Origin of the sequence: Oribacterium sp. HCP3S3_B9, from assembly GCF_052064255.1 — a bacterium.
Lineage (GTDB): Bacteria > Bacillota > Clostridia > Lachnospirales > Lachnospiraceae > Oribacterium.
Genome location: NZ_JBQHVY010000001.1, coordinates 173,015 through 230,685, shown reverse-complemented (window position 1 = coordinate 230,685; position 57,671 = coordinate 173,015). Strand labels below are relative to the sequence as shown.

The 57,671-nt window shown below is 54.4% G+C and carries 47 protein-coding genes and 1 pseudogene (2 of these 48 running past the window's edge); 47 read left to right on the top strand and 1 reads right to left on the bottom strand.

Annotation, left to right across the window (positions count from 1 at the left end; translation table 11 throughout):
• The 8 genes from ACTNC3_RS01000 to ACTNC3_RS00965 form a co-directional block, all read left to right on the top strand.
• On the top strand, nt 1-88 hold the end of the coding sequence (locus tag ACTNC3_RS01000) for an aspartate carbamoyltransferase regulatory subunit (RefSeq protein WP_410042410.1). 344 nt of this gene lie to the left of the window's left edge; 88 of the gene's 432 nt are visible here — the last part of the coding sequence; its start codon lies beyond the left edge, outside the window; the stop codon is at nt 86-88.
• A gap of 371 nt (nt 89-459) precedes the next feature.
• The gene (locus tag ACTNC3_RS00995) at nt 460-2,289 is read left to right on the top strand and encodes an aminopeptidase P family N-terminal domain-containing protein (RefSeq protein ID WP_441226172.1); all 1,830 of its coding nucleotides are present in this window, start codon (nt 460-462) and stop codon (nt 2,287-2,289) included.
• Nucleotides 2,289-3,548 (top strand): alanyl-tRNA editing protein, encoded by a 1,260-nt coding sequence (locus tag ACTNC3_RS00990; RefSeq protein ID WP_441226171.1) that lies wholly within the window; start codon nt 2,289-2,291, stop codon nt 3,546-3,548. Before ACTNC3_RS00995 ends, ACTNC3_RS00990 begins: the two co-directional genes overlap by 1 nt.
• A gap of 154 nt (nt 3,549-3,702) precedes the next feature.
• Nucleotides 3,703-4,683, top strand: coding sequence for a diaminopimelate dehydrogenase (locus tag ACTNC3_RS00985; protein WP_441226170.1), 981 nt, complete (start codon nt 3,703-3,705; stop codon nt 4,681-4,683).
• A gap of 107 nt (nt 4,684-4,790) precedes the next feature.
• On the top strand, nt 4,791-5,573 hold the full coding sequence (locus tag ACTNC3_RS00980; RefSeq protein WP_441226169.1) for a hypothetical protein: 783 nt from the start codon (nt 4,791-4,793) through the stop codon (nt 5,571-5,573).
• A gap of 146 nt (nt 5,574-5,719) precedes the next feature.
• Nucleotides 5,720-6,628: a LysR family transcriptional regulator gene (locus ACTNC3_RS00975; protein ID WP_410042415.1), complete on the top strand. Its 909-nt coding sequence runs from the start codon at nt 5,720-5,722 to the stop codon at nt 6,626-6,628.
• A gap of 119 nt (nt 6,629-6,747) precedes the next feature.
• The gene (locus ACTNC3_RS00970; RefSeq protein WP_410042416.1) at nt 6,748-7,158 is read left to right on the top strand and encodes a hypothetical protein; all 411 of its coding nucleotides are present in this window, start codon (nt 6,748-6,750) and stop codon (nt 7,156-7,158) included.
• A 1-nt stretch (nt 7,159) separates the two neighbouring features.
• Complete coding sequence (locus tag ACTNC3_RS00965) at nt 7,160-8,515, top strand: MATE family efflux transporter (protein WP_441226168.1); 1,356 nt, start codon at nt 7,160-7,162, stop codon at nt 8,513-8,515.
• Between the two features lie 42 nt (nt 8,516-8,557).
• Here ACTNC3_RS00965 and ACTNC3_RS00960 read toward each other — a convergent pair whose 3' ends face one another.
• A complete protein-coding gene (locus tag ACTNC3_RS00960) occupies nt 8,558-9,895 on the bottom strand; it encodes an MATE family efflux transporter (RefSeq protein ID WP_410042418.1) in 1,338 nt (445 codons plus the stop codon).
• A gap of 257 nt (nt 9,896-10,152) precedes the next feature.
• On the opposite strand from ACTNC3_RS00960, the gene yajC reads away from it, so the two are divergent.
• From yajC to ACTNC3_RS00765, 39 genes and pseudogenes are all read left to right on the top strand, one after another.
• On the top strand, nt 10,153-10,449 hold the full coding sequence (gene yajC / locus ACTNC3_RS00955; RefSeq protein WP_410042419.1) for a preprotein translocase subunit YajC: 297 nt from the start codon (nt 10,153-10,155) through the stop codon (nt 10,447-10,449).
• 74 nt (nt 10,450-10,523) lie between these two features.
• Nucleotides 10,524-10,922: a helix-turn-helix domain-containing protein gene (locus tag ACTNC3_RS00950; protein WP_410042420.1), complete on the top strand. Its 399-nt coding sequence runs from the start codon at nt 10,524-10,526 to the stop codon at nt 10,920-10,922.
• Nucleotides 10,919-11,329 carry a DUF1934 family protein gene (locus ACTNC3_RS00945; protein ID WP_410042421.1) on the top strand — a complete coding sequence of 137 codons (411 nt, stop codon included), beginning with the start codon at nt 10,919-10,921 and terminating at the stop codon, nt 11,327-11,329. The genes ACTNC3_RS00950 and ACTNC3_RS00945 overlap by 4 nt, the downstream gene beginning before the upstream one ends.
• 106 nt (nt 11,330-11,435) lie before the next feature.
• Nucleotides 11,436-11,924 carry a hypothetical protein gene (locus tag ACTNC3_RS00940; protein WP_410042422.1) on the top strand — a complete coding sequence of 163 codons (489 nt, stop codon included), beginning with the start codon at nt 11,436-11,438 and terminating at the stop codon, nt 11,922-11,924.
• A 601-nt stretch (nt 11,925-12,525) separates the two neighbouring features.
• Complete coding sequence (rpoB, locus tag ACTNC3_RS00935; protein ID WP_410042423.1) at nt 12,526-16,650, top strand: DNA-directed RNA polymerase subunit beta; 4,125 nt, start codon at nt 12,526-12,528, stop codon at nt 16,648-16,650.
• Between the two features lie 11 nt (nt 16,651-16,661).
• The gene (gene rpoC / locus ACTNC3_RS00930) at nt 16,662-20,381 is read left to right on the top strand and encodes a DNA-directed RNA polymerase subunit beta' (protein ID WP_410042424.1); all 3,720 of its coding nucleotides are present in this window, start codon (nt 16,662-16,664) and stop codon (nt 20,379-20,381) included.
• A gap of 118 nt (nt 20,382-20,499) precedes the next feature.
• Nucleotides 20,500-20,919, top strand: a complete 420-nt coding sequence (rpsL, locus tag ACTNC3_RS00925; protein WP_410042425.1) for a 30S ribosomal protein S12 — start codon at nt 20,500-20,502, stop codon at nt 20,917-20,919.
• A 172-nt stretch (nt 20,920-21,091) separates the two neighbouring features.
• Nucleotides 21,092-21,562: a 30S ribosomal protein S7 gene (gene rpsG / locus ACTNC3_RS00920; protein WP_410042426.1), complete on the top strand. Its 471-nt coding sequence runs from the start codon at nt 21,092-21,094 to the stop codon at nt 21,560-21,562.
• 66 nt (nt 21,563-21,628) lie between these two features.
• A complete protein-coding gene (gene fusA / locus ACTNC3_RS00915) occupies nt 21,629-23,701 on the top strand; it encodes an elongation factor G (RefSeq protein WP_410042599.1) in 2,073 nt (690 codons plus the stop codon).
• Nucleotides 23,702-23,935: 234 nt separating this feature from the next.
• Nucleotides 23,936-25,129 (top strand): elongation factor Tu, encoded by a 1,194-nt coding sequence (gene tuf, locus ACTNC3_RS00910; protein WP_410042427.1) that lies wholly within the window; start codon nt 23,936-23,938, stop codon nt 25,127-25,129.
• Nucleotides 25,130-25,210: 81 nt separating this feature from the next.
• Nucleotides 25,211-25,477 carry a TIGR03905 family TSCPD domain-containing protein gene (locus tag ACTNC3_RS00905; protein WP_441226167.1) on the top strand — a complete coding sequence of 89 codons (267 nt, stop codon included), beginning with the start codon at nt 25,211-25,213 and terminating at the stop codon, nt 25,475-25,477.
• On the top strand, nt 25,474-26,280 hold the full coding sequence (locus ACTNC3_RS00900) for a VTT domain-containing protein (protein ID WP_441226166.1): 807 nt from the start codon (nt 25,474-25,476) through the stop codon (nt 26,278-26,280). The genes ACTNC3_RS00905 and ACTNC3_RS00900 overlap by 4 nt, the downstream gene beginning before the upstream one ends.
• Nucleotides 26,281-26,402: 122 nt before the next feature.
• Entirely contained in the window at nt 26,403-27,236 is an 834-nt protein-coding gene (locus tag ACTNC3_RS00895; protein ID WP_410042430.1) for a hypothetical protein, read from the top strand.
• A 22-nt stretch (nt 27,237-27,258) separates the two neighbouring features.
• Complete coding sequence (locus tag ACTNC3_RS00890; protein WP_441226165.1) at nt 27,259-28,461, top strand: hypothetical protein; 1,203 nt, start codon at nt 27,259-27,261, stop codon at nt 28,459-28,461.
• A gap of 146 nt (nt 28,462-28,607) precedes the next feature.
• A pseudogene (gene queA, locus ACTNC3_RS00885) lies at nt 28,608-29,624 on the top strand (tRNA preQ1(34) S-adenosylmethionine ribosyltransferase-isomerase QueA); the annotation flags it as partial.
• Between the two features lie 188 nt (nt 29,625-29,812).
• The gene (locus tag ACTNC3_RS00880; protein WP_410042432.1) at nt 29,813-30,664 is read left to right on the top strand and encodes a pseudouridine synthase; all 852 of its coding nucleotides are present in this window, start codon (nt 29,813-29,815) and stop codon (nt 30,662-30,664) included.
• A gap of 104 nt (nt 30,665-30,768) precedes the next feature.
• Nucleotides 30,769-32,775, top strand: a complete 2,007-nt coding sequence (ligA, locus tag ACTNC3_RS00875) for an NAD-dependent DNA ligase LigA (RefSeq protein WP_441226164.1) — start codon at nt 30,769-30,771, stop codon at nt 32,773-32,775.
• Nucleotides 32,776-32,859: 84 nt separating this feature from the next.
• Complete coding sequence (gene lgt / locus ACTNC3_RS00870; protein WP_410042434.1) at nt 32,860-33,720, top strand: prolipoprotein diacylglyceryl transferase; 861 nt, start codon at nt 32,860-32,862, stop codon at nt 33,718-33,720.
• Nucleotides 33,721-33,979: 259 nt separating this feature from the next.
• Entirely contained in the window at nt 33,980-35,077 is a 1,098-nt protein-coding gene (ychF, locus tag ACTNC3_RS00865; RefSeq protein ID WP_410042435.1) for a redox-regulated ATPase YchF, read from the top strand.
• Nucleotides 35,078-35,346: 269 nt separating this feature from the next.
• Nucleotides 35,347-35,775 carry a division/cell wall cluster transcriptional repressor MraZ gene (mraZ, locus tag ACTNC3_RS00860; RefSeq protein WP_410042436.1) on the top strand — a complete coding sequence of 143 codons (429 nt, stop codon included), beginning with the start codon at nt 35,347-35,349 and terminating at the stop codon, nt 35,773-35,775.
• Nucleotides 35,768-36,718, top strand: a complete 951-nt coding sequence (gene rsmH, locus ACTNC3_RS00855) for a 16S rRNA (cytosine(1402)-N(4))-methyltransferase RsmH (RefSeq protein WP_410042437.1) — start codon at nt 35,768-35,770, stop codon at nt 36,716-36,718. Before mraZ ends, rsmH begins: the two co-directional genes overlap by 8 nt.
• Before the next feature lie 38 nt (nt 36,719-36,756).
• On the top strand, nt 36,757-37,296 hold the full coding sequence (locus tag ACTNC3_RS00850; RefSeq protein WP_410042438.1) for a cell division protein FtsL: 540 nt from the start codon (nt 36,757-36,759) through the stop codon (nt 37,294-37,296).
• A gap of 79 nt (nt 37,297-37,375) precedes the next feature.
• On the top strand, nt 37,376-39,550 hold the full coding sequence (locus ACTNC3_RS00845) for a peptidoglycan D,D-transpeptidase FtsI family protein (RefSeq protein ID WP_441226163.1): 2,175 nt from the start codon (nt 37,376-37,378) through the stop codon (nt 39,548-39,550).
• A 138-nt stretch (nt 39,551-39,688) separates the two neighbouring features.
• Complete coding sequence (mraY, locus tag ACTNC3_RS00840; RefSeq protein WP_441226162.1) at nt 39,689-40,651, top strand: phospho-N-acetylmuramoyl-pentapeptide-transferase; 963 nt, start codon at nt 39,689-39,691, stop codon at nt 40,649-40,651.
• 31 nt (nt 40,652-40,682) lie between these two features.
• On the top strand, nt 40,683-42,038 hold the full coding sequence (murD, locus tag ACTNC3_RS00835; RefSeq protein WP_410042441.1) for a UDP-N-acetylmuramoyl-L-alanine--D-glutamate ligase: 1,356 nt from the start codon (nt 40,683-40,685) through the stop codon (nt 42,036-42,038).
• Nucleotides 42,039-42,056: 18 nt separating this feature from the next.
• Nucleotides 42,057-43,190: an FtsW/RodA/SpoVE family cell cycle protein gene (locus tag ACTNC3_RS00830; protein WP_441226161.1), complete on the top strand. Its 1,134-nt coding sequence runs from the start codon at nt 42,057-42,059 to the stop codon at nt 43,188-43,190.
• A 125-nt stretch (nt 43,191-43,315) separates the two neighbouring features.
• Nucleotides 43,316-44,074 (top strand): cell division protein FtsQ/DivIB, encoded by a 759-nt coding sequence (locus ACTNC3_RS00825; RefSeq protein WP_410042443.1) that lies wholly within the window; start codon nt 43,316-43,318, stop codon nt 44,072-44,074.
• A 245-nt stretch (nt 44,075-44,319) separates the two neighbouring features.
• Nucleotides 44,320-45,564 carry a cell division protein FtsZ gene (ftsZ, locus tag ACTNC3_RS00820; RefSeq protein WP_441226160.1) on the top strand — a complete coding sequence of 415 codons (1,245 nt, stop codon included), beginning with the start codon at nt 44,320-44,322 and terminating at the stop codon, nt 45,562-45,564.
• Between the two features lie 110 nt (nt 45,565-45,674).
• Entirely contained in the window at nt 45,675-47,267 is a 1,593-nt protein-coding gene (locus tag ACTNC3_RS00815) for a peptide chain release factor 3 (protein ID WP_410042445.1), read from the top strand.
• A 106-nt stretch (nt 47,268-47,373) separates the two neighbouring features.
• A complete protein-coding gene (locus ACTNC3_RS00810; RefSeq protein ID WP_441226159.1) occupies nt 47,374-48,771 on the top strand; it encodes a Sapep family Mn(2+)-dependent dipeptidase in 1,398 nt (465 codons plus the stop codon).
• 162 nt (nt 48,772-48,933) lie between these two features.
• Nucleotides 48,934-49,959 carry a methionine ABC transporter ATP-binding protein gene (locus ACTNC3_RS00805; protein WP_441226158.1) on the top strand — a complete coding sequence of 342 codons (1,026 nt, stop codon included), beginning with the start codon at nt 48,934-48,936 and terminating at the stop codon, nt 49,957-49,959.
• Nucleotide 49,960: 1 nt separating this feature from the next.
• The gene (locus tag ACTNC3_RS00800; RefSeq protein WP_410042448.1) at nt 49,961-50,623 is read left to right on the top strand and encodes a methionine ABC transporter permease; all 663 of its coding nucleotides are present in this window, start codon (nt 49,961-49,963) and stop codon (nt 50,621-50,623) included.
• Nucleotides 50,624-50,706: 83 nt separating this feature from the next.
• The gene (locus ACTNC3_RS00795) at nt 50,707-51,654 is read left to right on the top strand and encodes a MetQ/NlpA family ABC transporter substrate-binding protein (RefSeq protein WP_441226157.1); all 948 of its coding nucleotides are present in this window, start codon (nt 50,707-50,709) and stop codon (nt 51,652-51,654) included.
• A gap of 349 nt (nt 51,655-52,003) precedes the next feature.
• Complete coding sequence (gene nrdD, locus ACTNC3_RS00790) at nt 52,004-54,250, top strand: anaerobic ribonucleoside-triphosphate reductase (protein WP_441226156.1); 2,247 nt, start codon at nt 52,004-52,006, stop codon at nt 54,248-54,250.
• Nucleotides 54,251-54,356: 106 nt separating this feature from the next.
• A complete protein-coding gene (nrdG, locus tag ACTNC3_RS00785) occupies nt 54,357-54,914 on the top strand; it encodes an anaerobic ribonucleoside-triphosphate reductase activating protein (protein WP_441226155.1) in 558 nt (185 codons plus the stop codon).
• Nucleotides 54,915-55,073: 159 nt separating this feature from the next.
• The gene (locus ACTNC3_RS00780) at nt 55,074-56,048 is read left to right on the top strand and encodes a DUF975 family protein (protein WP_441226154.1); all 975 of its coding nucleotides are present in this window, start codon (nt 55,074-55,076) and stop codon (nt 56,046-56,048) included.
• Nucleotides 56,045-56,521 (top strand): transcriptional regulator NrdR, encoded by a 477-nt coding sequence (gene nrdR / locus ACTNC3_RS00775; protein WP_410042453.1) that lies wholly within the window; start codon nt 56,045-56,047, stop codon nt 56,519-56,521. The genes ACTNC3_RS00780 and nrdR overlap by 4 nt, the downstream gene beginning before the upstream one ends.
• Before the next feature lie 43 nt (nt 56,522-56,564).
• Nucleotides 56,565-57,371, top strand: coding sequence for a type I 3-dehydroquinate dehydratase (aroD, locus tag ACTNC3_RS00770; RefSeq protein WP_441226153.1), 807 nt, complete (start codon nt 56,565-56,567; stop codon nt 57,369-57,371).
• Between the two features lie 256 nt (nt 57,372-57,627).
• Nucleotides 57,628-57,671, top strand: the 5' end (the start) of a protein-coding gene (locus ACTNC3_RS00765; RefSeq protein WP_441226152.1) for a 2-hydroxycarboxylate transporter family protein. The gene runs 1,294 nt beyond the window's last position; 44 of the gene's 1,338 nt are visible here — the first part of the coding sequence; its start codon is at nt 57,628-57,630; its stop codon lies beyond the right edge, outside the window.

Genomic DNA, 57,671 nt, shown 5'->3' with positions numbered 1-57,671 from the left:
GCAGGTCTTCAAGATCGTCGACCGGAACCGCGCACTCTATCGCTGCGCGTACTGCGACACCATCGTACGGAACGAAGAGCTGAAGTAAATACATCATCGTACGCCATGGCCCCGGAGGGCCGGCATCAGAAACACAGTACTCCGAGTTCGGAAAAATCACAAATTGGGCCCTAAGAACCAGTAAGCCCTCTGCAATCACTGAGTTTTCTTTATGAAAACTCAGCGTTGCAGAGGGTGCTAAGGAAAAATTACTCTAACTGGTTCTAAGGGCCCAATTTGGATTTATTCACGAACTCTCCGTATGGTTTCTGCTGTCGGTCCTCCGGGGCCCTTGCTGTATCAAACGAAGTGCCTATTCCATCGTCCACCGCTTCCATCTCCATGAGAAAAATGATAGACTAGGGAGAAATATAGAAAAGAATGTAAACCATAATAAAATGATATAAAAGGAGTACTGAAATGAATGTAGCACTGGATGCTCTGCGTCAGCAGATGAAGAAGTATGACATCAATACCTACCTGGTACCGACGGATGATTTTCACTTGAGCGAGTATGTCGGCATGTACTTCCGTGCGATCCGCTTCCTGTCCGGATTCAGCGGTGAGGGAAATCTGGTGGTGACGCAGGACAGCGCCGCGCTTTTTACGGATGGCCGCTATTTTATCCAGGCGGAGCAGGAGATGGCCGGTCGGGATGTCGAGCTGATGCGTATGGGCGAGCCGGGGGTACCGGCGCTCGATGATTACCTCGTTTCCGTGATCCCGGAGGGAGGCTACCTCGGCTTCGATGGCCGCTGTGTCGACTTCCATCACGGCATGACCCTGCGGGATCGTCTCGCGGAGAAGGCGGTCGCCGTGAAGGCAGAGCAGGACCTCGTCGGTCAGGTATGGACGGACCGTCCGGCCCTCGCAAGCTCCCGTGTATGGATCCTCGAGGATCGCTTCGCTGGCAAGAGTGCCGCAGAGAAGCTCGCGGAGCTTCGTGCACTGATGCAGCAGAAGGGTGCCGGCTTCCATATCATCACGAGCCTCGACGACATCGCATGGCTTATGAACCTTCGTGCCGACGATATCCCGTGCAATCCGGTGTTCCTGTCCTATATGATCATCGATCCGAAGAGTGCCTACCTCTTCGTGAATCCGGCTGACCTCGATGAGGAAGTGAAAGCCTACCTCGAGGACCTCCGGGTAAAGGTCGCTCCGTACGATCGCTTCTATGAGGCGGTGCATCAGCTGAAGGATACCACCGTCCTGCTCGAATCTGCGAAGACGAACTACGCGACGATCAGCGAGCTCCCGGATTCGGTGCGTATCCTCGATGAGATGCTGCCGACATCCATGTGGAAATCCCAGAAGAATCCGGTGGAGATCGAGAACACGAAGAAGGCACATGTGAAGGATGGCGTCGCCGTCACGAATTTCATGTACTTCATGAAGCATGCATTCACAGCCGATGCACAGCTTACAGAGGAGGCGAAGAAGCTGCTCGGCAGCGAGGAGATGAACGAGTGGAATACGGCGAAGCTGTCCGAGCGCTACCGTGGAGAGCAGGATGGCTACATTGAACCGAGCTTCACGACGATTTCAGCCTATGGTCCGAATGCGGCGCTGCCACACTATGCTCCGACGGCGGAGAGCTACCGCGTGATCGAGCCGAAGGGACTCTACCTCCTCGATTCCGGCGGACAGTACTTCGAGGGTACCACCGACATCACCCGTACCATCGCGATGGGACCGATCACGGAGATCGAGCGGAAGCACTTCACCCTCGTACTGAAGTCCATGCTTCGCCTCGGCGATGTGATCTTCCTGGAGGGCTCCTCCGGCATCACCCTGGACCTCGCGGCACGGGAGGTGCTCTGGCGTGAGGGCCTCAACTATAACCACGGCACCGGCCACGGCGTCGGCTTCTGCCTGAATGTCCACGAGCGTCCGAATGCATTCCGCTATCGTCAGGCGCAGGGACGCATGGAACATATGCCGCTCCACGAGGGCAATATCACCTCCGACGAGCCGGGTATCTACATCGAGGGCTCCCACGGCATCCGTCTCGAGAATCTGACCCTCGTTGAGAAGGCCTTCCAGAATGAGTTCGGGAACTTCTTCCGTCTCTCCTTCCTCACGATGGTCCCGCTCGACCTCGACGCGATCGATGTCCGTCTGCTCGAGCCGCATGAGCTCGCGCTCCTCAATCAGTATCACCAGCAGGTCTATGCGACACTGGCACCATACTTCAGCGGTGACAAGCTCGCATGGCTTCAGCATGCAACACGTGAGGTACAGCTTTAATGGATAAAAACGCGCTTTATTATCAGGATCACTATGTGAAGGCGTTCGACGCGGAGGTGACGAGCTGCACCGCTGCCGACGGGAAGTATCTCGTCGAGCTCAGTGTCCATGGCTTCTATCCGGAGGGCGGTGGTCAGGACGCGGACCACGGTAGTATCGGCGAGGCAGCCGTGCTGGATGTGCAGGAGGTGCCGGTGACCGACCCGGCGAGCGGTGAGAAGCAGCGGGATGTACGGGGCAATGTCGTCGTCCGTGTACTGCATACCGTGGACCGGGCGCTGACGGTCGGCGAGACATATCACTGCGTGATCGATTGGGCACGCCGCATGCGAAACAGCCGGAACCACTCCGGTGAGCACATCGTGTCCGGCCTCGTGCACCGGCACTATGGCTATCACAACGTCGGCTTCCACATGAGCGAGGTGATGACCATCGATTTCGACGGTCCGCTCAGCTGGGAACAGCTGATGTTGATCGAGCAGGAGGCCAATGCCGTCGTCCTCGAGGATCGTCGTGTGCGCGCGATCTGGCCGACCCCGGAAGAGCTGGAGGTGATCGACTACCGCTCGAAGAAGCCCCTCTCCGGAGATGTCCGCATCGTGGACCTCGGTGGTGCCGATCTCTGCGCCTGCTGCGGAACCCATGTCCTCAGCACCGGCGAGATCGGCCCGATCAAGATCCTCTCCGTACTCGGCCATAAGGGCGGCGTCCGCCTCGAGCTTTTCTGCGGCGACGATGCACTTCAGGACGCCGCACGAAAGCACGAGCAGGTAGTGGAGATTTCCCGCCTGCTGAATGTAGCGCCATCCGATATCGTCGATGCACTGAAGACCTACATGGCAGACAGCTTCCGGAAGGATCGCCGCATCGCTGCGCTGAACACCCGCTACTACGAGCTGAAGGCACAGTCCCTGCAGGAGGAGACCGGCGTACTCATCGACTTCGAGGAAGGTATGAACGCGGTCGAGGTACGGAAGTGCTGTGACTACTTCATGAAGCACACGAAAGCCTCCGTCGTCGGCGTCTTCTGCCGGAAGGACGAAGGCGATACGGACGGAGCAGCGCCTGTAGAGGACATCGCTTCCTACAGCTACGTCATCGGCTCCACGAACGTCGATGTACGCGCACAGGCGAAGGCCTTTAACGCCCTTGTTAACGGCCGTGGCGGCGGACAGAAGGAGATGATCCAGGGCAGCCTCCAGGCGTCGGAAGAGAAAATTCAGGATGCGATGAATCGAATTTTCGGTGATGAGTTCTAAGAGTGCAGCCACCTTCTGATTTTGCCTGGAATTCCTTACTGTTCTATAACGGTTCTCAGGCAGCTGTTTGCGCACGCAGACAGCTGTGTTATAATATTCGCGTCTTATCAAAAGATGAATAGACGGAATGTTACAGCACATAAGGAGATAAAATATGATTCGAATTGGCTTACTTGGTTATGGAAACCTGTCCCGCGGCATCGAGGCTGCCATCAAGCGGAACCCGGATGAGGAGCTCGTAGCGGTATTTACACGTCGCGATCCAGCGAGTGTAAAGATTCACACCGATGGCGTCAAGGTCGATTCCGTCGATCATATCCTCGCATATAAGGATGAGATCGATGTACTCATGATCTGCGGCGGCTCGGCGACAGATCTCCCGACCCAGACGCCGACATATGCACAGTACTTCAACGTCATCGACAGCTTCGATACCCATGCGAAGATTCCGGAGCATTTCGCCGCCGTCGACGCAGCAGCGAAGAAGGCCGGAAAGCTCGCGATGATTTCCTGTGGCTGGGACCCGGGCATGTTCTCCCTGGCACGTATCTACGCGGAGTCGGTACTGCCGGATGGAAAGCACTATACCTTCTGGGGCAAGGGCGTTTCCCAGGGCCACAGTGATGCCGCACGTCGCGTAGAGGGCGTCAAGGATGCTCGCTCCTATACGCTTCCGGTCGAGAGTGCGATGGACGCCGTACGCAGCGGCAGCCAGCCGAACTTTACGGCACGTGAGATGCATACGAGAGAGGTATTCGTCGTGCTCGAGGAGGGCGCGGATGCAGCGAAGGTGGAGCAGGAGATCAAGTCCATGCCGAACTACTATGCCGATTATGATGTGACGATCCACTTCATTTCCGAGGAGGAGATGCAGCGGGAGCATGCCGCACTTCCACACGGTGGCTTCGTGATGCGTTCCGGTGTGACCGGGGATGGAAACAACCATGAGCTGATCGAGTACAGCCTGAAGCTGGATTCGAATCCGGAGTTTACGGGCTCGGTACTCGCTGCGTATGCGAGAGCGGTGAGCCGTATGGCCGCGAAGGGCGAGACGGGCTGCATCAGCGTGTTCGATGTCGCACCGAAGTACCTGAACCCGAAGTCCGAGGAGGAGCAGCGTCATACGCTCCTGTAAGCAGGCATCAGTATCACAGATCGCGTGTGCGACGACATGAAGTGACGTACCCGAACGATACGTTGTCTGCGCGGCTGTCAGCTGACGCGGAATGTGAGAGGTTTATGATGAGAAAATTCAGAAAGCTGCTGGCCGCTGCCATGATCGCCGCGGCCGCAGCCATGACATCCACAGTGCCTGCATTGGCACAGGAAATGTGGATCACGACAGCGGATGGCGCGAGTCGCTTCGTCACCTGCGACGAAAACGGCGCCGCGAGTGAATACCAGGGCTGGTACCAGGATCCGAACAGCGGGAGCTGCTATTATTTCGAAGATGGCGTACTCGCCACGGGCTGGATCATCGACGCTGGGAAGTTTTACTATCTCGACCCGTCGACGGGCGCGATGGCGGTGAGTCAGATGGTGGGTAATTTCTATGTCGGCGAGGATGGTGCCGCGATGAGCGACACGACGACCCCGGACGGCGTAAAGCTCGCCTACAACGGCTCGCGCATGGACGGGAAGTATCCGGTGGAGGAGATGAACGAGAAGACCTACACCTACCGGGAGCTTCTCAGGGAGAATCCGAATCTGATCGCGGAATTCTCAGATCGTACGAGCGGCACAGGTCATCAGATCCTGCGGGAGACCGCACGGGGCTTTACCTGGGTCATCTATGCGACGATGAAGCTGTATGAGCCGACCGAGGACGGACAGAAGGGGAAGCGTGTGTTCGAGGGCGATGGTGCCTTCCGTTTCGACGCGCTGATCGAGCGAAAGGAGAGCGATGGCAGCATCCGCTATATCCGACCGTTCGGGCTGATCCAGGAGGACCGCCAGCAGTGGACGGCGGCACACATTAAGATCGATCCGGCGGGCTTCATCAGCTACGCATCGGATGAGGGTTGACAGGGTCCGGTCATGTCCATCTACAGTGAACGTGCTGACGAACCAGGCATCCCCGGATCATAGAGCCTGGTCGGGGCTTCAACGTAAACAACATCACAGCGCTGCCATCGGCAGCGCTATTCTGTCATCTGGGAGAGGGGACATACATGACATTACAGCAGCTTAGACAGGTGATCGCCGTCGCGGACAGCGGCTCCATGAACGAGGCCGCAAAGCGTCTCTATATCACACAGCCGTCCCTTTCGGCGGCGATCAAGGAACTGGAAAAGGAGATCGGGATCGAGATCTTTCTCCGGTCGAACCGAGGGATCGTGACCACAGCCGACGGCGAAGAGTTTCTGGGGTATGCACGACAGATCGTCGAGCAGTATCAGCTGATGGAAGACAAGTATGTCAATGTCGGCACCCGGAAGAAGAAATTCTCCGTCTCCATGCAGCACTATACCTTCGCGGTCGAGGCCTTCATCCACCTCGCACGGGAGTATGGCATGGATACCTACGAGTTCGCGGTCAAGGAAACGAAGACCATGGAAATCATCAACGACGTACGAAACCAGACCTCGGAGATCGGCGTGATCTATATGAATGATTTCAACAGTAAGGTCATCGGAAAGATCCTGCGGGAGGATTCGCTCGAGTTTATCCCGCTCTTCGACTGTAACATCTATGTGTTCATGAGTAAGGGAAATCCGCTGGCCGGGAAGGACATCATCCGCATGGAGGAGCTCGCGGATTATCCCTGCCTCAGCTTCGATCAGGGTGAGCGAAACTCCTTCTACTTTTCGGAGGAGGTGCTGAGCACCTACGATTACAAGCGGATCATCAAGTGTGATGACCGGGCGACCTTCCTGAATCTGATGGTCGGACTGAACGGCTATACGCTCTGCTCCGGCATCATATGCCAGGAGCTGAACGGCGATGAGTATACGGCGGTCCGCCTCGATACGGATGAGATCATGACCATCGGTTACATCAAGAAAAAGAAGATTCCGCTGTCCGGGATCGGCGCACGTTACGTGGCGGAGCTTCAGAAATATAAGGCGCAGGCACTGTAGTCTGCAGAGGTTTTACATACACACCCATAAGCACAGGCACTTTCGTCTGCAGGTCTCGTAATGCCGAAGGTGCATCTCGGTGTGGCATGCCGGCACCCCTGGGTGCAGAAAGGAATACTATGTTGAATACGTCGGTCATCATCATGGCAGTGGTCGCACTCGTGCTGCTGCTTGCCGTGGGGCTGTACATCGTACAGAGAAATCAGAAGCGGAAAAATGCAGATAAGCTTTCGATGAAGCTCCGTGAGGACGAGAAGCTTCATATCACACTCGATGATCAATCCGACGCGGCGGAGGTCGCCCGGATCATCCTGGAAGGCCTCGGCGGCCGCGAGAACGTCAGCGAGGTACAGCATGACGGTGCACGGCTCAAGGTGGCGATCCGGCAGTATGATGCCGTCGATGAGAAGAAGATCCGCTCTGCCCAGGTGGGCGGCGTGCTTCGCCCGGGTAAAAACGCTGTACAGATCATCATCGGCCCTTCGGTCGAACCAGTAGAGAACGAGCTTCATAAGCTGCTTGGTATGTGATATGAGTAAGAAATATGAGATGGATATGACCACCGGCGTCATCATGCCGAAGGTCATCACCTTTGCACTGCCGCTGATAGTGGCGTCTGTGCTTCAGCTTCTGTTTAATGCGGCCGACATCGTGGTCGTCGGCCGTTTCGTGAGCCCGCAGGCGATGGCCGCCGTCGGATCGACCGGATCGCTGGTGAACCTCATCATCCAGCTCTTTGTCGGCTTCTCCATCGGTGTCAATGTCTGCGTCGGAAAGTATTATGCAGCGAAGCGTCAGGAGGACATGTCCGATACCATCCACACATCGATCCTGGTGTCGGTGATTTTCGGTGCGATTCTCTGCGTCGCCGGCCTGTTTCTGGCACGACCGATGCTGGAGCTGATGGGATCCCCCGCGGATGTCATCGAAGACTCGGTGCTCTATCTTCGCATCTACTTCCTCGGTATGCCACTGATCATGCTGTATGACTTTGCAGCGGCGATTCTGCGTGCCGTCGGTGATACGAAGCGCCCGCTGTATTTTCAGATGATCGCCGGGGTGATCAATGTCATTCTGAACCTGTTCTTCGTCCTCGTGGTGGGCATCGGCGTGGCGGGTGTTGCGATCGCGACGACGGTTTCACAGGGCTTTTCCGGCATCGCCCTGCTCATCACGCTCATGCGGGAGAAGGGGGCGCTGCACCTCGATCTTCGGAAGCTTCATGTCAACTGGAAGCTTCTTAGCTCCATTATGGAAATCGGTCTGCCGGCTGGTCTCCAGAGCACCGTGTTCAGTCTGTCCAATGTCGTCATCCAGAGCTCCATCAACTCCTTCGGATCGGTTGCGATGGCGGGTGCGACAGCGGCACAGAATATCGAATCGTTCGTATATGCTTCGATGAACTCGATCTATCAGACGAATCTTTCGTTTACCGCACAGAATCTGGGCGCCCGGAAGTACAGTCGCATCAATCGCATCCTGAAGGACTGCCTGATCGCCGTCGTCCTCATCGGCCTCGTCATGGGCATCGGTGCGGTGATGCTGGATCCATGGCTGCTGCGCTTCTTTACGACGGATGCAGAAGTTATCCGTTATGGACAGGAGCGACTGCTGGTGGTCTGCGGACCATACTTCCTCTGCGGCATCATGGATGTCATGGTTGGTTCGCTCCGTGGACTCGGCTACTCGGTGATCCCGATGTTTGTAAGCCTGATCGGTGCCTGCGGACTGCGGATCATCTTCATCCTGACCCTGTTCCGGCTCCCGTACTTCCACTCTCTGAACTGGCTGTACATGAGCTATCCGATTACCTGGATCATCACCTTCACCGCGCACTTCATCACCTTCCTCCGCGTCCGGCGGAAGTTCCCGAAGGCCGATGCCTGAATACTGAAAAGAACCGCCGGAGGCCTCCGACGGTTCTTTTTTTCACTGCATCGCGGCGTAGAGCTTCTTTCGGCAGAGGAAGTAGTAGCTGTACTCGAAGAGGATCATCACGGTCCAGCCGATCGCGCAGGCGTAGGCTTCGCCGGTGATGCCGATCTTCGGAACCAGGATATAGACGAAGAGGGTGCGGATCGAAATCTGCAGAATCGTCGAAATCAGCGTGATGGTCATGTTGCCCATGCCACGCATGAAGCCCTGCATCGCATTCGTGACGCATGGGAAGATGATGGTGAAGGCCTTTATGGACAGGTAGCTCACGCCGAGACGAACCATTTCCTCGCCGCCACTGGTCGGAGCGAAGAGCTGGATCAGCGGATGACGGAAGAGCAGGATGAGCGCACAGATGATCGGATAGTAGATGAGTCCGATCAGGATGCCCTTCCACAGCGTTTCCTTCACCCGCTTCCGGTCACCGGCACCACGATTCTGTGCGGCACAGGTCATCATGCCATGGCTGATCGTCTGGGCAGGAATGCGCCCGTAGTCCTCGATTTTACAGCCGGCGTTGAAGGCCGCGATGACGTCGATGCCCTGAACATTGATCACACTCTGCACGAGCAGCTTTCCGATCGGCTGGCAGGACTGCTGCAGTGCGGTGATGAGGCCGCTGGAGAGGATGCTGCGGAGGAGCCTGTGATCGAGGATCAGCTCATCCCGGCGGAGGGCGAGTGCCGGGATATGCCGGTAGACATAGATATAGCAGAGCACTGCGGAGAGGGCTTCGGCGATGACCGTCGCGAGTGCGGCACCGAAGACGCCCCAGTGGAAGAGGAAGATGAAGACCCAGTCGAGGCATGCATTCAGTACCGACGAGATGCCGACGAAGGTCACCGGCGTTTTCGAATCCCCGACTGCCCGCAGTGCACTCGACATGATGTTGTACTGGAAGGTGAAGAAATTACCGAGGAAGAGAAGCCGGAGATAGACCGCGGAATCATGCATGATATCGAGTGGGGTATGCATGGCCTCGAGGATCGGCGCTGCAAGCAGGATGCCGAGCAGGGTGGTGATGCCGCCGGCGATCGTACCGAAGAGGATCGTGGTGGAGAGCGAGCGCTTCAGCTTCTCGCCTTCGCCTGCACCATAGAACTTGCTCATGTAGACCGACGCGCCGATGCCGAGGCCCGAGATGCTCTGCACCAGCAGGACCGATACCGGATTTGAGACAGATACGGCGCTGAGCGCTGCGACACCGGCCCCCTTACTGACGAGGATGGAATCGACGGCGTTATAGGTGAGCTGAAGAAAATTTCCGAAAATCAGCGGGATGGCATAGGCAAGAAGATGGCGGTAGATACTGCCGGAGGTCATATTTCGCATAGTGGTTCCCCTTTAAACACAGGACATAGAGTGATCCTTGCGCGCTACGGATGGCGCATACTTCGCATGAACGGTCTGTACTGAAAGCGCTTTCAGATGTGCCTGCTATTATAGCACGACGCCGGCGCGCTGGCGATAATATTCGCTGGATATTTGAGGACTACTATGGTAGAATGTTGATTTAGACGATTCGGTGAGCGACTGGTATCCGCCATTTTTGCCTGCGCCGATAGTATACTTTCATGGAGGAAAAAAGAATGAGCGTAATTGGTTGGGTAATTTACATCATTGCCATCGTGGCGATGTTTTATTTTATCGGTATCAAGCCATCACAGAAGGAGCGTAAGAAGCAGGAGGCTCTCCTTGCATCCGTAGCGGTCGGCGACACAGTGCTGACCACATCCGGCTTCTATGGTGTGATCATCGATATGACCGATGACACGGTGATCGTTGAGTTCGGTAATAACAAGAACTGCCGTATCCCGATGCAGAAGGCAGCCATCGCACAGCTTGAGAAGCCGACCACGGCTGTAAAGTCTGACGATAAGAAGTAATCCAGCGCGATTCAAAAGCCCACCGTGTTCTGCACGGTGGGCTTTTGCTGCTGCAGGGGAGCGGAGGGTTTCGTATGAATCTTAAAACGCTGAGAGAATTAAAGGGAATCAGTCGGAAGGAACTGGCGGATCAGACGGGGCTGTCGTACCGCTCGATTCAGGACTACGAACAGGGACATAAGGATCTGGGAGCCGCGAAGGCGCGGACCGTTCTTCGGATGGCACAGGTGCTGGACTGCTCGGTGGAGGACCTGATTTCGGAGGTGGATTTCAGCGAGCTGAAGCCGAGCGAGCTGCGCTCGGATGAGCTTCGGATGCAGAAGCGTATGCTGGCGGAGTGGAAGGAGAACACGCGGCGGGAGCGGGCATCCGCTGCGGGCGGGTCACCTGCTTCGGCGTCAGCGCCGGCAGACGGAGAGCGGGTGACGGACGAAAACCGCTGGATGAAGGAAGACAGGACGGAGAAACAATGAGAGTAAAAATCGATATGCAGACACGCCAGACCATCGACGGCGATACGGACATCATGGAGCACAGTGCGGAGGGTATCCTGCGCGACCTCTCCGAGGGACAGCATGTGTTGACCTATTTTCAGGATGGCATCCATAACGAGATGCGGATTGATGTCTCCGGCGAGGAGATCATCGTGACCCGGAACTGGAAGCAGGAAAATCAGTTTCATTATAAGCAGAATAAGCACCACATCATGAACTATGAGACCCCGATGGGAATGATGGAGCTCGGCTTCGACACGAAGTATGTCGAGATCGACCGCATCCATCGGGACTGCCTGATGGAGATACGCCTCGTCTATACCATCACCCAGGGCGGACAGCCGGTGAGCGACAATGAAGTCCGGATTCGGATCAGCGAACGGTAACCGTGCGGGCAGGTAACCCGGAGGGGCGTCCCCTTTTAAGGTTGCATTTTGATGCGCTAAATAGTAAGATTAAGGGCAGATTTATGGAAAGACGAGGATTTACTCTATGACATTAATGGCGATCCACTGGAATACCGTGGCAACCGTACTGGTCGTTATCGCGATCATCCTGGTTGTACTAATGGCGGTTATGTACTACTACGGTAAGAAGCTCTCCCGTCAACAGGCAGAGCAGCAGCCGATCATCGATGCAAACACGCAGGATGTATCGATGCTGATCATCGATAAGAAAAAGCTCTCCATCGAAGAGGCGATCGCAGCCGGCCTTCCGGAGGCAATCAAGGAGCAGACACCATTCTATCTCAAGTGGCAGAAGCTTCCGGTCGTGAAGGCGAAGATCGGTCCACGTATGATGACCCTCATCGCAGACCCGAACGTATTCGAGCAGCTTCCGAAGGGCAAGGAGTGCAAGTGCTCCATCTCCGGTCTCTACATCCGTGGAATCAAGTCTGTCCGTGGCGGCAGCATCCCGAAGGCACCGGAAAAGAAGAAGGGCATCCTGGCACGCGCCAGAGAGATGGCTTCCAGAAAGTAATCACGAAAGCAGAGAGGAATCGACGATCGTCGATTCCTTTTTTGTACATATCCATGAGAGGGCCGCGCGAAGCGCGGAGAGGCGCATGGATGCCCCCGGGCGGCGAGATACAGCTCCCAAGGGAATATCCTTTAGAGTTCCCTTGGGAGGCCTTAGCGGCGAGCGTATTCAGAGCTTTGCTTTAGCAAAGCTACTTAGCCCGTTTTGCCGCGGAGGCGGCAAAATCAAACGACGATGCCCACGCCGCAGGCGCATCAGATGGCATCGTCTCACCGTCTATTGCGATGCATTGCAAAAAATTAAATTTCACGTATTGACGAAAATTCACTGCCATGGTAGGATAAAGTTTGCTTATTTTGGAGACGTGGGCTCAGTGCGCCTTTTTTTAGATACGCCCGGCACCACCGCTCCTTTAAGATAAGATGAAACGAAAACCGATTCATTGAAATGTTGATACATCGAAATACAATGCTCGTAACGATGAATGCACATTTTGAAATCCACATCTTTCTATGAATCACAGTGATCAAGTAAATGAGTTTTTCGAGCTGCCGCGTTTCCGGCAGAGAGTGAAACGAATTTACTATGGGGTGAACGGTCAATGGAAAAAAGCAAGATGCGTGTCGTGAAAAACGGCAAAAACGTCAGATTTACTTTCTCTCAGCATGACGAAGTACTGGAGATGCCGAATCTGATCGAAGTTCAGAAGGATTCGTATAAGTGGTTCCTGACGGACGGCCTGAAAGAGGCATTTGATGACATCTCACCGATCCAGGACTTCGCTGGACACCTGTCCCTCGAGTTCGTAGGCTTCAAGCTCTGCGAGGATGAGAAGAAGTACACCATTGAGGAGTGCAAGGAGCGCGACGCTACCTATTCCGCACCGCTCAAGGTAAGAGTACGTCTCATCAACAAGGACAAGGATGAGATCAATGAACACGAGATTTTCATGGGCGATCTGCCACTGATGACAGATACCGGCTCATTTGTAATTAACGGTGCCGAGCGTGTAATCGTATCACAGCTCGTTCGTTCTCCTGGCATTTATTATGGCGTAGACCATGATAAGGTTGGTAAGGAGCTCTATAGCTGTACCGTGATTCCGAACCGTGGCGCATGGATCGAGTACGAGACCGATTCCAATGATATTTACTGGGTACGTGTGGATAGAACCCGTAAGGTTCCAGTGACGGCATTTATCAGAGCGATGGGTGTCAGCACGAATCAGGAGATCATCGAGCTCTTCGGTGAGGAGCCGAAGCTTCTTGCTTCCTTCGAGAAGGAGCAGCCGGAGGCACAGAACTACGAGGGTGGTCTGCTCGAGCTCTATCGTAAGATCAGACCGGGTGAGCCGCTGTCCGTCGATTCCGCAAGCTCTCTTCTGAACGGCATGTTCTTTGATCCACGCCGCTATGACCTTGCGAAGGTTGGACGTTATAAGTTTAATAAGAAGCTTCATTTTAAAAACAGAATCAAGGGCCACACACTGGCAGAGGACGTCATCGACGCAACCACCGGTGAGGTGATCGCGCAGGCGGGTGATCAGATCAGCTTCGCGAAGGCTGTAGAGATCCAGGATGCAGCCGTTCCGTTCGTATGGATCGAGGGACCGACCCGTAAGGAGAAGGTACTTTCCTCGATGGAGGTCGACCTTTCGAAGTATGTGAGCTTCGAGGCACAGGAGATCGATTACGAGGAGGCACGTGAGTACGACCACGTACGTGAGTACTTCCAGCGCCAGGCTGACCGTACGAACAGCTTCCTGAGCCAGGACGCAGAGAAGAAGCTCTGGGATGCCCTGTCTGTAGAAGAGAAGCAGGCCATCATCGATAAGGATGTACCGGAGGAGCTCGTTTACTATCCTGAGCTCGCGCGTCTGATGGAGGAGAACGCCGACGATCAGCGTGCACTTCGTATCGCGATCATCAAGGACATCCATGAGCTCGTTCCGAAGCACATCACGAAGGAAGACATCTTCGCTTCCATCAACTACTGCATGCACATCGAAGAGGAGATCGGCAGCCACGATGATATCGATCACCTCGGCAATCGTCGTATCCGTGCGGTCGGTGAGCTGCTTCAGAATCAGTATCGCATCGGTCTTTCCCGTATGGAGCGTGTTGTCCGCGAGCGTATGGCGACACAGGACATCGAGGAGATCACACCGCAGTCTCTGATTAACATCAAGCCTGTGACGGCATCCGTGAAGGAATTCTTCGGATCATCCCAGCTGTCACAGTTCATGGATCAGAACAACCCGCTGTCGGAGCTTACACACAAGCGTAGACTTTCCGCCCTCGGACCAGGTGGTCTTTCCAGAGACCGTGCCGGATTCGAGGTTCGAGATGTTCACTATACACATTATGGTCGTATGTGCCCGATCGAGACACCTGAGGGACCGAATATCGGTCTGATCAACTCGCTGGCATCCTACGCACGTATCAACGAGTACGGCTTCATCGAGGCTCCGTACCGTATGGTGGACAAGTCGGATCCGAAGAACCCGAAGGTTACGAAGGACGTCGTATACCTCGCGGCAGACGAAGAGGATAACTATGTCGTAGCACAGGCAAACGAGCCGCTCGACGCCGACGGACATTTCGTGCATGATAACGTTTCCGGTCGTTTCAGAGAGGCGACGCAGGCATTCCCGAAGGCAAGCGTGGATATGATGGACGTATCCCCGAAGATGGTATTCTCCGTGGCGACTTCCATGATTCCGTTCCTTCAGAACGATGATGCGAACCGTGCGCTGATGGGATCGAACATGCAGCGTCAGGCCGTGCCGCTGATGGTGACCGAGCGTGCCGCTGTCGATACCGGTATCTCCGCAAAGGCTGCCGTCGACTCCGGTGTATGCTGCCTTGCAAAGTATGACGGTGTGGTTGAGATCTCCGCATCCAACAAGATCACGATCCGTCGTGATTCCGATGGAACCCTCGATGAGTACAAGCTCACCAAGTTCATGCGCTCCAACCAGTCGAACTGCTACAACCAGAAGCCGATCGTGTTCGCCGGTGACCATGTAAAGAAGGGCGATGTTATCGCCGATGGTCCGTCCACCTGCCAGGGTGAGATCGCACTCGGTAAGAACCCGCTGATCGGATTCATGACCTGGGAAGGCTACAACTACGAGGATGCGGTTCTCCTTTCCGAGAAGCTCATCCAGAACGACGTCTACACCTCCATCCATATCGAGGAGTATGAGTGTGAGGCACGTGATACCAAGCTCGGACCGGAGGAGATCACCTCGGACGTTCCGGGTGTCGGTGACGATGCACTGAAGAATCTCGACGAGCGCGGCATCATTCGCATCGGTGCAGAGGTTCGTGCCGGTGATATCCTCGTCGGTAAGGTGACACCGAAGGGTGAGACCGAGCTGACCGCGGAGGAGAGACTGCTTCGTGCAATCTTCGGTGAGAAGGCACGTGAGGTTCGTGATACCTCCCTCAAGGTTCCGCACGGCGCATATGGTGTCGTCGTAGACGCAAAGGTATTTACAAGAGAAAACAGTGACGAGCTGGCGCCGGGTGTGTCCGAGTCCGTTCGTATCTATATTGCACAGAAGAGAAAGATCGGTGTCGGCGATAAGATGGCCGGCCGTCATGGAAACAAGGGTGTATGCTCACGCGTACTTGCGGTAGAGGATCTGCCTTACCTTCCGAACGGTCGTCCGCTCGATATCGTACTGAACCCTCTCGGCGTACCTTCCCGAATGAACATCGGACAGGTGCTCGAGCTGCATCTTTCCCTCGCTGCGAAGGTTCTGGGTATCAATGTTTCTACCCCGATCTTCGATGGCGCAAACGAGAATGATATCGCCCAGACCCTGATTCTTGCGAACGATTACGCAAACAAGAGCTGGGAGGAGTTCTCGGAACTTCATAAGGATGAGCTGGATCCGGAGGTCTATGAGTACCTCGGTGCACACCTCGATCACCGTGAGGAGTGGAAGGGTGTTCCGATCTCGACCGATGGTAAGGTTCAGCTCCGCGATGGACGTACCGGTCTTCCATTTGACGGCAGAACCGCGATCGGATTCATGCACTACCTGAAGCTGCATCACCTGGTAGATGATAAGATCCATGCACGTTCCACGGGACCGTACTCTCTCGTTACACAGCAGCCGCTCGGTGGAAAGGCACAGTTCGGTGGACAGCGTTTCGGAGAGATGGAGGTATGGGCACTCGAGGCATACGGTGCGGCATATACACTGCAGGAGATTCTGACCATGAAGTCCGACGATGTTGCAGGCCGTGTAAAGACCTACGAGGCGATCATCAAGGGCCAGAATATCCCGGCACCGGGTGTTCCAGAGTCCTTCAAGGTTATGCTGAAGGAGCTTGAGGCTCTCTGCCTGGATGTACGCGTTCTCGATGAGAATCAGAACGAGATCGAGATCACAGAGGATCTCTATGATGCAAACCAGGATATGCACCGTCTCCTTTCCGGTGGTGACAGCCGCTATGAGCGTAATGAAAATTACGGACAGTACGGCTACGAGACCCAGGAGTTTAAGGACGGCGAGCTTGTAAACAGCGCTGAAGAGAACGCAGCGGAGGATGATTATGTCAATGAAGGCGACGATGCACTTGCATCCGCAATTTCTGCAGATCTCTCCGATGATGGCGATTTCAGCGAGGATATGGACTCGGATATGTTCGATGACGGTGACAGCGCGGTTTCCCAGTCGGATGACGACTACGGCGACGGCGATCATGAATAATAGGAGGAAAGATGGCACAGCTTGATAATATAAATAAGCCTGTTCAGTTTGATTCGATCAAGATCGGCCTGGCTTCTCCGGAGAAGATTCTGGAGTGGTCCCACGGCGAAGTGAAGAAGCCGGAGACCATCAACTACAGAACGCTGAAGCCGGAGAAGGATGGACTCTTCTGTGAGCGTATTTTCGGACCGGTCAAGGACTGGGAGTGCCACTGCGGCAAGTATAAGAAGATCCGCTATAAGGGCGTCATCTGTGACCGCTGCGGTGTTGAGGTGACCAAGTCCTCCGTTCGTCGTGAGCGTATGGGACACATCGCACTGGCGGCGCCAGTTTCTCATATCTGGTATTTCAAGGGTATCCCGTCCAGAATGGGTCTGATCCTCGACATCAGCCCGCGTATTCTGGAGCGTGTGCTCTATTTCGCAAGCTATGTTGTACTCGATAAGGGCGAGACCGGCCTGGATTACAAGCAGATCCTCTCCGAGAAGGAGTTCAGAGATGCGATCGAGCAGTATGGCTATGGCTCCTTCCGTGCTGGCATGGGCGCGGAGGCTGTACTGGAGCTGCTTCGTGGTATCGATCTCGAGAAGGAGTATGCAGAGCTTCGTCAGGAGCTCGACGACGCTTCCGGACAGAAGAGAACCAGAATCGTGAAGCGTCTCGAGGTCGTGGAGGCCTTCCGTTCCTCCGGTAATAAGCCGGAGTGGATGATCCTCACGAACCTTCCGGTGATTCCACCAGATCTTCGTCCGATGGTTCAGCTCGATGGTGGCCGTTTCGCAACCTCGGATCTCAATGATCTCTATAGAAGAATCATCAACCGTAACAACCGTCTGGCTCGTCTCCTCGAGCTGGGCGCTCCGGAAATCATCGTACGTAACGAGAAGCGTATGCTGCAGGAGGCGGTCGATGCGCTGATCGATAACGGCCGTCGTGGCCGTCCAGTGACCGGTCCAGGTAACCGTGCCCTGAAGTCCCTTTCTGATATGTTAAAGGGTAAGCAGGGACGTTTCCGTCAGAACCTGCTCGGTAAGCGAGTAGATTACTCCGGACGTTCGGTTATCGTCGTAGGACCTGAGCTGAAGATCTATCAGTGCGGTGTTCCGAAGGAGATGGCCCTCGAGCTGTTTAAGCCGTTCGTGATGAAGGAGCTGGTACAGTCCGGTAAGGCCCACAACATTAAGAATGCGAAGAAGATGGTTGACCGTCTGGATCCGCAGGTATGGGACATCCTCGAGGATGTCATCAAGGGCCACCCGGTTATGCTGAACCGTGCCCCTACCCTGCATAGACTCGGTATCCAGGCCTTCGAGCCGACCCTCGTCGAGGGTAAGGCCATCAAGCTTCACCCGCTCGTATGTGCGGCCTTCAACGCCGACTTCGATGGTGACCAGATGGCGATCCACCTTCCACTGACACAGGAAGCACAGGCAGAGTGCAGATTCATGCTGCTTTCTCCGAATAACCTCCTGAAGCCGTCGGATGGTGGTGTTGTAGCCGTTCCTTCACAGGATATGGTACTGGGTATCTACTATATTACACAGGCGCGTCCGGGTGAGCCGAACGAGGGTATGTTCTTCAAGAGCATCAACGAGGCGATCCTCGCGAAGGAGAATGGCTACATCTCGATGCACACCCTGATCAAGTGCAGAATCCGTAAGGTCGTAAAGGCAGAGGATGGCAGCGAGAAGATTATCGAGGGCGTGGTGAATACCACGGTAGGTCGTCTGATCTTCAACGAGATCATCCCGCAGGATCTCGGCTTCGTGGATCGTTCGATTCCGGGCAATGAGATTCTTCCGGAGATTGACTTCATCGTAAAGAAGAAGGATCTCAAGAAGATTCTGGAGAGAGTCATGGATGTACATGGCGCTACCCAGACGGCCCTCACCCTGGATGATATCAAGGCGATGGGCTATAAGCAGTCCACCCTCGCGGCGATGACCGTATCCATCTCGGATATGACCGTTCCGGCGAGCAAGCAGAAGCTGCTGGCAGACGCACAGGCTATTGTTGACAAGATCGCACGTAACTATCGTCGTGGTCTCGTTACCGAGGAGGAGCGTTACCAGGAGGTAATCGATACCTGGAAGAAGACCGATGATCAGCTGACCAAGGATCTTCTAGGCGGTCTCGATGCCTACAACAACATCTTCATGATGGCCGATTCCGGAGCCCGTGGATCCGATAAGCAGATCAAGCAGCTCGCTGGTATGCGAGGACTCATGGCGGATACGACCGGACGTACCATCGAGCTCCCGATCAAGTCAAACTTCCGTGAGGGTCTTGACGTACTCGAGTACTTCATCTCCGCACACGGTGCACGTAAGGGACTTTCCGATACCGCGCTTCGTACGGCAGACTCCGGTTACCTTACGAGACGAATGGTTGACGTTACCCAGGATCTGATCATCCGTGAGCTTGACTGCTCTGCAGATAAGGATAAGATTCCATACCTGGAGATCTCCGCACTGGAGGAAGGCCAGGAGAAGATCGAGTCACTGCAGGAGCGTATCACCGGTCGTTACATCGCAGAGGATGTATACGATCCGGAGACCGGCAAGCTTGTCGTACAGGCAGACCGTATGGTTACCCCGAAGCGGGCACCGAAGGTCATCGCTGCACTCCAGAAGCGCTTCGATCAGGAGGTTGCGGAAGGAAAGCACGATGCGAAGCAGAAGATGAAGGTGAAGATCAGAACCGTCCTCACCTGCCGTTCGAAGAATGGTATCTGTGCGAAGTGCTACGGCTCGAACCTGGCAACGGGTCAGCCGGTACAGGTCGGCGAGGCCGTCGGTATCATCGCTGCACAGTCCATCGGTGAGCCGGGTACTCAGCTTACGATGAGAACCTTCCATACCGGTGGTGTTGCGGGTGGTGATATCACACAGGGTCTTCCGAGAGTCGAGGAGCTTTTCGAGGCTCGTAGACCGAAGGGACTTGCAATTCTTACTGAGATTCCGGGTGTCGTAGAGATCAAGGAAACAGCGAAGAAGAGAGAGGTTGTCATCACGGATGCGGAGAGAGGCCAGTCGAAGACCTACCTCATTCCGTATGGTTCCAGACTGAAGGTCATGGATGGACAGATACTCGAGGCCGGTGATGTTCTCACCGAGGGTTCCATCAACCCGCACGATCTTCTGAAGATCAAGGGCACCAAGGCAGTACAGGATTACATGATTTCTGAAGTTCAGCGTGTATACCGTCTGCAGGGTGTAGAGATTCAGGATCGTCATATCGAGATGATCGTTCATCAGATGATGAAGAAGGAGCGTATCATGGAGGCCGGTGATTCCGATTTCATCCCTGGCACCACCGTCGATCGCCTCGACTTCGAGGATGAGAACGAGCGCCTGATCGCCGAGGGCAAGAAGCCGGCAGAGGGTAAGCGCGTGATGCTTGGTATCACGAAGGCGTCCCTCGCGACCGATTCCTTCCTGTCCGCTGCATCCTTCCAGGAGACCACCAAGGTTCTGACCGAGGCGGCCATCAGTGGTAAGTCAGATCAGCTGATCGGTCTCAAGGAGAATGTTATCATCGGTAAGCTGATTCCGGCTGGTACCGGTATGAGACGCTACAGAAATGTAGAGCTCAGTCAGGACGAGCAGGATCTTCAGGATGATCACGATCAGATGTTCACAGCGGATGAGGCCTTCGATATCGATGCGGAGGGCGTAGAGCGTATCGCTGCACGCCGCCGGATCGAGAAGGAAAAGGAAAACATTCTGTAAAACTCATTGACAAGAAAATTCGATTGAAGTATATTACTAGGGCATGCGCAAAAGCATGCCCTGTTTTTTGTTTCCAGGGACCAAAACGAGAGAATAAACCTAATGAAAGGAGAACCAAATGCCTACATTTAACCAGTTAGTAAGAAAGGGCAGAACTTCTGCTAAGAAGAAGTCCACAGCGCCTGCACTTCAGAGAGGTTTCAACTCTTTAAAGAAGGTTGCAACTAACAATAGCGCTCCTCAGAAGCGTGGTGTATGTACAGCTGTTAAGACAGCAACACCGAAGAAGCCGAACTCCGCTCTTCGTAAGATCGCCAGAGTAAGACTTTCCAACGGTATCGAAGTTACATCCTACATTCCTGGAGAGGGCCACAACCTGCAGGAGCACTCTGTTGTAATGATTCGTGGCGGCCGTGTTAAGGATCTTCCTGGTACAAGATACCATATCATCCGTGGAACACTGGATACAGCCGGCGTTGCAAACAGAATGCAGGCCCGTTCAAAGTACGGTGCCAAGAGACCGAAGGCTAAGAAGTAATCAGCCTCGATCTACGTTGTAAAAAGACATGGTTAAAATGACGGATAATGGAACTCATTATTATATAAGAAGAGATGTCCAGAAGTCCGCATGAACTCGCAAAACACAATGATAGATTGCAGTTGCGAAGAGTACCGATGATCTAAAACAAATTTTTAAGGAGGGAAGTAACGTGCCACGTAAAGGACATACTCTGCACAGAGACGTACTTGCAGACCCGGTTTACAATTCCAAGCTTGTAACCAAGCTGGTTAACTCCATCATGCTTGATGGTAAGAAGGGTATTGCTCAGAAGATCGTCTATGGTGCATTCGACATTGTCGCTGAGAAGAGCGGCAAGGAAGCAACAGAAGTATTTGAAGAGGCTATGAACAACATCATGCCTGTTCTTGAAGTTAAGGCTAAGCGTATCGGTGGTGCTACATACCAGGTACCGATGGAGGTTAAGCCTCAGAGACGTCAGACCCTTGGTCTTCGCTGGCTTACTGAGTTCTCACGTAAGAGATCTGAGAAGACACAGGCTGAGAGACTGGCAAACGAGATTATGGATGCTGCAAACAACACGGGTGCAGCTGTAAAGCGTAAAGAGGAAATGCATAGAATGGCGGACGCTAATAAGGCATTTGCTCATTACAGATTCTGATAGGGGGGAAATACTTTGGCTGATAAGAGACAGTATTCACTTGAGCATACAAGAAATATTGGTATCATGGCACATATCGATGCCGGTAAGACCACACTTACAGAGCGTATTCTCTTCTACACTGGAATTAATCACAAGATCGGTGATACCCACGACGGTACTGCAACCATGGACTGGATGGCCCAGGAGCAGGAGCGTGGTATCACCATCACATCAGCCGCTACCACATGTCACTGGATCCCAGAGCATGAGCATAAGAAGATCGCCGGTGCACCTGAGTACCGTATCAACATCATCGATACTCCGGGCCACGTAGACTTTACCGTAGAGGTTGAGCGTTCTCTCCGTGTACTTGACGGCGCTGTCGGCGTATTTGACGCGAAGAGCGGTGTTGAGCCTCAGTCTGAGAACGTATGGAGACAGGCGGATACTTATCACGTACCGAGACTTGCATTCATCAACAAGATGGATGTCGTCGGTGCAGATTTCTTCCACTCTGTACAGACCATCGTTGATCGTCTCGGTAAGAACTGCGTTATCCTTCAGTACCCGATGGGCGCTGAGGATACCTATGTAGGTCTCATCGATCTTTTCGAGATGAGAGCTTACTTCTACAGAGATGACAAGGGCCAGGATATCGAGGTTACCGACGTACCTGAGGAGTACAAGGATGCAGCGCAGGAGTATCACGACAAGCTCGTAGAGCAGGTTTGTGAGCTCGATGATGATCTGATGATGATGTACCTCGAGGGTGAGGAGCCGACCGTAGAGCAGATGAAGGCTGTCCTTCGTAAGGCAACCATCGCCGGCGATGCGATCCCGTGCCTCTGCGGTACTGCTTACAAAAACAAGGGCGTTCAGAAGCTGCTCGATGCGGTTATCGATTACCTTCCGGCTCCTACCGACATCCCGGATGTTGAGGGTACCGATGAGGATGGAAATCCGGATAGCAGACCTTCTTCTGATGATGCTCCGTTCTCTGCACTCGCATTTAAGATCATGACCGACCCGTTCGTAGGTAAGCTTGCTTACTTCAGAGTGTACTCCGGTACCCTCAAGAACGGTTCCTACTGCCTGAACTCTACCAAGGGTAAGAAGGAGCGTGTAGGCCGTCTGCTTCAGATGCATGCAAATAAGAGAATGGATCTCGATGAGGTATTCTCGGGTGATATCGCAGCTGCGGTAGGCTTCAAGACCACATCGACTGGTGATACTCTTTGCGATGAGAATCATCCGATCATTCTTGAGTCCATGGAGTTCCCGGAGCCGGTTATCTCCGTAGCGATCGAGCCGAAGACCAAGGCTTCTCAGGGCAAGATGACCGACGCACTCGCAAAGCTTGCCGAGGAGGATCCAACCTTCCGTGTAAGAACCAATGAAGAGACCGGTCAGACCATCATCTCCGGTATGGGTGAGCTTCACCTGGAGATCATCGTTGATCGTCTTCTCCGTGAGTTCAAGGTTGAGGCAAACGTAGGTGCACCAGAGGTAGCGTACAAGGAGACCTTCACCAAGGCTGTCGATGTACAGGGCCGTTACGTTCACCAGTCCGGTGGTTCCGGTATGTATGGTGACTGTAAGGTTAAGTTCACACCGATGGATCCGAACGGCGAGGAGACCTTCAAGTTCCAGTCGACCGTTGTCGGTGGATCGATTCCGAAGGAGTACATCCCGGCAATCGAAAAGGGTATCCGCAGCGCAGCAGAGTCTGGTATACTTGCAGGCTATCCGGTACTCGGCGTAGACGCAAACGTATACGACGGTTCCTACCATGATGTCGACTCTAACGAGCGTGCATTCGAGTTCGCCGGATCGATCGCATTCAAGAACGCGATGGCGAAGGCTGATCCGATTCTTCTCGAGCCGATCATGAAGGTCGAGATCACGACTCCGGAGGAGTACATGGGTAACGTTATCGGTGACGTCAACTCTCGTCGTGGCCGTATCGAGTCCATGGAGGATATCCCATCCGGTAAGCAGGTAAACGCGTATGTTCCGCTTTCTGAGATGTTCGGATATGCAACCGATCTTCGTTCCAAGACCCAGGGTCGTGCAAACTACTCTATGTTCTTTGATCACTATGAGAAGTGCCCGAAGAACGTTCAGGATGCTGTACTCAAGGAGCGTAACGGTAAGTAATTACCGCGGTGGATGATTTCAGTCCATATCATAAAAATCAAGTGTTTTTGGGCCTCCGACGGCGTTCGGACGCCTAAAAATACTTGATAAAATAGAATAACGATGATAAAATCATGTTTGCTGATTGAGCATACACTGCGCTCAGAAGCATAATGTATTGCACGGAGCATGCAAGCGCATGCATAGTGCTTGACATGATTCTCGTTGTATTACATTTAATGGAGGTATTTTAAAATGGCAAAGGCACATTTTAACAGAACGAAGCCACATTGTAACATTGGTACCATCGGTCACGTAGACCACGGTAAAACCACTCTTACAGCTGCAATCACAGCTGTTCTCGCTGACAGACTTGGCATGGAGCCAGCTGTTCCTTTCGATCAGATCGATAAGGCACCGGAGGAGAGAGAGAGAGGTATCACCATCAACTCCGCTCACGTTGAGTACGAGACTGAGAAGCGTCACTACGCTCACGTTGACTGCCCGGGCCACGCTGACTACGTAAAGAACATGATCACTGGTGCTGCACAGATGGATGGTGCTATCCTCGTTGTAGCTGCTACCGATGGTGTTATGGCACAGACCAGAGAGCATATCCTTCTTGCTCGTCAGGTAGGTGTTCCGGCTATCGTTGTATTCCTTAACAAGTGCGACATGGTTGATGACCCTGAGCTTCTTGAGCTCGTTGAGATGGAGGTTAGAGACCTTCTGAACGAGTACGAGTTCCCAGGCGATGAGATCCCTGTAATCCACGGTTCTGCTCTGAAGGCTCTTGAGGATCCGAAGTCTGAGTGGGGCGATAAGATCATGGAGCTCATGGACGCTGTTGACTCTTACATCCCTGAGCCAGTTCGTGAGACTGATAAGCCATTCCTTATGCCAGTCGAGGACGTATTCACCATCACAGGTCGTGGTACTGTAGCTACCGGCCGTGTAGAGCGTGGTGTTCTTCACGTATCCGATGAGCTTGAGATCGTTGGTATTTCCGAGGAGACTCAGAAGACTGTCGTAACTGGTATCGAGATGTTCCGTAAGACTCTTGACGAGGCTGAGGCTGGTGATAACGTAGGTCTTCTCCTTCGTGGTATCAACCGTGATCAGATCGAGAGAGGTCAGGTTCTCTGCAAGCCGGGTACTGTAAAGTGCCACAAGAAGTTTACCGCTCAGGTTTACGTTCTTACCAAGGACGAGGGTGGTCGTCATACTCCGTTCTTCACAAACTACAGACCGCAGTTCTACTTCAGAACAACTGATGTAACTGGTGTCTGCGAGCTTCCAGAGGGTACAGAGATGTGCATGCCTGGTGATAACACCGAGATGACTGTTGAGCTTATTCACCCGGTAGCTATGGAGGAGGGTCTCCGTTTCGCTATCCGTGAGGGTGGTAGAACCGTTGGTTCTGGTAGAGTAATCAGCATCCTCGACTAATTCTGTCAGGCGATAAGCTAAGCATTTAAACAGCGTGGAGAGAAATCTCCACGCTGTTTTTTGAAATATAGGAGAAATCATATGACACAGGAATTTACATATAGACCGAAGATGGTATGTTCTACGGAGATTACATTTGAGCTGGATGACGAAAATAAGATTCACAATCTTCGCTTTCGTGGTGGCTGCAATGGCAACCTGAAGGCGATCGGGCGGCTCGTAGAGGGTCAGGAGGCGTCGAAGGTTTCAGAGATTCTGCGCGGAAATACATGTGGACCACGTCCGACCTCCTGCGCTGATCAGCTCTCAAAGGCGATCGATCAGGCGCTTGCTGAGAAGATCGCATGAAGCAGAACCGCGGGAGGCTGAAGGATGTCATGAAGCAGGTGCATGTTTCTGAGCGGGAGAATGAAGCGCAGAACAGCAGTCAGATACGATCGGATTCGTCTGAAGATCAGCCGAAATTTCACCAGAAACTGATCGGTATTTCTGCGATCGTGCTGCTTCTGCTCCTGATCGTCCTGATTTTCTATGTGACTTTTAACCACATTTTTCCTGGTTTATGGCCGCTTCTGAAGGCTGGCGATGAGCAGGGAATCGCACGTTATCTCGAGCTGGAGGGAGAGTGGAAGGGTCTGATGCTGGCAGTCGTACTGTCTGCGCTGCAGGTGGTGAGTATCGTTCTGCCGGGACTTCCGATCCACCTGGCGGTTGGTATGATTTATGGCTGGTTGAAAGCGTCGATCGCCTGCTATATCGGCTTTGTCCTGGGAAATGCGTTTGTATTTGCTGTGGCGAGGCGGCTCGGGCGTCGACTCGGGAATTTCATTCCGGGACTGAACCGCCAGAACTGGTTGACACAGAAAATCAACTCGACGCATCCGGCGTTTGTGGTTGCCATCGCCTGCATGGTACCGGCCGTGCCGAATGGCGCGATACCGTATATTGCGTCGCGTGCGGATATTACAGGTCGGGGGTATGTCGGCGCCGTTGCGGCGACCGCCTGGCTGCAGTGTGTCACGAACTGTCTCTGTGGTTATTTTCTGATTCTCGGGCAATACCTCGGAGCGGCGATCGTGTTCGTCGCGCAGCTCGTCATCATCGGGCTGATCAGCTGGAAGAGAGAAGCGCTGCTCGGAAGTTTGAAGTAAAGCCTCCTGCCTGAACAGTTACTTCGGATGACATTTTTGTAAGAACTTTGCTACTATCATCTTCGGATCGCATATAGTATGATGATGTATGTAAAATTATGTGATGCTGAATCGGAGTTTTTATGAGAGTACATAGAGTGTGCACCGTGGCGATCGTGATGTCACTGGTGCTTGCGGGTCCAGCGTTAGCTGGGGTGAGTCCGGATGGCCGCGGTGGTGTGGCCTATACCGGGATGACATCTGGACAGAGCGTGACACAGGTGTCCGCGGTGAGTCCGGATGGCCAGGGCGGTGTCGTCTATCATGCGACGCCTTCATCCGATGCGAATACAAATCCGTATCTGAACAGCAGCAGTACGAATCATACCATGTATACGACGAACTATACCGGTACGACGGGCGGCTACTATGTAAATGGGGTATTGTATAATACACTGAACGTCGGGCCGATGGCGGGAAACCAGGCAGCGACGGGACTCGCACAGGTGACGAATCCGTCGCAGATGAATCCGGCGGGAAATCACTACAGCTCGAGCTCGACGGTGATCAATGCACGTCGTGTGGTGGCGAACACCTACCTGAAGGACGGCTGGCAGTTCGAAAATAACGGTATGTGGTACCTCTATCCGGATGGGACCTATCCGGTCAGCTCCTGGCGCAGTATCGATGGCGCAAATTATCATTTTAACCAGGGTGGCTACCTCGAGGTGAATACCTGGATCTACGAGGCGAATGGTGCCTGGTATTATGTAGGGGCAGATGCGAAGATGCTTCGTGGGCTGCAGAATATCAGTGGCCGGCTATACTATTTTGAACCGAACAGTGGACAGCTGCAGGGACCGGGACTGCTGCTCGCAGATGGCAGATACTACTATGCAGGTCAGGATGGTGCACTGCTGCAGAACGCTTGGATCGGAAGCTTCTTTTTCGGAGCGGACGGTGCGAGAGTAAACTGACGAAACAGATGAGGCAGAAAGAATGGACAGAGAATTAAAAGATCTGGATGATGTCGATCGGGCATTGGAGGAAAAACCGGTCGAGGGTGTGATCGAGCGCAAGCGTGCGCGTCGCATCGCGAATATGAGGAAACGTCAGAAACAGGAGCAGCTTCATGAGATGCTTGGTCTCCTGGGCATTCCGGCACTGGTGGTCGTGCTGATCATCATCATCCTGATTCTGGATCGGAATCCGAAGAATCCGGATGCACAGAGTGGTGGTCCGCAGGTGGCCAGCGCTTCCGAAATTGAAAACGCGGGGGGCGACGATGAGAGTGCATCTCCCGGCATTGCCGACGGCAACGCGGGTGCCGACGAGGACGCGTCACTCGTACGTCAGTATAATGACGAGTATATGACGAAGCTTTTCCAGGATTACTTTAACGCACGTCTCGAGGGTGATACCGATACACTGTACCGTCTGACCGGCGTCACGAATCAGACCGAGGAGCAGACCGCGAGTCTTCAGAAGAAGCTGAAGACCCAGGCCGGCTACATCGAGACATACCAGGATATCCAGCAGTATGCGGTAGATGGACTCGAGAAGAACACGAAGCTCGTTTTCGTCACCTATAATGTGAAGTTCCGCCGGACAGATACGCTGGCACCGGGCATCATGTACTGCTATGTGAAGGTAAACGATCAGAACAGCTTCGAAATCGTCGAGAACATGTCGCCGGAGCAGACGAAGTTTGTGAACAGCTATATCACGAATCACAGTGAGGTACAGGAGCTGATCAATGCGACCAACTCGCGTCTGCTGGAGGCCATCTCGAGTGATCAGCGGCTCGCGGTCATCTATGATGCTATCCAGAGCGGACGTATCTACACAGACTCGCAGGAAGAAATCGACAGCGAGGTTTCCCTGATCTCTGTAGAAACCAAGGCCGCCGTGACCGAGGCAGAAACCACGGCACCGTCTGATCGAGATACGGCGAACGAAGAAACGAAGGAGAGCAGTAAGAAGAACAGCGATCAGAAGAGCTCGGAGAAGAGCACGACCGAGACGAAAAAGTCGACGGAAACGACGACCGCAGGAGAAACCATCTCCGAAAACACGGGCGCAGGCGGAAAGGCAGAAACGACCGCAGCGGCGGCTTCCGGCGAGACCATCGCAGAGCCGGGGGCTGCAGATAACGCACCGGCAGGAGATGCCGTCATCTCCGATGACGGCCCGGTCGGCTGAACACTTACAAATGCAGGCGAATGCAGAAGCATTCGCCTGCTCTTTTATGTAGAAGAAACCTGAAAGACAGTATATAATAATAAGGTTTATGGTGCGCTCTGCACCGTGTACATGTCGTGAGACAGCAGAAAAGGAGAAAACACAGTATGGAAACGAAAGACTTTTACTATGACTTGCCGGAGGAGCTGATCGCGCAGGATCCGCTCGAGAAGCGCTCGGACAGCCGGCTTCTGGTGATGGACCGCTTCACCGGCGAGATCAATCACCGTCATTTTTATAACATCATCGACTATCTTCATAAGGGTGACTGCCTCGTCATCAACGATACGAAGGTCATCCCGGCACGTCTGCATGGCGAGAAGTCCGGTACCGGCGCACATGTCGAGGTACTGCTTCTTCGCCGCCTCAGCACGACTGACTGGGAGTGCCTCGTCAAGCCTGGAAAGAAGCTCCGGAATGGTGCGCGCGTCGAGTTCGGCGAGGGCCTGCTGAAGGGCGAGATCATCGACACGATCGATGATGGCAACCGCATCATCCGCTTCGAGTTCGAGGGCATCTGGGAGGAGGTGCTCGACCGCCTCGGCGAGATGCCGATCCCACCGTACATCCATCATCAGCTGAAGGAAAAGGCACGCTACAATACCGTCTATGCAAAGAATGACGGCTCTGCGGCGGCCCCGACCGCCGGTCTCCACTGGACCGAGGAGCTGCTTCAGGCCGTGAAGGAGAAGGGCGTGGAGATCGCCCACATCACCCTGCATGTCGGCCTCGGCACCTTCCGTCCGGTCAAGGCGGACAAGATCGAGGAACACCATATGCACAGCGAGTACTACATCGTCGAGCAGTCGGAAGCGGATAAGATCAATCGCGCCCACGCAGAGGGCCATCGTGTCATCTGCACCGGCACCACCAGCTGCCGTACCGTCGAGGCCGCAGCACTTCCGGATGGCACCATGCCGGCGACCTCCGGCTGGACCGATATCTTCATCTATCCGGGCTATCAGTTTAAGTGCATGGATGCGCTGATCACCAACTTCCATCTGCCGGAATCCACCCTCGTCATGCTGGTTTCTGCCTTTACGAAGCGTGAGCACGTGCTCCGCGCGTATAAGGTGGCGGTGCGCGAGAAGTACCGTTTCTTCAGCTTCGGCGATGCCTGCTTCTTCGCAGATCTCAAGAACGACGCACAGCTTCCGGCGGAGCTGGATCCGAACCGGAACCATGAAGTCACCTTCCTTCCGGAGGATGCCGTCGCAGAGGTCGAGGGTATCCCTGGAAAGAGCTACAGCTGGCCGCTCGCAGCCGATGAAGCGCCACTCTGGAAGACGGCGGAAAACGCGGGGGATGCGAGATGAGACTGAATAAGCGTTTATCGGAGCTCGGCGTCTGCTCCCGCCGCGAGGCGGATAAGCTGATCGCTGCGGGCCGTGTCACTGTAAATAAGAAGCCGGTCGAGCTCGGCCAGCAGGTAACGGAAGCAGACTCGATCGAGCTGGACGGACAGTGCGTGAATCCGCATGCATTGAACGCCGCTGCCGGCAATCCGGAAGCACAGTACCTTCTCCATACGGAGTCGCGCCGGATGGCGAAGCGTTATGGAGAGCAGATTTCGACGGTGGGGCAGGACTATGACCGTCCGGCACCGGTGCTGCTCGCGTACTACAAGCCGCGTGGGATCGTGTGCACGACGAGTGATAAGGATAAAGCACCGAACATCATCGAAGCGATCCACTACCACACGAGAGTGTACCCGATCGGTCGTCTCGATAAGGAGTCGGAGGGACTCATCCTTCTGACGAATCAGGGCGATCTCGTAAATCGGATCAACCGTGCACGGAATTACCATGAGAAGGAATACGTCGTGACCGTGGATAAGCCGTGCACGAAGGAGTTCCTGGATGCGCTCGCCGATGGCGTCGAGCTGAAGGAACTGCATGCGACGACCCGCCCATGTGAGGTGTGGCAGGACATGACCCGTCCGCCGAAGTTTCGTCAGCAGGAGTTTCATATCGTGATCACACAGGGACTGAATCGTCAGATTCGTCGTATGTGTGCAGCCTTCGGCTATGAGGTGAAGAAGCTGAAGCGCATCCGTATCATGGACCTCACCCTGCATGGACTGAAGCCGGGGCAGTATCGCGAGATCGAGCTGTCCGAGCTCGGCCTCCGGGAAGAGGATATGGAAGAAAATGCCGGAAAGTAGTGGGCAGAGAAATTTTTCGAAAGCGGCGTTGCCATGGAGGGTGATTCGCGTCCTCCATCGGACATGGAAATAAAAAACAGTAAACTGGAACAGGTAAAGATACTATGAGTGTTTCCCATAACGAAGAGAAAAACCAGAAGCTTGCACGCATGAAGGAGCTCATCCGCACCCTGAATGAAGCGGCCCGTGTGTACTATGTGGATGGCAATGAGATCATGTCGAACCTGAGCTATGACCAGCTCTATGATGAGCTTGAGAAGCTCGAACAGGAGACCGGCATGATTCTCGGCGGCTCGCCGACCCAGCGTGTCGGCTTCGAGGTGCTGTCGGAGCTTCCGAAGGAGCGTCATCCGAGCCCGATGCTGAGCCTCGATAAGACGAAGTCCGTCGAGGAACTGGCCTCCTGGCTGGGGGATAAAGAGGGCCTTCTCAGCTGGAAGATGGACGGGCTCACCGTCGTCCTGAGCTACCATGCCGGGGAGCTGGTGAAGGCAGTCACCCGTGGCAACGGTGAGATCGGTGAAGTCATCACACAGAACGCGCGGATGTTTGATAACGTCCCGACGCGGATTTCCTTCGCCGGTGATCTGGTGCTCCGCGGGGAGGCCATCATCACGTATTCCGAATTTAAAAAGATCAACGAAACCATCGCGGATGCGGATGCGAAGTATAAGAATCCGCGGAATCTCTGCTCTGGCTCGGTACGTCAGCTGGACCCGAAGGTGACGAAATCCCGACATGTGAATCTGATGGCCTTCGCACTCGTGAGTGCCGTGGATGCGCAGGGCGAAAATGTGGATTTCCAGAACTCCCGTGCGGCGCAGTATGAATTTCTTCGTGCCCAGGGCTTCGATGTCGTCGAGTATAAGCATGTGACGAATGCTACGATCGCGGAAACGGTACAGTGGTTCTCGGAGGCGATTCAGCACAACGATTTCCCGTCGGATGGCCTCGTGCTGATCTACGAGGACATCGCCTATGGCCTCAGCCTCGGCCGTACCGCGAAGTTCCCGCGAAACGCCATCGCTTTCAAGTGGAGCGACGAGCAGGCAGAGACCGTTCTTCGTGAGGTGGAGTGGTCACCGAGCCGTACCGGCCTCATCAATCCGGTGGCGATTTTCGACCCGGTGGAGCTCGAGGGCACGACGGTCAGTCGTGCAAGTCTCCATAACCTCTCCTACTGTGAGGAGCTGGAGCTCGGCATCGGGGACCGGATCACCGTGTATAAGGCAAACATGATCATCCCGCAGATTGCGGAAAACCGGACACGCTCCGGAAATCTGAAGCCGGTCGAGGTCTGCCCGGTCTGCGGACAGCCGACGGAGATTCGTTCGGATAATGAGGCGAAGTTCCTGTACTGCCCGAATCCGGATTGTGCGGCGAAGAAGATCAAGAATTTCTCACTATTCGTGAGCCGTGATGCACTGAACATCGAGGGCCTCAGCGAGCAGACGCTGGAGAAGTTCATCGCGCATGGCTTCATTCATCACTACAGTGATATCTTCCATCTCGATCGCTGCCGTGCCGACATCGTGACGATGGAGGGCTTCGGTGAGAAGAGCTATGAAAATCTGATGGCGGCGACAGAGCGTGCCCGCCATACGGAGCTTTACCGCGTCGTGTATGGACTCGGGATCGCCGGCATTGGCCTCGCAAACGCGAAGGTCCTCTGCCGACACTTCGGGGATGATTTCACGAAGCTGCGGGCAGCAGGCGTGGATGAGCTGCAGGAGGTGGACGGCATCGGCGCGGTGCTCGCAGAGAACCTCGTGCGCTACTTCCAGGATGCAACGTTGATGAAGCAGGTGGATGCGCTGCTGCAGGATCTTGACATCGAGAAGAAGGTGGAAGACCATACGACGCCGAAGACGATGGAAGGAAAGTCCGTCGTGATTACCGGATCGCTCGAGCATTTCGAGAACCGGAAGGAGCTGCAGGCGCTCATCGAAGAGGCCGGTGGCCGGGCAGCAGGTTCGGTATCCGCGAAGACCGCCTACCTTGTCAACAACGACATCACATCGACCTCTGGCAAGAACAAAAAAGCGAAGGAGCTGGGCGTTCCGATCGTCACCGAGGAAGAGTTTCTTCGGATCTTAAAGGGAGAAGTATAAGCGTCGTGGATGCCGTAACGGCAGAAAGACGCGGGCTGGGCATAGATCGCACTCGCCTGGCACTGCAGGAAAGGGACAGACTGGATGAATACAGACAATTATGATATTTATTTCCCGCATCTCGGGATCGGCGTCGAGCATCTCGGAAACTCGATTTCCGTGTTCGGCTTCCGCATCGCATACTATGGCATCATCATCGGTATCGGTATGCTGATGGGCGTGCTCATCGCGAGCTTTGATTACAAGCGCCGTGGACAGAAGTCAGAGGACATCGAAGACCTCGCGCTGTACAGCATCATTTTCGCCATTCTCGGTGCGCGTGCCTACTATGTCATCTTCGAGTGGGACTACTACTCGCAGCATCTCGGGGAGATCCTCAACCTCCGGCAGGGCGGTCTCGCCATCTATGGCGGCATCCTGACCGGCATCCTCTGCTGCGTGATTTTCTGCTACCGGCGGAAGGTGAAGTTTTTCTCCATCGCGGACTCTGCGGTGCTCGGCCTTCTCACAGGACAGCTCATCGGCCGCTGGGGAAACTTTTTCAATGCAGAGGCCTTCGGCCGCTATACGGATTCACTGCTCGCGATGCGGATCAAGGAATCCATCGTAAACCCGAACATGCTGAACGAGAACGTGCTCACACATGCGATCCGGATCGGTGACGAGATGTTCATCCAGGTGCACCCGACCTTCTTTTATGAGTCGGTCTGGAATCTCTGCACCCTGATTTTCCTCTGGATCACCGGGCCGAAGAAGAAGTTCACCGGACAGATTTTCTGGGAGTATCTCATGTTCTACGGCATCGGTCGCTTCTGGATCGAGGGGCTCCGCACGGATTCGCTGCTCCTCTGGGGGACGAACATCGCCGTTTCACAGGCCCTATCAGGGGCCCTCGCCGTACTCGGCCTCGCGATGATCCTCCGTGGTGTGCGGAAGGCGAAGTGAGGATGCAGCCTGTAACCGTTCACCGGTCTCGGAGTACTGTGCCTCCGTTGCCGCCGCTCCGGGTCCCCCTGCCTGCCTGAACGCTTACTGCAGCCGAGGGGATGAACACGGGCGTTGCATATCCGGCATTGTAAAGCGGAAACTTCTGGTTTATAATAGCGATGCTTTTTTAGCTGTATTTTATAGATGGAACTGCTATCGACCTTCTCGGCACTGTCGGAAACGGGGGATGCAGGGAAGGATAAAGGAGATTTAGATTATGAAATTAGGTATCGTCGGACTGCCAAATGTCGGTAAGTCTACACTGTTTAACGCAATCACGAAGGCGGGCGCAGAGTCAGCCAACTATCCGTTCTGCACGATCGAGCCGAACGTCGGTGTCGTCGCTGTGCCGGATGAGCGTCTGGAGAAGCTGGGCGCACTTTATAATACGCAGAAGATCGTGCCGGCGGTGATTCAGTTCGTCGATATCGCAGGTCTCGTCAAGGGTGCCTCCAAGGGAGAGGGCCTCGGTAACCAGTTCCTCTCGAACATCCGTGAGACCGATGCGATCGTGCATGTCGTTCGCTGCTTCGATGATGACAACATCGTGCATGTCGATGGTTCCGTGGATCCGATTCGCGATATCGAGACCATCAACCTCGAGCTCATCTTCTCCGACCTCGATCTCCTCGATCGTCGTCTCGCGAAGACGAAGAAGCTCGCGATGAACGATAAGGATGCGAAGGCAGAGTATACGCTCCTCACAGAGCTCCACGACCACCTCGAGTCAGATAAGCTGGCGATCAGCTTCGACGCCGGTGATGATGATAAGAACGCCTTCATTGACACCCTCGACCTCCTGACCCGTAAGCCGGTGATTTATGCGGCGAATGTTTCCGAGGATTCCGTCGCCGATGATGGTGCGTCCAATGCATACGTCCAGAAGGTGCGTGAATACGCGGCAGAGAACGGCTCCGGTGTTTTCGTGATTTCTGCGCAGATCGAGGAGGAGATCTCCGAGCTCGAGGACGATGAGAAGGCAGAGTACCTCGAGTCCCTCGGTATGAGCGAGTCTGGTCTCGACAAGATCGTGCGTGCCTCCTATGATCTGCTCGGCCTCATGTCCTTCCTCACCGCCGGTGAGAAGGAGACCAGAGCATGGACCATCCGGAAGGGTACGAAGGCACCGCAGGCGGCCGGTAAGATCCACTCCGATTTCGAGCGTGGCTTCATCAAGGCCGAGGTCATCAACTACCAGGATCTCCTCGACTGTGGCTCTATCGCGGCAGCACGTGAAAAGGGCCTCGTCCGCATGGAGGGTAAGGACTATGTGATGCAGGACGGCGATGTCGTTGAGTTCCGCTTCAACGTATAATTCGCCATCATTCTATAGAAGGAAGTGTGCCGCCTGCCGCCGTCCAGCAGCTCTGGTGCGGGTGCTGATCAATTTATGGAAAAGCATGCCGCCTGCCTGCTGCAGACCTTTCAGGACAGATAATATATCGTTATATAGAAGGAAGTCTCTCATTCGAGAGGCTTCTTTTTTTAATTTATTGCTGTATCCTGCCTTGACACTAAACCCAAATTAGCGCATTATTATGTCATGAAGTGGTAAGAAGTGGTAGAAAGTGGTAGAAAAGGGAAATGTCATTCACAGGAGAGTATCGCCACAATCTGGATGCCAAGGGCAGACTGATCATACCGGCCAGATTTCGGGACCAGCTCGGAGACGAGTTTACGGTCACTAGAAGCCTGGACGGTTGTCTTGCTATGTACGCAGCTCCGGAGTGGCAGGCGCTCGAAGAGAAGCTGAATGCGCTTCCGATGACGAACGAGAAGGCGAGAAGCCTGAAGCGCTTTCTGCTGGGGTCAGCCGCGATCTGTGAGCTGGATAAGCAGGGCAGAATCCTTCTTCCACAGGTCCTCCGTGATCGGGCGGGCCTTGACAAGGATATCACCTTACTCGGTGTGGGTGACCATATCGAGATCTGGGATACAAACACGTACGAAGAAAAGTACAGCTTCGATGATGAAGCTGCATTAGAAGCAGACTGGGAGGGCTTAGGTGTCTGAGTTTAAGCATTATTCCGTACTTCTCCACGAAACCGTGGATGGACTCAACATCCGGCCCGATGGCATCTATGTCGACGGAACCTTAGGTGGTGGCGGACATGCCCATGAGGTATGTACCCATCTTTCACCGGCCGGTCGCCTGATCGGCATCGACCAGGATAAGGATGCGATTCAGGCAGCGAGCGAGCGGCTTTCGGATGTACGGGACCGCGTGACGATCGTCCGCAGTAATTACGAAAGAATCGATGATGTGTTAAAGGAACTCGGCATCGGAAAGGTCGATGGGATCTACCTCGATCTCGGTGTATCGAGCTACCAGCTGGATACCGCGGAGCGTGGCTTCAGCTACCGGAGCGATGCACCGCTCGATATGCGGATGGATGACCGGAATCCGATCACCGCTGCCGATATCGTGAACGATTATAGTGAATCCGAGCTTTTCCATATGATTCGAAACTATGGAGAGGACCGTTTCGCACAGAACATCGCGAAGCATATCTGCCAGTATCGTGCGACGAAGCGCATCGAGACGACGCTGGAGCTGTCCGAGATCATCTCAGGTGCGATTCCAGCGAAGATTCGTGCCACCGGAGGCCATCCGGCGAAGCGTACCTTCCAGGCGATTCGAATCGAGCTGAATCGTGAGCTCGATGTACTGGAGGACAGCATCGATCGCATGATCGATGATCTCGCAGAGGGTGGACGCCTCTGTATCATCACCTTCCACTCCCTCGAGGACCGGATCGTGAAGACGAAGTTCCGCACTGCTGAGAAGCCGTGCATCTGTCCGCCGGAGTTTCCGGTATGCGTTTGTGGCCGGAAGTCGAAGGGCCGGGTGATCACCCGAAAGCCGATCCTGCCGAGTGCCGAGGAGCTCGAGGAGAACTCGAGATCGAAGAGCGCGAAGCTTCGGATCTTCGAGAAACATGATGAGAAAGTTTAGAATCCGGAACCGATCCGGAAAATGGGAGAAAGAGTAGTATGACCAGAACGAGACAGGCAGCCGCGGTACGTGCGCCGCGGACGACAGGGACCTATATAGATGGTAATACGGTCCGTCGCATCCAGCCGAAGCGTCGTCCGAATCCGGAGGAACTGGAGCGGAGACGGCAGGCGCGTATGCGGGAGCGGCAGCGGATCCTCGACGAGCGTGAGATGGAGTACCGTGCGCAGCAGGAGCGACTTCGCCATAAGACGGTCGTGGTCGATCGGACCTACCTTGCGGTGCTGATCATCGCCTCTCTGTTTACGCTGGGACTCTGCTTTTCCTATATTCAGATGCAGACCTCGATCAATACGCGGATTTCGTCGATTGAGACGAAAAAGCAGCAGTTGGACAAGCTGAAGTCTGAGAACGACGCGCTTCAGAACAGCATAGATACGTCCGTGAATCTCGATGAGATCTATCGGGTAGCCACGCAGGAGCTCGGCATGGTATATGCCGGCAAGGATCAGACGATTACCTATGACAAGACGGAAAGCGAGTACGTAAGACAATATGAGGACATCCCGAAGTACTGATCAAAACCAGAGACGAAACCGGGGGAAGATTCTTCCCCCGTACATGCAGAGAAAGCTAGCCGTCACACTATGTGTGATCATGCTAGCTTTAATTGCGCTTATCCTGGCGATTTATAATCTGGTAAAAAACAACAGCGAGGAGTACAACAAGATCGTTCTGTCCCAGCGACAGGCATCCTATGATTCACGTACGATTCCGTTCCGGCGTGGCGACATCATGGACCGGAATGGTACGGTGCTGGCGACCAGCCAGAAGGTATATAACCTGATCATCGACCCGCGTGTCATCTACTCCGGTCAGGATGAGCGTTATGTGGATCCGACGATTCAGGCGCTCGTCGCCTGCTTCGAATACGATGAGACCGAGCTTCGAAAGCTGCTCAGCGAAAAGGCCGACAAGTCCTATGTGAAGTATGCGAAGGGACTGAGCTACGACCAGAAATCGGCCTGGGAAGCGTATGTGAAGGAGCAGAATGCCGCGTATGTCAGCAGTGGCTCGAAGGCACGCATCAAGGGCATCTGGTTCGAGGATGAGTACAAGCGTACCTATCCGTACGATTCCCTCGCCTGCAACATCATCGGCTTCTCGAGTGCCGACGGCTCCAGCGGAACCGGTGGCGTCGAGCAGTACTACAACGATACCCTGATGGGCGTCAATGGCCGGGAGTACGGCTACCTCGACAGCGATACGAAGCTGCAGTCCGTACTGAAGGAGCCGACCGACGGTAATTCCGTCGTGACGACCATCAATACGAATATTCAGATGTCGCTGGAGAAGTACCTCAACAAGTGGCAGACAGAAGATGTGGGCTCAAAGATGGCGGCGGCGATCGTCATGGATCCGAACACCGGCGAGGTGCTCGCGATGGGCTCCACCAATCAGTTTAACCTGAACGATCCGCGTGCGCTGGACAGCTCGGTCTATACCGATGAGTATCTCATGCAGCTCGGCCGCAAGGAGGCCGTCGGCGTATATCGTCGAGAGAATCCGGATGCCGCCGCGATCACAGAGGATGAGGTGTCGAAGTACTATTCGACCGAGGACATCCTGTCCTATGGCCGTCAGGTGACCTGGAACCAGCTGTGGCGAAATATCCCGGTATCCGATACCTATGAGCCGGGTTCGGTAGCGAAGAGCATCACGATCGCCGGTGCACTGGAGGAGAAGTCCATCACACCGAATACGACCTTCGACTGCCAGGGCTACATCGAGCTGAACGACGGTATCCATACCTGGCGTATCCGCTGTCATAACCGGAACGGTGACGGCGTGCTCGATGCCACGATGGGGCTTGCGAAGTCCTGTAACGTATACCTCATGAATACCGCGTTCAATGAAGGCGCCGAGAACTTCGTGAAGTACCAGCATATCTTCGGCTTCGGTGAGTATACCGGCATCGACCTGCCGGCAGAGGCTGACACCACGGACCTCGTGTACAATGCAGAAAACATGGGACGTACGGCCCTCGCGACCAACTCCTTCGGCCAGAACTTTAACGTCACCATGATTCAGATGGCGGCTGCGTACTGCAGCATCATCAACGGTGGCAGCTACTACAAGCCACATGTGGTGAAGCAGATCCTGAACGGCAACGGCACCGTCATCGAGGATGTGAAGCCGGAGCTTCTCCGCACCACCTGCTCGAAGTCGACGAGTAACTTCCTGAAGCAGGCCCTCTATACCACCGTAGAAGAGGGTACCGGTAAGAAGGCGAAGATCCAGGGCTACCATGTTGGTGGCAAGACCGGTACCGCCGAGAAGCTGCCACGTTCGGCGAAGAACTACCTCGTCTCATTCTGCGGCTTCGCGCCGGTGGAGGATCCGCAGTTACTTGTTTACGTCATCGTCGATACGCCGAACCTCGTCGGAGAGGCACAGGCGACGGCCTCCTTCGCCGTGAACATCGAGCGTGAAATCATGAACGATGCGCTGCAGTTCCTGAATATCGCACCATCCGGAGATACCGATCCGGAGGATTCCATCAACGCGCAGCTTCAGCAGAACCCGGAGGGCATCTCCTCCGAGACGATGGGTGCACAGGTAGGCGGTGAGAACGGCGCGGAGAGTGAAACCACGGCGGACGAAACGAGCACCGAAACCGATGCGGATGGCAATGTGATGACGCCGACCACGGCTGCAACGGTGACCGACGAGTACATCGAACCGGCGGGTGACGACGCGAGCTTCGCGCTCCCGGAGGCCGTGCCGGGCGAGAGCAGCGAAGGCGAAACCGAAACCTCCGCCGAAAATTAATGGGGTCAGACCCCATTAAGAATCCTTTACGAAATTCTTAAGCTCACCGTAAGGGGGTCAGACCCCATTACGATTTTCTTAAGGTTCAGTGCTTATCCGGGTCTCCGGCAGTGGAAGATTTATATATGGAGTTAGATTATGTATCTTGATTTTGTTGTTTCTATTCTTATGGGCTTTGCGCTGGTAGCCCTTGCGATGCCTTTCGCCATTCCGGAGCTTCACAAGCTGAAATTCGGGCAGGAGGTCCGGGACGATGGACCGAAGGCACATCTTAAGAAACAGGGCACACCGACGATGGGTGGCCTCGTGTTCGTACTGGCCATCGTGATCGTCAGCCTCGTTTATGTCCGCCGCTATCCGAAGATCCTTCCGGTGATGCTTCTCACGGTCGGTTTCGGTATCGTCGGCTTCATCGATGACTTTCTGAAGGTCGTGAAGCATCAGTCCGAGGGCTTCAATCCGAAGCAGAAGTTTCTCTGCCAGCTGGTGTTCTGTGTGATTTTCGCACTGTATCTTTATCTCTCGCCTGCCTATGATCACCGTATGCAGGTCCCGTTTACGGAGATCTATCTCGATCTCGGATGGTTCTATGTGCCGGCACTGCTCTTCATCGTGCTCGGTACGGACAATGGTGCGAACTTCACCGATGGTCTCGATGGACTCGCGAGCTCTGTCACGGCTGTGATCGCACTGTTCCTCGGCTTCGTCAGCCTGTATTTCGGAAAGGCAGATGCACAGCTTGCACCGATTTCCGGTGCGGTGTTCGGGGCACTGATGGGCTTTCTGATGTTTAACTGCTACCCTGCAAAGGTATTTATGGGGGATACCGGATCACTGGCACTCGGCGGCTTCGTCGCGGCAGCGGCCTTCGAGATGGGAATCCCGCTCTTTATACCGATCTTTGCACTGATTTATCTTGTGGAAGTACTGTCGGTCATCATCCAGGTGACCTACTTTAAGAAAACACATGGAAAGCGGATCTTTCGCATGGCACCGATTCACCATCACTTTGAGCTCGGAGGATGGTCGGAGACGAAGGTGGTGACAGTCTTCACAGTGCTGACAGTGCTCTTATGTCTGGTGGCGAGCCTGGGGATGTAAGAGACAGTAGAACATAATAGGGGTGGATTAGATGGATAGTCAGAAGGTGCTCGTGCTCGGCACGGGAAAAAGCGGTATCTGCGCCGCAAAGCAGATTTTACAGCTGGGAGGACAGGTCGTTCTGTTCGATTCCAATGAAAAGCTGGACACCGTGAAGGTGATGAAAAATTTCAGAAAGAGAGATCGGATTTCACTGGTGGTCGGAGAACTGAAGCCGACGGATCTCGTATCCGTAGATCTCGCAGTTATCAGCCCGGGTATCCCGCTCGATAAGCCGTTTGTGAAGCTGATCGATGGGGCGAAGATCCCGATCTGGGGTGAAATCGAGCTCGCGTACCAGTCCAGCAAGGGGAAACTTGCAGCCGTGACTGGAACGAACGGCAAGACCACGACGGTTTCCCTGATCGGTGAAATCTTTAAAACGACCTACGACGATACGCATATATGTGGAAACATCGGTAATCCGTTTACGGCCGAAGCACTGGAAACGACGGATGCCTCTGCGACGATCCTCGAGGTGAGCTCCTTCCAGCTCGAGACCATCATGGATTTCCATCCGCATGTATCCTGCATCACCAACATCACCCCGGACCATCTCGACCGTCATAAAACGATGAAGAACTATGTGAAGGTGAAGGAGAGCATCGCGCTGAACCAGACCGAGGAGGATTTCATCGTCCTGAATTATGAAGATCCGGAGCTTCGGAAGTTCGGAAAGCGAAAGACCCTGAAGCCACAGGTCATCTGGTTCAGCTCTGCACATGAGCTGAAGGATGGCTTCTACTATAAGAACTTCGAGATTCATCATGCGCATGATGGCGAGGATGAGGCTCTGCTCGATGTACGGGATACGAACCTTCTCGGTGCACATAACTACGAGAATATCATGTGCGCCATCGCTGTCTCTATGGAGATGGGCGTGCCGATGCAGAAGATCATCTCGGCCGTAAAGAAGTTCAAGCCGGTGGAGCACCGCATCGAGTTCGTACGTGAGCGCAATGGCGTTCGTTACTATAATGACTCGAAGGGCACCAATCCGGATGCAGCCATCAAGGCACTGCTGGCGATGCCGGGGCCGGTCGTTCTGATCGGCGGCGGTTATGACAAGGAGATCCCTTTCGATGACTGGTGTAAGCTCTTTAAGGGCCGCGTCAAGTACCTCGTTCTGATCGGGCAGACACGGAACATCATCGCAGAGTGTGCGAAGAAGTACGGCTTTACGAATGTCATGTTCGCAGAGGATATGGATGAGGCCGTGAAGGACTGTGCGGCATATGCGGATGAAGGCGACTATGTCCTTCTGAGCCCGGCCTGCGCATCCTGGGGCATGTTCCCGAACTATGAAGAGCGTGGACGCATCTTCAAGGAGTGCGTAAAGAATCTGTAAATATGGACAGGAGGAAGGATGGCAGCGAAGAAGAAAAGAAAATATTTTTATGACTACAGCCTTTTGTTTGCCGTCATCTTCATCACCGGCTTCGGTATGATCATGATGTACTCGGCTTCCGGCTACTCGGCGCAGAGCCAGATGAATGATGCCATGTACTTTCTCCGGCATCAGGCGGTGTTCGCGGCCGGCGGCCTCGTAGCGATGCTGATCGTGTCGGTCATCGATTACCACCTGACCGCGATCTTTTCGAAGATCCTGTATATCGTGGCCTGGCTGCTGATCGTAGCGACCATGGTCATCGGTGTCGCCTCCCACGGCTCCGCGCGGTGGATCCGGCTCGGTGGTGTGCGTTTCCAGCCCTCGGAGATCATGAAAATCGCGGTGATCGTACTGCTCTCGTATCTGATTACCCACTATGGATATCAGATCAACAACGGGAGAACCTGGTGGAAGGTCGCGCTGGTCGGCATCGCGCCGGGCATCGTGGTCGCGGCGACGAACCTGTCGACCGCCATGATCATCCTCGGCATCACCTTTTTTATGATGTGGATCGCATCGAAGAAGTACTGGCCCTTCGTTCTCTGTGGCGTCGCGGGCGTCCTCGTGTACATTTTCGCCTATCCGATGGCGAAGCTCTTGTCCGCGCTGAACATCCTGCAGGATTATCAGCTGACACGTATCTTCGCATGGAAGGATCCGGCGAGCTACTCAGACGAAACCTTCCAGACCCTGCAGGGCCTGTATGCGATCGGCTCCGGCGGTATCTTCGGTAAGGGCCTCGGTGAGTCCGTACAGAAATTTCTCATGCCGGAGGCACAGAATGATATGATCTTTACGATCATCTGTGAGGAGCTCGGCCTCTTCGGCGCGATCTCACTGATTCTCATTTATGTGTTCATCATCTACCGGCTGTTCGATATCGCACGAAATGCCCGTGACCTCTATGGGTCAATGCTGGTGATCGGAATTCTGTGCCACATCTCGCTGCAGGTCATCCTGAACATAGGTGTCGCGACGAACACCATCCCGAATACCGGTGTTACGCTCCCGTTTGTCAGCTATGGTGGTACTTCACTGATGCTGCTGATGGCGGAGATCGGTCTCGCGCTGTCGGTTTCACGGCAGATCCGACTGGAAGATCCGACGTAAGTATTCAGAGCTTTGCCCATGGCAAAGCTCTTTTTTTTATGGTAGAGTAAAGAACCGAAAAGAACAGACAGTGTGCATTGCAAAAATCGCAATGGAACAGAACGTAAACAGAAAGAACGTATAGAATGACAGATAGAGATTTTTACGGCTACGATGATCCGAGGGACCAGAATAAGCGGCATCTGCTTCGCTGGAGCATCGTCGTCCTGCTCCTGCTGATCGCCATCCTGCTCGCCAGTGTACGGATTCAGCGTTTCACGGTGGTGGGGAATACACAGTACAGCAGTGATGAGATCGTCCAGATGATTTTTTCGGATCCATGGGATACGGATACGGCCTGGTGCTTCGTGAAGGATAAGACGAAGCCGCACAAGGAACTTCCGTTTGTGCAGCGTTATGATATCGACTTCGACGGTCCCTTCGCGGTGAGCATCACCGTCTATGAGAAAAATGTCGTCGGCTATGTGGATTATATGTCGAGTCATATGTACTTCGATAAGGATGGTATCATCGTAGAGTCCACCGGCAACCGGCTGGAGGGAATCCCGCGCATCAGCGGTCTCAGCTTCGGCTCCATCGTTCTCTACCGGGAGCTGCCGGTAGAAAATAAGGATGTCTTCAATAATATCCTGAACCTGACCGGCGCACTTCGTACCTACGATATCGACTGTGAGGAGATTCAGTACGATTCACTTCTGAATGCCACACTCCGCATCGGCGACATCAGCGTCCGCCTCGGCAGTAATAAGGACATGGAGATGAAAATCTCGACGCTGCATGATATCCTGCCCCATCTCAGTGGACGGAAGGGGGAGCTGAATCTTTCAGATTATTCGGAGACCTCGGATCATGAGTCCTATATTTTCAAGGAAAAGACGGGCTGATCTGCGCATAACAGCACCGTTTTCTGCGCATAACGACGGCTGAAGTTATAAAAAAGTAAGAAATAATGTGAAAATTTCGATAGAGCTCCACTTCTAAGCGTGGTAATATTATATGGACTAAGCTATTGCAATCTGATAGCTTTGTTTGTATATTATCTTATTGTGCAGTCATATGCGTATGTGGCCGCAGTAAAACAGGTTATCTTATATAATGAATATATATGAGGGATTGAAGGAGGAAGATTATGCTTGAGATTAAGCTTCCTGAGTCAGAGGCAGCTGCAAAGATTATCGTCGTAGGTGTTGGTGGCGCAGGTAACAACGCGGTAAACCGCATGGTGACGGATGGTATCGTGGGCGTCGAGTTCATCGGCATCAATACCGATAAGCAGGCGCTTCAGTACAGCCAGGCACCGACCACGATGCAGATCGGCGAGAAGCTGACGAAGGGACTCGGCTGCGGCGGCAGACCAGAGGTAGGTGCGAAGGCTGCAGAGGAGAGCTCTGAGGATATCACCGCTGCACTGCAGGGTGCCGATATGGTATTCGTTACCTGTGGTATGGGCGGCGGAACCGGAACCGGTGCAGCACCGGTCATCGCGAAGATTGCGAAGGATATGGGTATCCTTACCGTCGGCGTCGTGACGAAGCCGTTCCGTTTCGAGGCTCGTCAGCGTATGACGAACGCAATCGATGGCATCAAGAAGCTGAAGGAGTCCGTAGACACCCTGATCGTCATCCCGAATGACCGTCTGCTTGAGATCGTAGATCGCAGAACCACGATGCCGGATGCATTGAAGAAGGCCGACGAGGTTCTCCAGCAGGCTGTACAGGGCATCACGGATCTGATCAATGTTCCAGGCCTCATCAATCTCGACTTCGCAGATGTTTCTTCTGTTATGAAGGATAAGGGTGTGGCGCATGTCGGTATCGGCGCAGCCAAGGGTGACGAGAAGGCGACCGAGGCGGTGAAGATGGCGATCTCCAGCCCGCTTCTCGAGACCACCATCGAGGGCGCTACAGATGTGATTATCAACATCTCCGGAGACATCTCCCTCGTAGAGGCAAACGAAGCCGCTTCCTATGTCGAGGAGCTGGCAGGTGATAATGCAAACATCATCTTCGGTGCGATGTATGACGAGAATGCCCAGGATGAGTGTAAGATCACCGTCATCGCAACCGGTATCGAGGATTCCGCGGCGACCAGCTCTGCATTTGATACGCTGAAGAAGCCGGCGCAGCCGAAGGCAGCCGCACCAGCAGTGCAGGCAGCAGAGACCACGGTCAGACCGACCATGCCGAGCTTCCTGAACGGAAACACCAGCTTCCAGCCGCAGCTTCGTCCGACGACTCCGGTGACGGTAGCACCACAGGAGCAGACGCTTGCACAGGGCGCAGCACCGGTACAGCCGCAGCAGCCGACCTTCCGTCCGCAGCAGAATAAGGAAATGTCCATCAATATTCCGGACTTCCTGAGAAACAGAAAGTAATCACTTCAACCCTGAAGATAGAAATGAGAGGCTATGTCTTTACGGCATAGCCTTTTTTGTGCTATGATGATTGACGATTTTGTGTGTGTTTTTAGATTATTGAGGATAGAATGGCAAGTTTAAAAGAAGAAATCGAGAAGAGACGTACGTTTGCGATTATTTCTCACCCGGATGCCGGCAAGACGACACTGACGGAGAAGTTCCTTCTGTATGGAGGCGCGATCAATCTCGCAGGTACCGTCAAGGGGCGTAAGGCAACCAAGCATGCGGTTTCCGACTGGATGGAGATCGAGAAGCAGAGAGGTATTTCGGTTACCTCCTCTGTGCTTCAGTTTAATTATGAAGGAAAGTGCATTAACATCCTGGATACACCGGGACACCAGGACTTCTCGGAGGATACCTACCGGACACTCATGGCAGCCGACAGTGCGGTCATGGTCATCGATGGTGCGAAGGGTGTCGAGCCGCAGACCATCAAGCTGTTCAAGGTTTGTGTGATGCGCCATATCCCGATTTTTACCTTCGTCAACAAGTTTGACCGTGAGGCCCGGGATCCATACGAGCTGCTTGATGAGATCGAGAACGTCCTCGGTATTCATACCTGCCCGATCAACTGGCCGATCGGCTGTGGGCGTAACTTTAAGGGCGTCTATGACCGTGAGACCGAGATGGTGGAGCTCTTTACGGCAAACGCCGGCGGTACGAAGGCCGTGGCCGAGCAGGATGTTTCGGTGAATGATCCTGGCCTCAAGGACATGGTCGGCTTCGAGTATTATGATAAGCTGCAGGAGGACCTGGAGCTTCTCGATGGTGCCTCTGACGAGTATGACCAGGAGCGTGTCGATCGCGGCGACCTGACACCGGTCTTCTTCGGATCGGCGCTTACCAACTTCGGCGTTCGGACCTTCCTGGAGCACTTCCTGAAGATGACGCTGCCGCCACTTCCGAGAAGCAGTGACCAGGGCATCATCAGTCCGGTGGACGAGGCATTTTCTGCCTTCGTGTTCAAGATCCAGGCCAATATGGATCCGAAGCACCGTGATCGTGTGGCATTCATGCGTATCTGCTCCGGTGAGTTTGATGCCGGCATGGAAGTCAACCATGTGCAGACCGGTCGTAAGGTGAAGCTGAGCCAGCCGACCCAGATGATGGCGGATGAGCGTAAGATCGTGGAGAAGGCGTATGCGGGCGATATCATCGGTATCTTCGACCCGGGCATCTTTTCCATCGGTGATACACTGGAGCTTTCCAATAAGAAGTTTTCGTATGAAGGCATCCCGACCTTCGCACCGGAGCACTTCGCACGTGTGCGTCAGGTGGATACCATGAAGCGGAAGCAGTTCGTGAAGGGTATCTCGCAGATCGCACAGGAGGGTGCGATCCAGATCTTCCAGGAGTACAACACCGGTATGGAAGAGATCATCGTCGGCGTGGTCGGCGTTCTCCAGTTCGAGGTACTGAGCTTCCGTCTGAAGAACGAGTACAATGTTGAGATCAAGCTCGATCAGCTGCCATATGGTTATATCCGCTGGGTGGAGAACTACACCGAGGTCGATATCGATCATATCCAGGGAACCTCCGACATGAAGATCGTAAAGGATCTGAAGGATCGTCCGCTGCTGCTGTTTGCACACGAGTGGTCCGTTGGTATGGTACTCGAGCGGAATAAGGAACTGAAGCTGACGGAATTCAGCCGGAACTAAGGCGGCTTCTACTATTAAAAACGAAAGCCGGCGGCTGTGCACGCGGGTTTTCGATGAAAAAACTGTCATCTGACAGGAGCTATCATAGTTGAAAGGACAGACTGTTATGAATGAGAAAGTAAATAAGTGGATCGAAGAGCACATCGACGAGTATACAAAGGATCTGATCGATTTCTGCTCGATCAATTCTGTAAAGGGCGCATATGCGGAAGGAAAGCCGTATGGTGATGGTTCCTTCGATGCGCTGAATTTCGGTATCGATCTGGCAGCGAAGTACGGCTTCCCTGTGCAGAGCTACGACGGCTATGTAGGTACCGCCGATTTCGATCCTTCTCTTCCGAGATGCCTCGATATGCTGGCACATACCGATGTCGTACCGGCAGGCGAGGGCTGGACGGTGACGGAGCCGTTCAAGCCGATCGTGAAGGATGGCCGTATCTATGGCCGTGGCACCTCCGATGATAAGGGACCGCTTCTCTGTGCGCTGTATGCGATGCGTGCACTGAAGGAGACCGGTGTCGAGCTGAAGAAGGGCGTTCGTCTCATCATGGGTGCGGACGAGGAGACCGGCTCCGGTACCGATATCGCGAAGTACTATGCGACCGAGCCGGAGGCTGAGATGACCTTCTCTCCGGATGCTGAGTTCCCGCTCATCAACATCGAGAAGGGCCAGTTCCGTGGCACGATTTCGAAGACGGTAGAGGAGTCGACCGCACTCCCACGTCTCGTTTCACTCGAGGCAGGTCTTGCACTGAATGCCGTTCCTCAGAAGGCGACCCTTCGTTTCGAGGGTCTCGATATGAACCTCGCAGAGGCACCGATGAACGAGGTCAGCGAGCTCTGCGGTGTAGAGTGCACACAGACCGGTGTGGATGAAATCACCATCGTCGGTGTATCTGCACATGCGTCTACCCCAGAGGGTGGTAAGAACGCAGGTCTCGCTGCGATGATCCTGGCGACGAAGCTTCCGCTCGCTGCCTGTGCACAGATCGATGCGATTAAGGCTATGCTGGAGATCTTCCCGTGGGCGGAGACCGACGGTGCGCACCTCGGTATCAAGATGGAGGATGCGGAGTCCCATGCACTGACCTGTACACCGGACCTCTATCATGTGGATCCGTGCTATGTCGAGGTGAAGTTCGACAGCCGTACACCGGTGATGGCGACGAAGGAAAACTGTCAGGATGCAGCGGAGAAGACGGCGCATGCCCATGGCTTCGACTTCGAGACCCCGGGTATGATTCCGCCACACAGAGTGGCTGCAGACAGTGAATTCGTTCAGAAGCTGCTTCGTGCCTATGAGCAGGTGACTGGTCTCAAGGGTGAGGCGATGGCCATCGGCGGCGGTACCTACGTTCATGACATCAAGAATGGTGTGGCCTTCGGTGCGGTTCTTCCTGGCATCGACACGCACATGCATGGTGCGGATGAGTTTTTCGATCTCGAGAACATCGTGCTGGCGACCAAGGTCTATGCAGAAGCCATCATCGAGCTCTGCTCATAATACATAAAGAAACATCGAGAGTTGAGTCCGCTATAGGCATGCCCTATAGCGGATTATTGTTATTATGTATTTGCTTTTAACTTATAGAAGTCGTAAACTGTGGACATTAAAAAGAGGCGGCGAGTGAAAGACGTCGAACCCGCGGCCTCGGGAGGATGTAGTATGGCAAAGGGTGATAAGATCATCCGGATGGTGAATATGGGCAAGACCTTTCACACCTCGAGTGGGGACGTGAATGCGCTCGATGACATCAATCTGGACATTCTGGAGGGCTCGGTACAGGGTATCATCGGTCTCTCCGGCGCGGGCAAGTCGACACTGGTCCGCTGTATCAATTATCTGGAGGTCCCGACGAGCGGACAGGTTCTCTTCGAGGGAAAGTCCCTCGGGGATATGAGCGATAAGGAGGTCCGGGAGGCGCGTCGCAAGATGGGCATGATCTTCCAGCAGTTCAACCTGCTGGATCAGCGGAATCTTCTTCGGAATGTTACCTTCCCGCTGGAGATCGCAGGGGTCGAGAAGAAAAAGGCACAGGAGCGGGCGATGGAGCTGCTGAAGCTCGTCGGCCTCGAGGACAGGGTGAAGAACTATCCGTCCCAGCTGTCGGGTGGACAGAAGCAGCGTGTGGCGATCGCCCGGGCGCTCGCGACGAATCCGAAGGTGCTCCTCTGTGATGAGGCGACCTCAGCGCTGGATCCGAAGACCACGAAGCAGATCCTCGATCTTCTGAGGAAAATCAATCAGGAGATGGGCGTCACGGTCATCGTCATCACGCATCAGATGTCTGTCATCGAAGCCATCTGTGATAATGTCGCCATCATTGACCACAGTCACATCGCGGAAAGCGGTCCGGTATCGGAGGTCTTCAGTAATCCGAAGACAGAGATCGGACGCCGTCTGATCCTCGGGGATGGCAATGCCAATGCGATCCAGCCGGTGAACTTCGGGGACAGTAAGAATCCGAAGATCCGTATCATCTTCGATGGACAGAAGGCACATCGCCCGATCATCTCGGACATCGTACTGAGCTGCAACGCGCCGGTCAATATCCTCTTCGCCAACACGAAGGAGGTAGAGGGCCAGGCCGTCGGACAGATGGTCGTAGAGCTTCCGGACAGTGTGGAGGAGGCAGAACGCATCACCCACTATCTGAGATCGAACGATATCCGCTTTGAGGAGGTGAAGTAAGATGGATGCATCATCGATTTCCATGTATCTGAAGGAAACCTGGGCCACCATATATATGACCCTGATCTCGAGCAGTATCTCGTACCTGATCGGTATCCCGCTGGGCGTGATCCTGGTGGTGACAGATAAGGATGGCATCCATCCGATGACACCGGTTCATACGGTGCTCGGGGTGCTCATCAACATCTTCCGTTCGATTCCGTTCCTGATCCTGCTGGTGATGGTGCTGCCGCTGACGAAGATGCTCGTCGGCACGACACTGGGACCGAAGGCCATCATTCCACCGCTGATCATCGCATCGGCACCGTACATCGGACGTATGGTGGAGTCGAGTCTGAAGGAGGTCAATGCTGGCGTCATCGAGGCAGCGAAGTCCATGGGTGCGACGAACACGCAGATCATCTTCAAGGTGCTGCTGCCGGAGGCGAAGCCGAGTCTTCTCGTCGGTGCAGCCATCTGTATCACGACGATCCTCAGCTACTCGGCGATGGCCGGCTTCGTCGGTGGTGGCGGACTCGGTGCGATCGCACTGAACTATGGCTACTATCGTTATCAGACCGACATCATGCTGATCGCGGTCGCAGTACTGGTGATCCTCGTACAGATCATTCAGGAATTCTGGATGCGCTTAAGTGCGAAAACCGATAAGCGGGCCAGAAATTAACATTTGTATATCCCACTGGATATAAATAAACGATGCATATGGTATCGAAGAACCGGTCGAGGACCGGTGAGGAGGAAAAAATTATGAAGAAGAACATCACACTTGCACTTGCTGCTGTTCTCGCTGCTGCATCCCTTGCAGCCTGCGGTTCATCCAGCACACCAGAGGCAACCACTGCAGCTGCTACGACCGCCGCTGCAACCGAGGCAGCGACAGAGGCTGCAACGGAAGCGACGACAGAGGCTGCTGAGACGACCGCCGCTGCTGCAGAGGCATCCGACGCCATCGAGCCGCTCGCTGAGCCGGTCGACATCAAGATCGGTGCGACACCAAGCCCACACGCAGAGATCCTCGAGGCAGCGAAGGATGACCTTGCGGCCGCTGGTGTAAACATTGAAATTGTAACCTACAACGATTATGTACAGCCGAACCTCGCGACCGAGCAGGGTGAGATCCAGGCAAACTACTTCCAGCACCAGCCATACCTCGATGACTTCAATGCAGAGAACAAGACCAGCCTCGTATCTGTAGGCAAGATCCACTATGAGCCGTTCGGTATCTACGCCGGCAAGTCTTCTGATCTCGCAAACATCGCCGATGGTGCACAGATCGCGGTTCCGAACGATACCACCAACGAGGCACGTGCGCTTCTCCTCCTGCAGGATAACGGTATCATCACCCTGAAGGATGGTGCTGGTCTCAAGGCCACCAAGCAGGATATTGTCGAGAATCCGCACAATGTAGAGCTCCTCGAGGTAGAGGCTGCGCAGATTCCGAGATCGGTTGATTCCGTAGATTTCGCTTGCATGAACGGTAACTACGCGATCGAGGCCGGCTTCAAGCCATCCGACGCACTGGTTCAGGAGGATCCGAACTCCGAGGCTGCACAGACCTATGGTAACATCGTCGCTGTAGCAGAGAAGGATAAGGACGCGGACTGGGCGAAGAAGCTCGTCGAGGTTCTTCAGTCGAAGAAGGTTGCAGATTTCATCAACGAGAAGTATGAGGGCGGTGTCATCCCTCTTCAGTAAAACGGATCGTGCAGACAGGAAGCAGCCATCCGTGTTGATTTCGACTGCATTGGCCAGAAAAAAGTGAACAGGCGACAGGCTCTGGAGAAAGCTCCAGGGCCTGTTTTTTCGTGCGTTCGACGAGTCACGCGGGCGCGTGAAGCGGACGGATATAAAAAAGAGAATGGAAAGAGCGGGTGCCATAACTTTTGCATTTGACCCTTCCTATTTTGCTCCTGTCGTAGTATAGTAGACTCTGCACACAAGATATAGTATATGAGCAGTAGCATAAAAACAATATTTTGTAAACCGTTAACTATAAAAAAGAAAAATCCGTCGGACGGAATAAAAGAGAAAAGGGAGAACAGTCATGGGAACACAGGAAAAGGACCTCGCGTCGAGGCAGAACGTCATCAAGCGAAATGGTAAGGAGGTAAACTTCGATATCTCGAAGATCGCGAATGCGATCCGGAAGGCGAACAAGGAGGTCGATCCGATCTACCAGATGAATGAGTACCAGATCAAGGGCATCGCGGAAAACGTAGCGGGCCAATGCGCGAAGCTGGACCGTGCGGTTTCTGTCGAGGAGATCCAGGATATGGTCGAGACCGGCATCATGGAGATGCGTGGCTATGAGGTCGCACAGAAGTACGTGCGCTATCGCTATACCCGTGAGCTGGCGCGTAAGGCGAATACCACCGATGAAGAAATCCTGTCCCTTCTCGATCAGTCAAACGAGGAGGCGAAGCAGGAAAACTCGAATAAGAATCCGGTGATCAACTCCACACAGCGTGACTATATGGCCGGCTATGTATCGAGAGACCTCACCAACCGTGTGCTTCTCCCGGAGGAGATCACGAAGGCACACCGCGAGGGCATCATCCACTTCCATGATTCTGATTACTTCGCACAGCGTGAGCACAACTGTGATCTCGTGAATCTCGAGGATATGCTGCAGAACGGCACCGTGATCTCCGGCACCATGATCGAGAAGCCGCACAGCTTCTATACGGCCTGCAATATCACGACACAGATCATCGCGCAGGTGGCATCGAACCAGTATGGCGGACAGTCCTTCACCCTCAGCCACCTGGCACCGTTCGTGGACGTATCCCGTCAGAAGATCACGGGCCGCGTGCTGGAGGAGAATGCAGAGGCCGGCGTGAGCATGACCGACGAGCAGGTACGGAAGGTCGTGGAGAAGCGCCTGGAGGAGGAGGTCGTACGTGGAGTACAGACCATCCAGTATCAGATGATCACCCTCATGACCTGTAACGGCCAGGCACCGTTCGTTACGATGTTCATGTACCTCGATGAGGTACCGGCGGGTCAGACCCGTGATGACCTCGCGATGGTCATCGAGGAGGTGCTGAAGCAGCGCATGCAGGGCGTCAAGAATGAGAAGGGTGTCTGGATCACACCGGCCTTCCCGAAGATCATCTACGCACTGGATGAGGACAATATCTATCCGGAGAGCAAGTACTACTACCTGACGGAGCTCGCAGCGAAGTGCACCGCGAAGCGCATGGTGCCGGACTACATCTCGGCGAAGAAGATGCGGGAGTATAAGGGCGATGTTTACCCGTGCATGGGCTGTCGCTCCTTCCTGACACCGGATAACGAGCAGCAGCCGGAGGGCCTCTGCAACGATGATAATAAGGCCGATGCCGGCAACTTCGTGAAGGGCCAGCATAAGTATTACGGCCGCTTCAACCAGGGCGTGGTGACGATCAACCTCGTGGACGTGGCCTGCTCCGCCCATGGCGATATGGAAGCCTTCTGGCGCATCTTCGATGAGCGCCTGGAGCTCTGCCATCGTGCACTTCGTATCCGTCATGAGCGCCTGATGGGCACCACCTCGGATGTCGCACCGATCCTCTGGCAGTATGGCGCACTGGCACGTCTCAAGAAGGGGGAGAAGATCGATAAGCTTCTCTTCGGAAACTACTCCACCCTGTCCCTCGGCTACGCCGGCCTCTATGAGATGTGCGTACGTATGACTGGAAAGTCCCATACCGATCCGGAGGCGAAGCCGTTTGCACTGAAGGTTATGCAGCATCTGAATGACAAGTGCGCCGAGTGGCGAAAGGAAGAGAACATCAGCTACTCACTCTATGGCACACCGATGGAGTCGACGACCTACAAGTTTGCGAAGGCCCTCCAGAAGCGCTTCGGTATGATCGAGGGTGTTACGGATCACAACTACATCACGAACTCCTATCATGTGAATGTTCGTGAGAAGATCGATGCCTTCACGAAGCTGAAGTTCGAGGCGGATTTCCAGAAGCTGTCACCGGGCGGTGCCATCTCCTATGTCGAGGTGCCGAACATGCAGAATAACATCCCGGCGGTGCTCAGTGTCATGAAGTTCATCTACGACAACATCATGTATGCCGAGCTCAACACGAAGTCAGACTACTGTGAGTGCTGCGGCTACGACGGTGAGATCCAGATCATCGAGGATGAGCATGGAAAGCTCGTCTGGGAGTGCCCGAACTGCGGAAACCGTGATCAGACGAAGATGTCGGTTGCACGCAGAACCTGTGGCTATATCGGTACCCAGTTCTGGAACCAGGGCCGTACACAGGAGATCAAGGACAGAGTGCTTCACCTGTAAACCTATAACTCTATCTCAAATATAATAACGCTATCGCAAGTAAGACGCAGAACAGCTGGATCGGGTGACCGGTCCAGCTGTTCTGGAAACGGCAGGAGGTGCAGAGGTGCATTACGCAGAAATAAAGTATTTTGATATCGCGAACGGTCCGGGGGTTCGTGTGAGCCTGTTTGTTTCGGGCTGCACACATAAGTGCCCGGGCTGCTTCAACGAGATCGCCTGGCCGTTTGATTATGGACAGGAATTCACGAAGGAAACGGAGGATGAGATTCTCCGGAACCTTGCAGACCCGGCATACCAGGGTCTGACGCTGCTCGGCGGGGAGCCGATGGAGCCGCAGAACCAGCCGGCCGTGCTGTCCCTCGTACGCCGCTTTAAGGCCCTGTATCCGGAGAAGGATCTCTGGTGCTTCAGCGGTTACCTCTATGACCGCGATCTTCTCGGAAAGATGGTGGATCAGGTGCCGGAAACGAAGGAGCTTCTAAGCTACATCGATGTTCTCGTGGATGGGCCGTTTATCATGGCGGAGAAGGATGTGACCCTGCTGTTCAAGGGCTCGTCAAATCAGCGGACCATCGATGTGCAGAAGTCGCTGCAGGCCGGCCACATCATACAGTGGGATCCGGGTGAAGACACAACAATTTCACATACGGCACATCTCTAGATGTGGTATACTTATGGAGCTGTGAAGAACAGCTCCGTTTTTGATTATGCACGCAAAGCGTCCGGCTTCGTACCTGCTTCGGCGGGTGAAGACGATGTCGGATAGCTGGATGAAAGGAACATGCGTGCATGCTGAAGATATCCATGGAGGATAGAGCCTATGATGACAAATACTCAGATTCGTGCCTTCGCCCGGAACCAGCTGCGTGGCAACTGGGGCGCGGTGATCGGTGCCGGCTTTCTGATTCTGTTTTCGATGTTCGCATATTTCGTAGTGCTGTATGCGGTCGTTGTTCTCGGCAGCTTTTCGCCGCTGTTCGGGCACTCCACCGTCTGGTCACTTCGGATGGATCCGGCTGTGCCACTCGCCATCCAGGCACTGCTCGGCATCGTGATCGCCGCGCTCCTCTTTCTCGGGCTCTGGCTCTATGCCGGCCTGTCACTGGGGATGCAGCAGATGTATTTCGCGGTCGCACGTGGCCGCCGCGTCCGCGTGACGGATGTGTTTCATGGCTTCCGGAACCTTCCGCACATGACGCACTTCTTCGGTACGCTTCTCGTGATCTGGTTCATCCAGATTGTGCTGGAGATCCCACAGATCATGATCGGGCATCACTACGGTACCGGCACCTTCGATTACCGCGTGACGCAGACGATCACAAGCTTCATCGTGTATGTGATCGGGCTGTACTTCTCGATGGCAGCGCTGGCCTCCGCGGACCATCCGTCGATGCGCACCTGGACGGCACTCCGGACCTCGCTCCATATGATGCGAAATAAGAAGATGAAGCTGCTCGGTCTGTATCTCAGCTTTTTCGGCTGGGTACTGCTTATGGTCTTCACCCTCGGCCTCGCCGGCATCTTCGTGCAGCCCTACCTCAGTCAGGCGGTGACGATCTTCTACCTCAGCGCCTACAGTGACGACTATCCGTCCGGTGTCGAGGAGGCAGAGTACCGCGAGGTGGAGGAGGCAGACTATCGTGAAGTGAAGGAGCCTGCCGATCAGGCGACGCAGGATACGGGCGTCCACCCGAGCAATGAGAAAACCGCATCTCGAAGCTTCGATGATGTACGTAGAGAATATACGCAGGAAAGTGTAGGAACAGACACGGATACAGAAGGAGAGAATCTATGAAGTGCCCGTTTTGTAATGCAGAGGATACCCGGGTCATCGACTCCAGACCAGCGGATGAGAACACAGCCATCCGTCGACGCCGCCAGTGCGAGCTGTGTGGCAAGCGCTTCACCACCTATGAGAAGCTTGAAACCATGCCGATGATGGTGATCAAGAAGGACCAGAGTCGCGTGCCATACGATCGCTCGAAGATCGAGGCCGGCATCATCCACAGCTGCCATAAGCGCCCGATCTCCACGGCGCAGATCAACCGGATGGTGGACGAGATCGAGAACGAGATTTTCTCGACCGGGGAGAAGGAGGTTCCGACCTCCCGCATCGGAGAGCTCGTCATGGATAAGCTGAAGTCCGTGGATCAGGTCGCCTATGTCCGTTTCGCCTCGGTTTACCGGGAGTTTAAGGACGTGAACACCTTCGTGGAGGAGATCGGTAAGCTGCTTACGAATCAGGCACAGCACAGCAGTGCGGAGTAAGCGCAGGACAAGCGTAGACGAGACAGAATAAGGCGGAGAGAGTATGGAAAAAGTGAAGGTATGTGTTCCGATTACCGGACAGAATCAGACAGAGATTGAGCAGCAGGCCCACGCCATCGCAGCGACCGACGCGGACGTCGTGGAGTGGCGTTTCGACCTCGCGATGGCGCTCTATCCGTCGGTACAGGAGGCCGCTGCACACACTCGGGATGCCGCGGAAGATGGCAGCAGTGCAGAGATCGATGTGGCTTCGGAGGACGCCCGGCAGCTGCAGGCGATGATCGCACGCCTTCGGGCACTGCTTCCCGGAAAGGAGCTGCTTTTCACGATCCGTACACAGCGACAGGGAGGAAGCTTCCCGAACGATGCGGCAGCGTACCGGCGGTTCTGCACCCTGGCGCTTGCATCCGCGCGGCTCGATTACCTCGATCTCGAGGATACGACACCGGCAGAGGACAGTCGTGCGCTGATGACGCTTGCCCATGAAATGGGCGTTCGCGTCATCGCGTCCTACCACGACTTCGAGAAAACACCGGCGGTCGAGGAAATCCTCGAGAAGCTTCGCGCGCTTCGGGCGACGGGCGCCGATATCCTGAAAGCGGCCTACATGCCGACGAAAACCTCGGATGTCGCCACGCTTCTTCTGGCGACGGCCCGTTTCCGGGAGGAGGATGCGGCGACGCATCCGCTCATCACGATGTCGATGGGAGAGATCGGTCAAATCAGCCGACTCGTCGGTGGGGCCTTTGGCTCCATGCTCACCTTTGCGACGGTCGGAGAGAGCAGTGCACCTGGACAGATGCCGATCGAAGCGGTGCGGGCAGCGCTGACACAGCTTTCGCTTCATTAGCGATGGAGAGACCGGAGGGCTGGCGACAGAAGAGTGAAGCTTCTGCTGCCAGCCCTTTTTGTGCATCCAGGGGAACAGTGTATGGCCATATTTACCAGTTATGATTGTAAAAGCAAATGTCTTATGGTAATATGTTACGGTATTCAACATTGAATCCTGCTCTGCTTACGCAGGATTCATCCAGGTAGCTCCTGGAACGTCATATCAAAATGGAACGTGCTGCTTCGTTCCAATCATATTAAAGGGGGATTTTAATATGGCAGAAGACAAAAACTCTAGAAGTGGGCTCTGGCTCGGTGG

Excerpts from the sequence above, each read along its gene's own strand:
- mraZ (WP_410042436.1), top strand. The coding sequence starts at position 35,347 with ATGTCATTCACAGGAGAGTATCGCCACAATCTGGATGCCAAGGGCAGA.
- ftsZ (WP_441226160.1), top strand. The coding sequence starts at position 44,320 with ATGCTTGAGATTAAGCTTCCTGAGTCAGAGGCAGCTGCAAAGATTATC.
- ACTNC3_RS00960 (WP_410042418.1), bottom strand. The coding sequence starts at position 9,895 with ATGCGAAATATGACCTCCGGCAGTATCTACCGCCATCTTCTTGCCTAT.
- ACTNC3_RS00985 (WP_441226170.1), top strand. The coding sequence starts at position 3,703 with ATGATTCGAATTGGCTTACTTGGTTATGGAAACCTGTCCCGCGGCATC.
- ACTNC3_RS00965 (WP_441226168.1), top strand. The coding sequence starts at position 7,160 with ATGAGTAAGAAATATGAGATGGATATGACCACCGGCGTCATCATGCCG.
- aroD (WP_441226153.1), top strand. The coding sequence starts at position 56,565 with ATGGAAAAAGTGAAGGTATGTGTTCCGATTACCGGACAGAATCAGACA.
- ACTNC3_RS00975 (WP_410042415.1), top strand. The coding sequence starts at position 5,720 with ATGACATTACAGCAGCTTAGACAGGTGATCGCCGTCGCGGACAGCGGC.
- lgt (WP_410042434.1), top strand. The coding sequence starts at position 32,860 with ATGAATACAGACAATTATGATATTTATTTCCCGCATCTCGGGATCGGC.
- ACTNC3_RS00805 (WP_441226158.1), top strand. The coding sequence starts at position 48,934 with ATGGCAAAGGGTGATAAGATCATCCGGATGGTGAATATGGGCAAGACC.
- ACTNC3_RS00815 (WP_410042445.1), top strand. The coding sequence starts at position 45,675 with ATGGCAAGTTTAAAAGAAGAAATCGAGAAGAGACGTACGTTTGCGATT.
- ACTNC3_RS00940 (WP_410042422.1), top strand. The coding sequence starts at position 11,436 with ATGACATTAATGGCGATCCACTGGAATACCGTGGCAACCGTACTGGTC.
- ACTNC3_RS00945 (WP_410042421.1), top strand. The coding sequence starts at position 10,919 with ATGAGAGTAAAAATCGATATGCAGACACGCCAGACCATCGACGGCGAT.
- ychF (WP_410042435.1), top strand. The coding sequence starts at position 33,980 with ATGAAATTAGGTATCGTCGGACTGCCAAATGTCGGTAAGTCTACACTG.
- ACTNC3_RS00845 (WP_441226163.1), top strand. The coding sequence starts at position 37,376 with ATGCTAGCTTTAATTGCGCTTATCCTGGCGATTTATAATCTGGTAAAA.
- ACTNC3_RS00950 (WP_410042420.1), top strand. The coding sequence starts at position 10,524 with ATGAATCTTAAAACGCTGAGAGAATTAAAGGGAATCAGTCGGAAGGAA.
- ligA (WP_441226164.1), top strand. The coding sequence starts at position 30,769 with ATGAGTGTTTCCCATAACGAAGAGAAAAACCAGAAGCTTGCACGCATG.
- ACTNC3_RS00895 (WP_410042430.1), top strand. The coding sequence starts at position 26,403 with ATGAGAGTACATAGAGTGTGCACCGTGGCGATCGTGATGTCACTGGTG.
- ACTNC3_RS00905 (WP_441226167.1), top strand. The coding sequence starts at position 25,211 with ATGACACAGGAATTTACATATAGACCGAAGATGGTATGTTCTACGGAG.
- ACTNC3_RS00825 (WP_410042443.1), top strand. The coding sequence starts at position 43,316 with ATGACAGATAGAGATTTTTACGGCTACGATGATCCGAGGGACCAGAAT.
- fusA (WP_410042599.1), top strand. The coding sequence starts at position 21,629 with ATGGCACATATCGATGCCGGTAAGACCACACTTACAGAGCGTATTCTC.
- rpsL (WP_410042425.1), top strand. The coding sequence starts at position 20,500 with ATGCCTACATTTAACCAGTTAGTAAGAAAGGGCAGAACTTCTGCTAAG.
- ACTNC3_RS00800 (WP_410042448.1), top strand. The coding sequence starts at position 49,961 with ATGGATGCATCATCGATTTCCATGTATCTGAAGGAAACCTGGGCCACC.
- yajC (WP_410042419.1), top strand. The coding sequence starts at position 10,153 with ATGAGCGTAATTGGTTGGGTAATTTACATCATTGCCATCGTGGCGATG.
- ACTNC3_RS00980 (WP_441226169.1), top strand. The coding sequence starts at position 4,791 with ATGAGAAAATTCAGAAAGCTGCTGGCCGCTGCCATGATCGCCGCGGCC.
- ACTNC3_RS00970 (WP_410042416.1), top strand. The coding sequence starts at position 6,748 with ATGTTGAATACGTCGGTCATCATCATGGCAGTGGTCGCACTCGTGCTG.
- ACTNC3_RS00850 (WP_410042438.1), top strand. The coding sequence starts at position 36,757 with ATGACCAGAACGAGACAGGCAGCCGCGGTACGTGCGCCGCGGACGACA.
- nrdR (WP_410042453.1), top strand. The coding sequence starts at position 56,045 with ATGAAGTGCCCGTTTTGTAATGCAGAGGATACCCGGGTCATCGACTCC.
- ACTNC3_RS00890 (WP_441226165.1), top strand. The coding sequence starts at position 27,259 with ATGGACAGAGAATTAAAAGATCTGGATGATGTCGATCGGGCATTGGAG.
- tuf (WP_410042427.1), top strand. The coding sequence starts at position 23,936 with ATGGCAAAGGCACATTTTAACAGAACGAAGCCACATTGTAACATTGGT.
- ACTNC3_RS00810 (WP_441226159.1), top strand. The coding sequence starts at position 47,374 with ATGAATGAGAAAGTAAATAAGTGGATCGAAGAGCACATCGACGAGTAT.
- ACTNC3_RS00780 (WP_441226154.1), top strand. The coding sequence starts at position 55,074 with ATGATGACAAATACTCAGATTCGTGCCTTCGCCCGGAACCAGCTGCGT.
- murD (WP_410042441.1), top strand. The coding sequence starts at position 40,683 with ATGGATAGTCAGAAGGTGCTCGTGCTCGGCACGGGAAAAAGCGGTATC.
- ACTNC3_RS00830 (WP_441226161.1), top strand. The coding sequence starts at position 42,057 with ATGGCAGCGAAGAAGAAAAGAAAATATTTTTATGACTACAGCCTTTTG.
- nrdD (WP_441226156.1), top strand. The coding sequence starts at position 52,004 with ATGGGAACACAGGAAAAGGACCTCGCGTCGAGGCAGAACGTCATCAAG.
- ACTNC3_RS00995 (WP_441226172.1), top strand. The coding sequence starts at position 460 with ATGAATGTAGCACTGGATGCTCTGCGTCAGCAGATGAAGAAGTATGAC.
- ACTNC3_RS00795 (WP_441226157.1), top strand. The coding sequence starts at position 50,707 with ATGAAGAAGAACATCACACTTGCACTTGCTGCTGTTCTCGCTGCTGCA.
- mraY (WP_441226162.1), top strand. The coding sequence starts at position 39,689 with ATGTATCTTGATTTTGTTGTTTCTATTCTTATGGGCTTTGCGCTGGTA.
- ACTNC3_RS00990 (WP_441226171.1), top strand. The coding sequence starts at position 2,289 with ATGGATAAAAACGCGCTTTATTATCAGGATCACTATGTGAAGGCGTTC.
- ACTNC3_RS00900 (WP_441226166.1), top strand. The coding sequence starts at position 25,474 with ATGAAGCAGAACCGCGGGAGGCTGAAGGATGTCATGAAGCAGGTGCAT.
- ACTNC3_RS00880 (WP_410042432.1), top strand. The coding sequence starts at position 29,813 with ATGAGACTGAATAAGCGTTTATCGGAGCTCGGCGTCTGCTCCCGCCGC.
- rpoC (WP_410042424.1), top strand. The coding sequence starts at position 16,662 with ATGGCACAGCTTGATAATATAAATAAGCCTGTTCAGTTTGATTCGATC.
- rpoB (WP_410042423.1), top strand. The coding sequence starts at position 12,526 with ATGGAAAAAAGCAAGATGCGTGTCGTGAAAAACGGCAAAAACGTCAGA.